Below are 54647 nucleotides of genomic sequence, written 5' to 3' on the forward strand. Positions count from 1 at the left end.
ACCCCCCCCCCCCCCCCCCCCCCCCCCCCCCCCCCCCCCCCCCCCCCCCCCCCCCCCTCGGCGAGTATGGCGGTGTTGGCGTCGCGGTCGCGGGGTGAGCCTGCGGGACGAACGCCAGAAAGTGCCGGCCGGACCCGTCGGTACGGCAGCAGGGATGACGTCAGTGAGAAGCCTGTCGATCAGGTGACTCGCCCACCGCAAGCGGGCGTGGCTCGGCCCTCTGGCACTGGTCGTCGCGCTTGCCCTGCTGTATGCCGTCCGTCCGCAAGTCACCCCTGCTGCGAAGACGGAGGGCTGAACTCCCAGCGGGAACCATGCGGTTGGCTTTTGGGTGCCGATGCGGGACCTGGAGGTAGGGGGCGCGTCGGGCGCAATATTGCGGCCCGACCGCGCCGGGTGGCACGTCGCCACCGGCCGGTAGCACCGGCTGGCCCTTGCCGGGCCAAGCCGCGGCGACGAGCGCCTGCGCCCCCGTTCACCTGCACCCTCACCCTCTTTCTCTCTCCTTGGATTTGTCCGTGTCCGATGTCCTCGATGGCGAGGTGGTCGCCCTGCTCGGCGAGCTGGTCGAGGCCCGCTTCGGCCTGGCGATGCCGGAGCTGACCCGGCGGTGAAGACGGCCCCGCAAGCCAATGCGGCCGCCACCCCGCTGGTGCACGGATACGGGCTGCTTGCGCAGGCCCAGGGGATGCTGGAGAAGGCCGAGGGCGCCTTGGTGGTGGCCGCGCTGGAGACGGCGGTGGGGGAGATGTTGGACGACTCCGTCATGGAACTTGCTGAGCAGGTCAACGCCGCTGTCGAGTTTCGCGATGGGCGCGCTGCGGTTCCTGATGGAGGCACCCGCAGGCAAGGAGTGGACAGACGACGGCGCGGTGCACGAGGTGCACTCGCTCAAGCGCCGCGCGGCCACCGCAACCCGGCCCGTTCTGCGCCAAGTTCCTGGACGGCGTCCGGGAACAGGCCAACCGCCTCAGACTGGTCCGGAAGCGCTGGCCAGGAGCGGGACACGACTGGGAGAAAATGGGAGTTACAGCAGAGATCGGGTCCTGCTTGGAGTGGCCGGATAGAAGGCGCCTGACGGGCGGAAGCCCAGGTCAGGCGCCTGATGCGGGCCTCTAGAAGAACCCCAACTTCTTCGCCGAGTACGACACCAGCAAGTTCTTCGTCTGCTGATAATGCTCCAGCATCATCTTGTGGTTCTCCCGCCCGATCCCCGACTGCTTGTACCCGCCGAAGGCGGCATGCGCCGGGTACGCGTGGTAGCAGTTCGTCCAGACGCGGCCCGCCTGGATCGCGCGGCCCGCGCGGTACGCCTGGGAGCCGTCGCGGGTCCAGACGCCGGCGCCCAGGCCGTACAGCGTGTCGTTGGCCGTGCGGATCGCGTCGTCGAAGTCCGTGAAGGACGTCACCGCGACGACCGGGCCGAAGATCTCCTCCTGGAAGATCCGCATACGGTTGTCGCCCTCGAAGATCGTGGGCTGGACGTAGTAGCCGCCCGCGAGCTCACCGTCGTATTCGACGCGCTGACCACCCGTCAGGACCTTCGCGCCCTCCTGCTGGCCGATGTCGAGGTAGGACAGGATCTTCTGGAGCTGGTCGTTGGAGGCCTGGGCGCCGATCATCGTGTCGGTGTCCAGGGGGTGGCCCGCCACGATGGCCTCGGTGCGGGCGATGCCCGCCTCCAGGAACTCGCTGTAGTGGCCGCGCTGGATCAGCGCCCGCGACGGGCACGTGCAGACCTCGCCCTGGTTGAGGGCGAACATCGTGAAGCCCTCCAGCGCCTTGTCGCGGAAGTCGTCGTCCGCCGACCAGACGTCGTCGAAGAAGATGTTCGGTGACTTGCCGCCGAGTTCCAGCGTCACCGGGCGGATGTTCTCCGACGCGTACTGCATGATCAGCCGGCCCGTGGTCGTCTCGCCGGTGAAGGCGATCTTCGCCACCCGCGGGCTCGACGCCAGCGGTTTGCCCGCCTCCACGCCGAAACCGTTGACGATGTTGAGTACGCCCGGAGGGATGAGGTCGGCCACCAGCGCCAGCCATACGTGCACCGACGCCGGGGTCTGCTCCGCCGGCTTGAGCACCACCGCGTTGCCCGCCGCCAGCGCGGGCGCCAGCTTCCATGCGGCCATCAGGATGGGGAAGTTCCACGGGATGATCTGGCCGACGACGCCGAGCGGCTCATGGAAGTGGTACGCGACGGTGTCCTCGTCGATCTGGCTCAGCGACCCCTCCTGCGCCCGCAGCGCACCTGCGAAGTAACGGAAGTGGTCGATCGCCAGGGGGATATCCGCTGCCAGCGTCTCGCGGACCGGCTTGCCGTTCTCCCAGCTCTCCGCGACCGCCAGCTCCTCCAGATGCGCCTTCATCCGGTCCGCGATCTTGTTCAGGATGTCCGCGCGCTCCGCCGGGGCCGTGCGGCCCCACGCGGGGGCCGCCGCGTGGGCCGCGTCGAGTGCGCGCTCCACGTCCTCGGCCGTACCCCGGGCGATCTCGGTGAAGGACCGGCCGTTCACGGGGCTCGGGTTCTCGAAGTACTGGCCACCGGCCGGCGGCACGTACTCCCCGCCGATGAAATGGTCGTAGCGCGACTCGTACGAGACGATCGCACCCTCGGTGCCGGGCGCTGCGTAACGGGTCATGTCCGTGGCCTCCCTCCGGCGCCGCCCGCCCTTGGACGGCACTCGCAGCGCAGGCTAGGGAGGGCGAGGTTGCGCCCTCGTTGCGAGGTGCGGCGCCCCCTGGGCCTTGCCCGCTCGCCGGGTTCAGGGAGCGCCGGGGGCGCCGGGCACCCCCGACCTCATCCCCAGTTCCGTCTCCAGATCGGCCAACCTGGCCTGCGCCCATCCTCGTTGACTCTCCGGGAGTACCTGCACCAGGGCCCTCCACACCCTCGAATCCTCCTCGCCCCATGGGCTGCGCGCCCAGTCCGCCAGCAGGACGGGATCGCTCCGCTCGATCACGGCCGCGCGCAGCTGGGCGGCGAGCCGGGACCGTATCCGTACCACCGCGGGCGCCTGCGAGGCGGGCAGCAGGGGGCCCGCGTACGCGCCCATCGCCGCCGCCACCGCGCCCGAGGCCAGCCGGCGGGCGACCAGGTCGAAGTCGGTGTCGACGGGGAGCGTGAGGCGGTACGGGCGGGAGGCGAAAAGGTCGGGGCCCAGGAGGTGACGCAGACGGGAGAGTTCGGCGCGGATCGTCACCGGCGTCACGGACTCGTCCTCGTAGAGGTCGATCAAGAGTTGGTCACCCGTCAGGCCCTCGGGGTGGCGGGCGAGCAGGACCAGCAGCTCGCTGTGGCGGCGGCTCAGGCGCACCTTGCGTCCGGCCGCGACCAGGAGCGCCTCGTCGCGGCCGAGCGCGCTCAGCTCGATCGTGTCGCCGGTCGGTCGCGGGGCCAGCAGGGCGAGTTCCGCCTCCGCCGCCCGTGCCACCGCCTGGACGAAGGCGAGACTGTGCGGGTGCGCCAGGCCGTCGCCGCCGGTGATGTCCACCGCGCCGAGCAGCCGTCCCGTACGCGGGTCGTGCAGCGGGGCCGCCGCGCACGTCCAGGGGTGCACCGGGCGCCGGAAGTGCTCGGCGGAGAAGACCTGTACGGGCCGGTCCTCGGCCAGCGCCGTGCCCGGCGCGTTGGTGCCCACCGCCGACTCCGCCCACCGCGCGCCGGGCACGAAGTTCATCGCGCCCGCCTTGCGCCGGGTGCCCGCGTCGCCCTCGACCCACAGCAGCCTCCCGCGCGCGTCGCAGACGGCGACGAGATGGTCGCCGTCCTTCGCGTACGTGCCCGTCAGCTCGCGGATCACCGGCATCGCGCGCGCGAGGGGGTGCCCGTCGCGGTACGCCGCAAGCTCGTCCTCGTCCAGCTCCAGACCGGCCGTGCCGTCCGGGTTCACCCGGGCGCGCGCCGACCGCCGCCAGGACGCCGCCACCAGCGGGCGTACGGGCCGGACCACCCGTCCGGCCGAGGTGAACGCCTCGTGCGCGCGGCGCAGCTCACCCGTCCGCTCGGCCGGGTCCGCGCCCGCCTCCAGGGCGACCCAGGACGCATGCCGGGACTCGTACCGCGATTCGTACCGCGTATCGGTCACCTGAGCCTCCGGGCGGGCGGCGTGGACGGGGACCGGTCCATCGTCGGCCCGCCCCGCGCACCCGGCAAGCCACCTCGCACCGAGGGGCCCGCGCCCGGCCGGTCGTCACGTCGGCCCGCGTCCCGCTTCGGTGGGCCGTCCAGGCGCGCCGGTCGGGAGGAGGGGACCGGGGTGCCCGGTCAGGAGAAGTTGACCAGGCGGATGTACCGCACCCAGTCCCAGTTCGTCCCCGGATCGGTGTGGTCGCTGCCGGGCACCTGGTAGTGGCCGATGATGTGCTCGCGGTCCTTGGGGATGCGGTAGCGGTCGCAGATCGAGGCGGTCAGGCGCGCCGACTCCTCGTACAGCGCGTTGGTGAAGTAGACGGGCTGGTCCACCCAGCCCTCGTGCTCGATGCCGATGCTGCGCGTGTTGTAGTCCCAGTTGCCCGCGTGCCAGGCGACGTCACGCTCGCGCACCATCTGGGCGACATACCCGTCGGCGGAGCGCACCACGTAGTGGGCGGAGACCTTCTTCGCCGGGTTCTGGAAGATCTGGAGGGTGGTCGCGAACGACTCCTGGGTGACGTGGATGACCACCCGGTCGACGGCGTACGAGACGGGCCGCTGGGAGACGGTGTAATTGGAGGTCGAGGCGGCGACCCAGTGGGCCTGCGGGTAGTCGGTGTCGGCCATGGCCTCGGCTCGCGTCGCGGGAAAGAGCGCGCTCGCGGCCACGCTGGCGGCGGCGCCCTGGAGGAGTCTTCGGCGGTCCACGGGTAACGGAGCTCCTGTACGTCGTGTGTGCGTCGTATGTGTGTCGATACGTCACGTTCAACCGGCAAGAACCTCGCCGAGGTTACGGTACGGGGAGGTGCCGGAGCGTGGAAGACAAGCGGCGGCGCGTGGCGGCCTCCGCGCGCGGGGCTGTGCGCCACCACCACCCGGACGGCTTCCGCACGCACGGCGACTGACCGACTTTGGCGTAAATTCCGGGCAGGGGTCGCGAGATGAACCGTTTCCGTCCGACGCTGAAGGCTATGGCCACGCCCCCCGTACCCCCGCGCCCTCCCGGGCCTCCGCCTCCGTCGGGCGGGGGCTTCGGCCCCCCTGCCTGGCAGCCCCCGGCCCCGCCACCGCCACCCCCCACCCCACCGGCCGGGGGCGGTCGCCGGGGCGTGTACATACTGCTCGCTGTCATGGTGGCCGCGGCAGCGCTCCTCGCCGTCGTGCTCGTGGTGAACGGCGGCGGCGACGGGGCCGACGACAAACCGACGAAGAGCCCGGCGGGCACCGCGACCCAGACGCCGACGCCCTCCCTGAGCCTGCCGAGCGGGCTCCCGACCGGGCTGCCCTCGGAGCTCCCCACGGACCTGCCGTCGAACCTTCCGTCGACGCTTCCGACGGCCCTCCCGTCGGGACTGTCCACGCTGCTGCCGAGCGGGATCCCCAGCGACCTGCCCACCGACCTGCCGGATCTGCCGGACCTGCCGGAGCCGTCGGGGCGTCCCGGCGAGGTCCCCGGCGGAGACCTCCCCTCGGCGGTGAGCGGACCCGGCGACGACACCCCGTACTACGAGTTCAGGGCAGGAGGGATGGCGAAGCCGAGCCCGCGGGTGCCGCCAAGGGCGTAGGGCGTAGGGCGTAGGGCGCAGGGGTGGGGGAGCCCTGCCTCCTTACGTATGCGGCGGTGGCCGTGCCTCTGGGACGCAGCGGTCGTGGAGGGCGTGGAGGTCGTGGAGGCCGTGACGTTCGTGCAGGTGGTGGGGTTCGCCGGGGCCGCCGGTCCCGGGGCGCAGGTTTGGGGAGGCCCGGCATCGTGCGCCCCCGGGCCTGCCCACGCCCCCACCCCCACCCCTACCGCTCCAGCACCGCCCCCGGATCGGTGTCCGCGGGCCCCGCCGGGACCCAGGCGCCGCGTTCCTTGCGGTACGGCCACCACCGGCCGTCCCGCCCGAACCGGAGCTGTGCGCCGCCCCCGACCACCGTCCAGCGGTTCGCCCCGGACGCGCGCAGGACCGGCCGCTCCTCGTCCTGCCAGGCCCGTGCGAGCGCGTCCTTGGCACGGGCCAGCGCCTCCGGGCCGGGGGTCCACTCCTCCTCCAGTACGGAGAGGGAGGCGGCGCCCCCGTACCGCCACGCCTGTACGGCCAGATCCAGCCCGGCGGGGCGTCGCCCCGACCCGGCCGCCAGACGGGCCGTGATCCGCGGGTCGGCGCACTCCGCCGCCAGACGTACCGCGTCCTGACCGGGCATCAGGCAGGCCGTCAGGGGTTGCGACGCATGGCCCGGAGCCAGCGCTTCCGCCAGCATCTCCCGTGCCCGCCGCGCCGCGTCCGCCGCGAGGAACTCCAGCGCCGCGGGGTCGACACCGGGCCCGGGGGGCGTCTCCGTGTCGAGGCGCGGCGGCGCTCCTGCCCCGGCCGGTGTCTCCGGTGCCCCGGGCAGCGGTGGTACGACGTCCCGCGCCGCGAACACCTCGGCGGCCGGCACCCCGACCGGAACCTCCGGTTCCGCCGATCGGGGTGCCGCGCTGCGCTCCTCCAGCTCCGCGAGCAGCGTCCGCTCGCCCCGGCCCCGCATGAGCAGCAGCACGAACGGGTCCTGGTCGAGGAGCCGCGCCATCTGGTAGCAGAGCGCCGCCGTGTGCGGGCAGTGGTCCCACGCCCCACAGGTGCACTCGGGCTCCAGGTCGCCTATGCCCGGCAGGAGTTCCACACCGGCCGACGCCGCGTCCTCCACCAGGTGCGGCGGCATGTCACGGTCGAGGAGGGCCGCGATGTGCCCCGCCCGCTCCACCGCCATCCCCAGGAAGCGGTCCCAGCCGTCCTCGGAGAGCGGGTGCCACAGGACGTCGCCGCGGTGGGACGTGCCGTCCGGGTCGCGGACGACCGCGGTGATCCGCCCCGGCCGTACCGACACCGCCCCGACCGCACCCTCGCGCGCGTAGCGGCGGCCCGCCTTCAGCTGCCCGCCGTCGAGTGCCGTGTCCTCCAGTGCCTTGAGCCAGGCCAGCCCCCACCAGGTCTGGGCGAAACCCCGCCCGGGTGCGGGCGGCAGCGCCGCGAAGGTCCGCTCCTCGGGCGCACGGCCGCCCTGGGCGCCGCCCTCTTCCCCGTTCACCCGCTCCCGCGAACCGTCTTCCCTGTACACCCGCTCCCGCGAACCGTCTCCGTATCCGCTCATCGCCCGCTCCCTCGCAGTGCCACCAGGTCCGCCAGTTCGGCGTCGGACAGTTCCGTCAGCGCGGCCTCGGCCGACTCGCCCGTGCCGAGCACGGCGTCCGCCAGCTCCCGCTTGCGCGTCAGCATCTCGGCGATGCGGTCCTCGATCGTCCCCTCGGCGATCAGCCGGTGGACCTGCACCGGCTGGGTCTGGCCGATGCGGTACGCGCGGTCGGTGGCCTGCGCCTCCACGGCCGGATTCCACCAACGGTCGTAGTGCACGACATGACCCGCGCGGGTGAGGTTCAGGCCGGTGCCCGCCGCCTTCAACGACAGCAGGAACACCGGCACTTCACCGTCCTGGAAGCGCCGTACCATCCGCTCGCGCTGCTCCACGGGCGTACCGCCGTGCAGGAACTGCGTGGCGACGCCGCGCGCGGCCAGATGCCGCTCGATGAGCCGCGCCATCTGCACGTACTGGGTGAAGACCAGAACCGAACCGTCCTCGGAGAGGATGGTGTCGAGGAGTTCGTCGAGCAGTTCCAGTTTCCCGGAGCGGTCCTCGATGCGCGGCTGCTCCTCCTTGAGGTACTGGGCGGGATGGTTGCAGATCTGCTTCAGCGAGGTGAGCAGCTTCACCACCAGGCCGCGCCGCTCGAAGCCGTCCGCGCCCGCGATCTCCGCGAGGGTCTCGCGCACCACCGCCTCGTACAGCCCGGTCTGCTCCGTGGTGAGCGAGACCGTCCGGTCGGTCTCCGTCTTCGGCGGCAGCTCGGGCGCGATGCCGGGGTCGGACTTGCGGCGCCGCAGCAGGAACGGACGGACGAGCCGGGACAGCCGCTCGGCCGCCGCCGGGTCCTTACCGCCCTCGACGGCCTGGGCGTACCGGGTACGGAACGTGCCGAGGCGTCCCAGCAGCCCCGGAGTCGTCCAGTCGAGGATCGCCCACAGCTCGGAGAGGTTGTTCTCCACCGGAGTGCCGGTGAGCGCCACGCGCGCGCGTGCGCCGATGGTGCGCAACTGCCGGGCGGTCGCCGAGTAGGGGTTCTTGATGTGCTGGGCCTCGTCCGTGACGACCATGCCCCACGCCACCGAGCCGAGCCTGGCGGCGTCCAGCCGCATCGTCCCGTACGTGGTGAGGACGAACTCACCGTCCGTCAGGCCCTCCAGGCGCCGCGCAGAGCCGTGGAAGCGGCGTACGGGCGTGCCGGGGGCGAACTTCTCGATCTCGCGCTGCCAGTTGCCCATCAGGGACGTCGGGCAGACCACCAGCGTGGGGCCGGCGGTCTCCGGCGTGCTCTGGCGGTGCAGGTGCAGGGCGATGAGGGTGATCGTCTTGCCGAGGCCCATGTCGTCGGCGAGACACCCGCCCAGCCCCAGCGAGGTCATGTCGGCCAGCCAGTTGAGGCCGCGCAGCTGGTAGTCGCGCAGCCGCGCGGCGAGGGCGGCGGGCTGCTCCACGGGCTGTGCGCGGGCGCCCTCGGGGTCGGCGAGGCGGTCACGCAGCCCCGCGAGCCATCCCGACGCCTCGACCGCCACCCGGCGCCCGTCCACCTCCGTCGAGCCCGTCAGGACGGCACCCAGCGCGTCCACGGGGGTCACCTTGCGGTCCTGTGCCGCCCGGGCGCGACGGACCTCCTCCGGGTCGATCAGAACCCACTGGTCACGCAACCGCACCACCGGGCGGCTGGCCTCGGCCAGTTGGTCCAGTTCCGCGCGCGTGAGCTGCGTGCCGCCGAGCGCGAACCACCACTCGAAGGAGAGCAGGGCATCGGCGGAGAGCATGGAGGGGGCGTCGGACCGCGCACTGTCCGGCGACGTCCGGTGCGCGTCCCGCGGGTGGGAGCCGTGTGCGTGGGTGCTTCGCCCAAGAGCGCTCTGTCCGGGAGGGTTCTGTACGGGCCCGATCACCGCGCGCGTGGTGAACTTCCGCGCCAGGCCCTTGGGCCAGTGCACCTGGACGCCGATCGCGGCGAGCGTGCGCGCGGCGCCGCCGAGCAGCTCGCCCACCTCCTCGTCGGCCAGCTCGATCGTGTCGGGCACGGCCGCCGACAGCAGTGGCGCGAGCGGCGCCCACGCGCGCGTGGCGCGACGCAGCGCCAGCAGCGCGTCCATCCGCGCGTGCGGACCGAAGGCCCCGGCGGTCGGACCGGACTCGCCCCACACGTCGGCCGCGTCCGCCACCAGGGCGGGGTCGCTGACGCTGTGCAGCTGGAGCACGGCCCGGAACGTCGGTCCCTCCGTGCCGGGGTCCGCCGACTCCAGGCCGGGCAGTTCGACGCGGAGCGAGATCCGTACGCCCGCGTCGTGTCCGGCGGCCACCTCCGATGCCCAGGCGCGCTGTTCGGGCAGCCGCTGGGGCGGACCGGCCGCGAAGGCGGGGGAGCCGGCCGCCAGGGCGGCAGCGGGCGTACGCGGCAGCCCGTCCGCGACCGCGTCGAGGAACTGCCGCACCAGCACCTCGGGTTCGGGCAGCAGCAACAGTGCGGCACCGCTGTGGGCATGGCTGTCGGCGTGAGGGTCGGCATGAGTGTCGGCTTCACCGGCGGCGTCGAGCGGTACCGCGTGCGCCTCGGGCGGCATCGACGCCGCCAGTTCACGCACGCGCTCCAGCTCGTCGGCGCCGAGTGGTCCGATCCGCCACGCGTCGTGGTCGGTGGTGGTGAGGCCGGGCAACAGCAGCCCGCGCGCGGCGAGTTGCAGTGCGCGCAGTGCGGCCGTACCCCAGAAGGCGGCGGCTCGCGAGGCGTCGGGCCGGGCCCGGGCGCGGGTGAGGACGGGCAGTGCGTCGCGCACGGGCAGCAGAACCGCACGTACCTCGTACGGCTCGACGCCGGCCCCGGATCCGACGCTTGCTCCCACCACCGTCAGCTCCTCCACCGCCTCGCCGAGGTGGCCGGAGAGGGCGAGCGGGGCGGAGTCGTCGGCGTGCCAGAAGGCGACACTGCCGAGCCGGGGCGGGTCGGCGGGCAGGAAGGTGACGTGGCAGCGGGCGAGTTCGTCGATCTCGGAGGGTGTGGGCGCGGGAAGCCTGTGCTCGGCGATGACGCATTCCTCAAACTTGACTACTGCGGGTCTTGAGTCGCCGAGGGTACACCGGCCGGTGCGATGGCGGGCGCATGCTCGCCGTGATGTGGGTCACTGCCGAAGGGCGGCTGGGAGGCCGATCAGGAGGGTCGTCAGGGAGGTGGCGATGGCCGGTGTTGCCACCCGGGGTGGCGTCAGCCCCACCACGGCCCCGGGACAGACCCCCGCCCGTTCCGGGTGGTGGCCTCATGGCGGCAAGGGCCCTTCCATTTCTACGTTCTATGAGGTCAGCGCAGGTGACTGCGGTGGACCAGCGACCGGAGAACGACCATGCCCCAGGCCCTCGCGAACGCCGAGAGCGCGCCCTTGCTCGCGTCACCGCACCCCACCGGAGTCCCCGTCCTCACCGGAACTCCCCCAGAGGCCCCCACGGGAACCCTCACCGGCAGGGGGAGCGAATTCGCGCCGCTCCTGAAGGCGGTGAAGGGGCAGGGACTGCTGGAACGGCGTACCGGCTGGTACGCGAGGGGTGTCGCCGTCAACCTCGTCGCCCTCGCCGCCACCGTGGCCGCGATGGTCCTCACGGGCGACACCTGGTGGACCCTCCTGTACGCCGTGCCGCTCGCGGTCCTCTGGGCCCGGACCGCCTTCTTCGGCCACGACGCCGGCCATGCCCAGATAACCCGGGGTCGTCGGGCGGGCAGAATCCTCGGCCTGCTCCACAGCAATCTGCTGCTAGGCATGAGTTACGCCTGGTGGAACGACAAGCACAACCGTCACCACGCCAACCCCAACCACGTCGACAAGGACCCGGACGTCGGCGTCGGCGCGCTCGTCTGGACCGAGAAGCAGGCCGAGCACCGCGAGGGTCTCGCACGCTGGCTGACCCGCAACCAGGCCCGGCTCTTCTTCCCCATGCTGCTGCTCGAAGGCCTCGCCCTGAAGGTCTACGGATTCCAGGACCTGCGTCGGCAGCCCCGACGGGAACGCGCGGTCGAGGGCACGCTCCTCCTGGTGCACCTGGGCTGCTACCTCGGCCTCCTACTGAGCGTGCTCTCGCCGGGCAGGGCGCTGGTCTTCGCCCTGCTGCACCACGCGCTCTTCGGGCTCCATCTGGGAATGACCTTCGCCCCCAACCACAAGGGCATGGAGATGCCCGACGCCGACGACGACGGCTGGGGACATCTGCGCCGCCAGGTCCTGACCTCGCGCAACGTACGCGGCGGGCCGCTCACCGACTGGTTCCTCGGCGGCCTCAACTATCAGATCGAGCACCACCTCTTCCCGAACCTGCCCCGTCCGCATCTGCGGCTCGTACAGCCGCTCGTCCGTGCCCACTGCCGGAGCCTCGGCATTCCGTACGCCGAGACCTCACTGATCGACTCCTATCGGCAGGCCCTGCGGCACATGCACGCCGTCGGAGCACCGCTGCGGCGAGGCGCTGCCGCGTAGACGCCGCGTACCTGGCGCATAGTGGAGGCAGACGGCAGGGATGGCAGGGGTACCGGAGAGGAAAGCCGGTGCCGGGCGGGAACCGGACGACGCGGTGGCGCGTTACCTGGGCAGAGAGCGGCGGCGGCAGCGGCCGCGAAGGAGGCGACGGACATGTCGAAGCGCGTGATGATCGCCGTCGGTGGAGTGGTGGTGGGACTCATCCTGATTCCACTGATCGGATTCCTGCCGGCGCTGCTGGTGCTGATAGGGCTGCCCGTCCTGGGATACCTGATGCTGGACCGCAGCCAGCGACGCAGACTGCGGCACATCAGCCGCAAGGAGCTGCGCTGACGACGGCTGTGGCGCGCCGCGTATCTGATGCCACCCGGAATCGCCTGCCCCGGCACGCCCTGTCCGTCATGCCCTGGAAGGAGGTCAGGAAGGTCGTACGGCCATCGCGTCCAAGGCCTGGAGAAGCGCCGGCAATTTAGGGCCGCGCCCCACCGGCACCACCTCACCCGGCTCGTCGTCCAGCAGCACGAACGCGATGTCATCGGTCCTCGCGACGATCGACCAGCCAGGACCGTCCGCCCGCAACATACGCGCGCCGTCCGGCGCGAAACTGGACCGGACGCGCCCGAGCGGGGGAGGAGAGTCGAGGTACTGCCGGACCTCGGAGAGAACGCGCTCCACGCGTGCGCTGAGGCGGCCCGAAGCGAGGGCGGAATCAGGCTCGCGGGGGGAGTCACCCGTGGGCACGTCCGACGCCTCCAGTACCTCCGACGCCTCTACCGCCGCAGAGCCCTCGCCGCCCCCGGCCGCCCCGGCGTCCTGGTCACCCGCACCGCGTCCGTCCTCGTCCTGATCCTCACCATCGTCGGACATCTGTCCGCGCCACACCGCCCACTGGAGGGCGATCTGGTCCGCACCGAGGCGGCGTTGCGCCGAGCCCCACACGCTCGTGTCGGGCGGCGACAGCGGAGGACGCGCGGTGCCGTCGTCGTCCGGCTCCGGCTCCGGATCGTGCGGCGCCGCCACTCCGGGCGCGGCGACGGCCAGTTCCAGCGGCCAACCCGGCAGGGCGGCCACGACCGTACGCTCGTCCGGGGACAAGTCGTACTCCATCCCGCAGTCCCACGACGCGATCGCCACGGCGACCAACGAGACGTCGTCGACGATCACGGTCCAGCGGGCGCCGCTCCCGTCCTGCCCGAGGACCAGGCCGTAGCCACCCGGATACGGCTCAAGTCCCAGGGCCGCGCACGCCTCCGGGAAGTCGTCACCGAGCACGCTGGGGAACTGCGCGGGCGTGAGCAACACCGCCGTGAGCACATACAGCGCGTCGTCATCGACCGCGTCGGCCGCGGCTGTGCCGGCCGTGGCCTCGTCCGTCCCGGTCACGGAACCCTCCCCTTCGGATCGCTCGTCGGCGCACCTTAACCAGTGGGTAACCCGATCGTCGAGGGTTTGCGGCAGCGGAAGGCGCGGACAGGACCGGAGAGGGTGGTGGAGATCGCGGGGACGCGGCCGGCCCGGATCGCGCGGCCTGTGCTCCCGCCCGAGCCGCCGGTAGGGAATCAGGCGACCGGCAACCCCATGAGTGAACGGGCGACTGTCTGCGGTGACTCGTCCCGCTCCCGCGCGAGCGCGATGAGCGCCCGGCACGCCAGCTCCCGCACCCCGAAGGACATCGCCTCGGGCGACACCCAGCCGGTCGCCTCGTCCAGCGTCTCCTGATCGTCGTCGGCGCAGGCGGCGACATACGTGGCGGCGGCCTCGAAGAGATTGTGCTGCCGCGCGGTCTCGCGCCGTTCCGGCTTCCGGAATCTGCCGAACATGCGAAACATCCGGACCGCCTTCCTCGCAGGTGCGCTCACCCGTCAGAAACCAAAGTGCCTTTCTCAAACTAGAGTTGACGAGCTGGTGACAGATAGGGGTCGGAACGGGTCGATTGATGCGAAGAGTCGATCCGACGTGGCGACGCGCACCGCCGACGCGTGCCGTGAACGGCTCGCAGGCAAGGCAGACCGTGCGACGCCGACGCGCCGTTCGAGCCGTCGCTGGAGCCGCCGTTCACGGGTCGGTCACGGAAACCCGGCCGGACACCCCCTATGCGCCATGTGCGGTGGTGGCGCCCCCCGTCCCAGGTGACCCGAGTGACCGAAGAGTGGCCCGCAGCCACTTCAGCTCCGCCGCGCTCGTGGCCCGGGCCACGACGAGGATGCCCTGCCGGAACGGATCGTCCAACTCCTCGGCCCTCAGCGGACGTTCACCGTCGTAGAAGAAGCTGGCGGGCTCCTCCAGGAAGCGCAGCCGCCGCCGCAGCACCTCGGCCTGTCGATCCGGCTCGGGCAGGTGCCGCAGAAACGCCAGCAAGGTGAACCACCGGTTCTCGTCCGTGATCTCCACCTGCTCGGGCTCCGCGAGCCGCCGCACCAGTTCCGCCCTGCCCTCGTCGGTGAGCGTGAGCATGTGGCGGGGCGCCGCCACCGCCCCCGGCTGCGTCTCCCGCGCGAGCAGCCCTGCCTTCTCCAGCCGCTTGATCGCCGGGTAGAGCGTGCTCTCGGCCACCGGGCGCACGTGTCCGGTCAGCGCGGTGATCCGTTTGCGCAGCTCGTAGCCGTGCAGCGGTGCTTCGTACAGAAATCCCAGGATCGCGAGCTCAAGCATGGCCCGCATTCTGCCCGATGGGCGCGGTACATCGTTACCGGAGTACATCGGTACCGATGTATAGTCCCGCATCAAGCAGAGGCCGCAGAGGCGGTCGGCGCGGAGGCGCAGCAGAACGGGGGGATGGACCGTGCGACAGACGGCATTCGACGAGCAGGGCAGCCAGATCCGCTGGACCGAGTCGGAGGGACTGCGGACGGAGTCCCAGCTCGACGCCGACCGGCCGAACGCCGTCGCAGGGGAGGGGAGCGGCGAGGGACTCGACGGGCGAACGGGCCGGCCGCCCCTCGTGTACGTCCATGGGCTCGGCTCGGCCTCGACCGTCTACCACGCCCACATCGCCGCCGACCCGCGTCTTGCCGCGCGCAGACAACTCTTCGTGGACCTTCCCGGTCACGGCATCAGCGACCGTCCGTCCGGTTTCGGCTACACCCTGGAGGATCACGCGGACGCACTCGCCGCCGCTCTCGACGCGGCGGGCGCCGCCGGCGCCGACCTCGCGGGCCACAGCATGGGAGGCGCCGTGGCCATCGTGCTCGCCGCCCGCCGTCCCGACCTGGTGTCACGGCTGGTGCTCACGGAGGCCAACCTCGACCCGAACCCGGCCCCGAAGGCCGGAAGCAGCGGCATCGCGTCCTATACCGAGGACGACTTCGTCCATGGCGGCGGCTTCGCGGCCGTCCTCGAACGCGTCGGCCCGCTGTGGGCGGCGACGATGCGCCTCGCCGATCCCCGCGCCCTCCACCGCACCGCCCTCGGCCTGGTGCGAGGCACCGACCCCACCATGCGCCACCTCCTGATGGGCCTGCCGATCGACCGCACCTATCTGGTGGGCGACGTCGACAACGACCTCCCCGGCCGTGCGGAACTGGCGGCCTCGGGCGTCCGTATAGAGGTGGTACCGAACGCAGGCCACAACATCATGTTCGACAACCCCCAGGCCTTCGTCAGGGCGGTGGCAGGTGAGGGTGCGAGGGTTGCCACGGCGGTGTCGGGGCGGCGACGCCGATCCTGACCGGACGTGCACGCCAGCCGAGGCCGCCCCCCCCGGCTACTCCTCCCGCACCGCCACCGCCAGGAACCGCGCGTCCTCGTCCACGTACGACACCATCCGCCAGCCCGCCCCCGCGAGCAGCGGCCGCAACCGCGGCTCCGCCCGAAGGTCGTCCGCAGTGATCTGCCGTCCCTGGCGGGCGGCGAGGGCCGCACGGCCGATGGGGTGGAAGAGCGCCAGCCTGCCCCCGGGGCGCACCACCCGCGCCAACTCGCGGAGGTTCGCCTCCGGGTCCGGCAGATGTGAGATCAAGCCCGCACCGAACACGGCGTCCAGGGTGGCGGTCCGCAGCGGCAGCCCGGCCACGTCGCCGAGCAGCAGCGCACCGGCACGGTTTCGCCCTGCCCGTACCGCGGTTTCCAGCATCTCCGGCGTCAGGTCGAGGCCGAGCACCGTGCCGCCCGGTCCCACCGCGTCCCGAAGCGGCGGCAGCGCGCGGCCCGTCCCGCACCCGGCATCGAGCACGGCCGCCCCGGCGGGCAGCCCCAGCTCCGCGACCGCCGCCGCGTAGGCCGGCCCGTCGTCCGGGAAGCGACTGTCCCAGTCAGCGGCTCGGGCGCCGAAGAATTCCTGAATGTGCGTCTGGTCATGGGCCATCTGTCCATGATCCCGCACAGGCCGTCGGTCCGGTGCTTGCTCCACGCGCGCGACGCGCACGCCCACGACGCGCACGCCCCGCGACGCGCACGCCCCGCGACGACGACCGTGGTGTGCGCGCCCGGCACCTCCGGCAATGTGCTGCCACCCGGGGCTCCTCCTGCCCGGGTTCTCCGCCGCGCCAGGCGGGCGTTGCCGTTACCGTCGGGAACCCCTGCTTGCCCCCGTGCGAACCATGCGTAAGGCTTGCCGCAGACCTGGGGGAAAACGGGGAACACATGAGCGGGATGAGGCTGTCATGGCACTGAACAAGGAACTCGACTGGCTGCTCGACGACCTGACCAAGCGCGTCGAGCACGTGCGGCACGCCATCGTCCTGTCCAACGACGGTCTGGTCACCGGAGCGAGTGCCGATCTGCCCCGCGAGGACGCGGAGCACTTGGCCGCGGTCTCCTCCGGCCTGCACAGCCTGGCCAAGGGGTCCGGCCGTCATTTCCGGGCAGGCAGGGTGCGGCAGACGATGGTCGAGTACGACGAGGCAGTCCTCTTCGTTACGGCGGCGGGTGACGGGAGTTGTCTGTGCGTGCTGGGCACCGCGGAAGCCGACATCGGCCAGATCGCGTACGAGATGACGCTGCTGGTCAACCGTGTCGGCGAGCACCTCGGGGTGGCGGCGCGCCGTCCCGGCCCTCCGATATCTGGCATCTGACCAGCGGTTTCACGGCGGGGTGAGGTCCCGCTGGGAAGGTTATCCACAGGCCCAGCGGGATGTCTGCGCGGAGGGTTACGGTCGTCACCGAGAGTATTCGCAGACTCACGGGGGAGGACCTCATGACCACCACGACCACGGCCGAAGTGGGCGGAAAGACAGTCGCCTTGGGGCGGGCCGCGCAAGAACTACAGCTGAAGCGGGGCGAATTCGAGCTCGCTGTCCAGCTCGGCCATGTCCGTACCGTACGGGAGGGCCCGGGCACCCGCCCGCGGGTCGCGCAGGAGGAGATCGAGCGGATCCGCTCGACCGAGGGTTTCCCGGAAGCCCTGCGCGAGCGGGTACGGGTGGTGGGCACGGCCGAGGCCTCACAACTGCTCGGCGTTCCCGCCCACCGTTTCACCCGGCTCGCCCGCGGCGGTCACTTCACACCGGTCAAGTGCTATCTCAACCGCTACAGGGCCGTCGTCTGGCTGTACCTCGCGGAGGAGGTGACCGACCTGGCCTTTCGGCACCCCGAGTTGATCAACGATCGGCAGCTGCCGAAGGAGACGCTGGTCCGGCTGGGCGCGGGCGAGGACCGGCGACCGCGCAACTGGCGGGGCCGCCGCGCCGCCATGCTGCTGCGACAGACCGATGACCCGTGGGAGCGTGCCGCGGGCATCGCGTCCGCGCTCGATCCCGCGCATGTGGCGGAGGTGGTCCCGGACCCGCATGAGCGCGCCTACCTGATTCACCTCCGGCCCGAATCGGTTCGGGTCGGCCCGGACTCGCCCGCCGCCCGGGAGATCATCGAAAGGCTGCAACGCGCTCAGGACCTGGACGAGGTGCTGTGGTACCGCATGGATCTCGCCCAGCATCTGAGCGTCGCCCGGTCGTTCCGCCCGGCGCCGCGCCCGGAGGGCACGCGCCCCGGATTCGACGGGCCTTGCGCCGCGCGGCCGGTTCCGATTCCCGCGGCCGCTTCGGCTCCCGTACTGGTGGAGCCCAAGCTGAGCGCACTCGGGCAGAGCGGTTTCGTGCAAGGCCGGCCGGACAGGAGGCGGCTTCGGCCCGTGGGAGCGGAGCGGGGGGAGTCCGGGGAGCATCGCGCAGAGGCCGGCGAACATGGAGAGTACGGGGGACCCCGGGTCGGCCACGGAAGGCTCAGGCGCGGCCTGGCGCGTCTGCGGCGGCCCAGGTCTGCCGCCCGTTCGACGACCACCGCGCCCTGATCCCGGCGGCAGCGATGCTGAAATCAGGGCTCGTCAAGGGGGCCACGGCTGCGGCCCTTTCAGTGCTGCACCGCACGTTGAGCGGTGGCCGAAGGCCGCCCCCGCCGCCCATGGCCGCGCTTGCGTCGGCGGTCCCGCTGCGGCCACAGCAGGACGTATGCCGTGGAGACCACCACGAAGGCGAGACGTATCAGTCCCCGTGCCGAGTCGTCCGGGACGACGAAGACGCTTCCGTACAGGGCGATCAGCCCGAGCCAGCTCCACCACGGCACCAGCCGGCGCTGGCCGATCACATCCCACAGGAGGGTGCCCAGCAGGACGGACGCTGTGTAGTACGTGTAAACGCTCGGGTCGAGAACGATCCGGGCGTTGGCGCCCAGCAGCACCACCGCCGTCCAGCGCTGGCGCCAGACGGCGATGCCTCCGAGCAGCAGACTCAGCGCGGCCTGGGCGGGCCGGTCCCAACCGGGGGTTTCGGCGTCGCCCACGCCCAGCCAGCGCAGCGCCGAGGCGGGTTGGTTGGGTATCGCGAACCCGGTGGCGGCGAAGCTGTCCGCGTTGCCGAGGAAGAAGGGCAGCCACGCCAGGGCGACGAGCCCCGCGCACCACAGCCCGGCACGCGGCCACGACTGCCGGGGCAGTGCGAAGAGCAGCATGGCGAAGCCCAGCGCGGTCGGTTTGGAGTCCATGGCCAGGGCGAGCCAGATGCCTGTCCCGGCCGCGTTGCCACGGGTGACCGCGCGGACGGCGAGGGTCGTGAAGAACAGCGCCAGCACGTCGTCGAGGTGGCCGAACCGGACCGAGACCTCGATCCACATGGGGATGAAGGCCAGCCCCGCGATGAGGACGCGGCGGCGCAGGCGCTGGTGGTTCGTGCCCGTGCCGAGGAAGTGCCAGGCGGCGCTGCGGCCGACCAGCACCACGATCACCAGCCCGAGAACCGACATCAGCGCCGCGGCGAGGAACTGCCCGGTCGAGTCGGGAAACGGGTTGAAGAGACCGGCGACCAGAAAGCTGACCGGCCCCATCTGGAGCTCGGGGTGGTGGGCGTACAGGTTGAGTCCGCCGGTGCCGTCGCCGGACGGTCCCTGGTAGATCAGCTCCCCGCCGGTGCGCAGGTAGTGCCAGGAGAAACCGCCGTTCGGCTCCACCACGGCGAACCACACGGCGGTCCACGCGGTGAGCAGCACGAGGTGCATCCGCTGACTGATGGCCGGCACGTTCGTTCAGCTCCTGTTTCCCCGCCGGGTACGTCGACAGCTCGCAGGGGCCTGCGGAGCCCGGCAGGGAAGACGGGAGTGCGGTGCGGCTCGTTCATCGGGGGACGCATGTGTGCTTCCCGCCACACCCGAAGGGTGACGAATGGGTCAGCTCACGCTGATCATCTTGGCGACGCTCGGCACGCCGTCCGCGTTGAGGGCGAACAGCAGGTACGTGCCGGGGAGGGCGATACCGGGGTCGCTCGGGATGGAGAGTTGGTAGGAGCCTTCGCCGACCTGTCGGAACGTCAGGGGCACCCGGCGCTGGTCGTTGTCGGTGGAGTGGGTCGCGGCCCCGGAGCGGACCAGCGCGAAGGCGCTGACGGGCGAGCCGGTGGAGACGGGCAGCGTCGAGCCGAGTGCCACATGGGCCGGGGGAGTGCTGGTGATCACGGGCCGGGTCCGTTCGGTGCCGTCCGGGTTCAGCAGATAGGGCGGGGTGAAGATCGAGCCGTTGAGGTGGTTGGTCGCGCAGTCGCCGCACAGTCCGCCGCCGCCCGAGAAGACGCGCCCGTCGGGCAGCAGGTTCGCGGTGCTGTGGTAGGTCCGGGGCACCGCCATGGTGGCGAGCGGTGTGAAGCGGCCGGTCGCCGGATCCCAGATCTCCGGGGTCATGACCGAGGTCGCGTCGCTGAACGGGACCGGGGTCTGCTGCCCTCCGAAGACGGCGACCTTCCCGTCCGGCAGTACCACGCTGTTGCTGAACGCCCGGGCGGCGGCCATGTCCCCGGTGCGGGTGGCGATGGGGCGGCCGCCGCCGTTGAGGTCGACGGTGTAGGCCCGGCGGGTGGCGGGGGTGTTCTGGTAGGCGGGCGCGCCGCCCAGGGTGAGCAGCTTGCCGATGTCGTACGAGACGGCGTTGCCGTTCATCGCGTCCGGGCTGTCGGCCCTGTTGCCGGCGGGGGTGATGGTGCCGTCGCCGTCGGTCGTGATCCAGTTCATCTGCTTGCTGGGGCCGAGCTGGAGGACGCGGCCCCGGGAGGTGGCGTGCAGCCACATGTGGTTGTCGGCCCGGTAGGGACCGGCGGGGTCGGCCGTCATCGCGCCCGCGGCCGGCACTCCCGGCAGCTTGCGCCAGGTGTGGGTGGCGGCGGACCACACCTCACCGTTCTTGGGACCGTCGCCACCGCTCCACGACCCGCCGAGGACGAACGCGTCACCGTTGGAGAGCAGCGTCATCGCCTGGTAGCCGCGGGTGATGTTCATGTCGGCCGTCGAGGACCAGGAGTCCGTGGCGGGGTCGTAGATGCTCGCCCGGGACGCGTTGCTGCCGCCGGTGACCAGCACCCGTCCGTCGGCCAGCAGGGCTATGCCGGGACAGAACATGTCGTGGCCGGTGTTGTCGACGCGGCGCTGGGTCACATGGCCGGTGGTGAGGTCCATGATGGCCGTCTGGGTGTAGCCGTTGCTGCCGCCGAACCGGTCGACGGCATACGCCGACCAGGCCAGGAGCTTGTTGCCCGGCAGGACGGCCGTGGCGACCGGCACCAGGGGGAAACCGGTGACAGGACCCCAGGAGCCTCCCACCGAGGGGTCGCTCGGACCGCTGAGCCGGATCTCGGCCGCGGAGCTCCAGGTCCCCCGTTGTCCCGCCTCGCTGAGCGCGATGAGGCGTACGTAGCGGGCGGAGACGGCGCGGGTGAAGGGAACGGTCTTCGTGGTCGCGTCGTCCTTGAAGTGGCCGCTCGCGACCGGTGCGCCGAACGAGATCCCGTCGAGGCTGGTGGAGACCGTATAGGTCCCGATGCGGCCGTTCGCGTTGGTCTGTCGCGGCTGGTAGGTGAGCGCGGAGACCGTGGTGGTGCGGTGCATGTCGATGACGAGGGCGTGCGGGAACCGTGTGGGCTTCGGCGACCACCTGCTGTGCCAGAAGGTGGCCGGATTGCCGTCAAGGACGTTCGCGGCGCGGTCGTTCTCCTTGGCCGTCTCCTCATCGGTCGCGGAGGCCGTCCAGCCGTCGACCGGCAGGAAGGCGGTGGAGGGCGCCGGGAGGCCGGGGGCACCCAGGAGGCCGACATCGGCTCCCGACGTCGGCGGGGTGGGCGCGGAGCGGGGGGAGGTGCGTTCCGTCCCGGCGGCCCGGCCACGGCGACCGCCGGCCGTGGTCGTGGCAGAGAGCCGCAGGTAACGGGTGTTCTGTGCGGCGAAGTCGAGGGTCTTGGTGGTGAGGTCGTCGGCCAGGGTGCCGGTGGCCACGGGCCGGGTCCAGCGCCGCCCGTCCGTACTGAGACGGATGGCGTACTCGGTGACACGGCTGCCGTCGACGGCCTTGCGCGGTCGGTAGACGAGCGCGGAGACGACGTCCGTCCGGTGCATGTCGATGGTGAGGGAGGTGCCGCTGGTCGTGACGGACCAGCCGGACTCGTCCAGGGCGGGCGCGATGGACCGCATGGCCTCGGCGGGGACCACTCCGTGGTGGGGAGAGGTCGGGGCCGCGTTGGGGTCGATCACCGGGGGCGCGGGGCGATGGCCGGCGGCGGCGTCGCTCGGCACCAGCGGCACCAGCGCGGCGGTCGTCGTGACGGCCGCGATGAGGACGAGGGCACGCGGTCTGAGGCGGGTGAGACGGAACGATGTACGCGAGAACCTGGATGTCATACGAGCCCCCCGGCTGAGATGTGGCGGCAATGCTCCGGCTGAAGCTAGGTCATGTGGGTGCCGTGTCAAGGTCAGATGCCGGAATCGCGCCGTACTCGGGCAGGTCCTGGCGTGGAAACGGCGAATGATCCGCCCTTGGCTCCGGGTGGTCCAGGCCAAGAGCGCCCCACGTGTACGCACACCGCACGTTTCTTCGCACCGCTTCTCCGTGCGTTGCGGCTCCGCGCATCGGTACTGCGCGTCCTGGGGCAGCGGGGTCCACCTGGTTTCCGGTCGGCAGCGGCTCGGGGGGGAGGGGGCCACCGCCGACCGGGCGTTCTCACAGTGGGGGACGGCGGGCCCCCGGCCGGGCACCGGGGAACCCGCATCCGACGCGGGAGGTGTCAGCCGGCGGCCTCGTAGGCAGCCGCACCCGCTCGGCGGCCCGCCAGGGTGAGCAGGGCGACACCGGTCAGGGTGCCGACGACGAGTACGGCCGCCCCGGTCCACGCGGCGTAGCCCACCGCGTCCGTGAAGGCCACGGCCGGGCTCTTGACGCCCGCGGTCAGGCGGTCCGTGAAGCGGGAGGTCATCAGGGTGCCCAGGATGCTGGTGCCCAGGACCGCGCCGACCTGGCGGGCGGCGTTGACCGTACCGCTGGCCTCGCCCTCGCGACCGCGTGGCACATGGCTGACGCCGAGGGCGGTGGAGGGCGCGTTGGCGAGCCCGCAGCCCAGCCCGAAGACGACGAGTGCGGGGGCGTACGCGGTGAAGGTGTCGCCGGGCTCGACGGTGGCGAACAGTGCCGCGCCCGACGCGGCCAGGAGGAGCCCCGCGATGATCAGCGGCCGGGGGCCCCACTTGCGTACGAGGACCCCTGCCGCGACCGACGCGGCGATGAAGGTGACGAACTCCGCCAGGAGTTGGACGCCCACCTCCAGGGCGCTCAGGCCGCGCACCCGTTGGAGCCACAGGACCTGAAGAAGGGAGACACCGACGAAGCCGAAGAGGACGGTGGCCGCCAGCAGCAGGGAGGCGCTGTAGGACGGATCGCGCATCAGACGCAGGTCGAGCATGGGGGACTCGCGGCGCAGCTCGACGACGACGAACAGGCCGAGGAGCAGAAGGGCTCCGGCGAGGGAGGCGAGGGAGCGGGCGGCGGTGTAGCCGTGGTGGCCGCCGTCGATCAACCAGTAGATGAACAGGGCGAGTCCGGCTGTGCCGAGTACTTGTCCGGCCCAGTCGGGTCGGCCGCCCGGGACGCGTGACTCCTCCACCCGGGCCAGCGCCACGAAGGCGGCCACGGCGCCGAGAGCCACGTTCAGCCAGAAGGCGGCGTGCCAGGTCCACCACCGCAGCGCGAGTCCGGCGGTGACGGGACCGATGGCCAGGCCGAGCCCTGAGGTCGCGGCCCAGGCGGAGATGGCTCCGGCGCGGCGGCGCGGGTCGGGGAAGGCGTGGCTGACCAGCGCCAGCGAGCTCGGGGTGATGAGCGCGCCGCCGAGGCCCGCGAGGGCCTGGCCGATCAGAACCGTCTGGAGGGTGGAGGCGAGGACGAGGACCAGTCCTCCCGCACCCATGGCCACGGCCCCGGCGAGGAAGACTCTCCGGCGGCCCCAGCGGTCCGAGAGGGCACCGGCGCCGAGGACGAAGGAGGCGACGACGAGGGTGTACATGCTGGGTACCCAGACCAGGTCGGCCGGGGCGACGTGGAGGTCGTCCTGGACGGCGCTGAGGGTGCCGATGGTTTGGGTGGTCTGGAGGAAGACGGTGAACAGGCCGAGGCAGGCGGCTACGAGGACGGCCATGGGGCTGCCCTTGGTGCGGAGGTCAGCGCGTGGCACGGGACACCTCCGTGACTCCCGAGGCTCCCGGAGTCCCCGAGAGGGCGGCCTTGACCTGGCGGGTGAGCGCGTCGGCGAGCACTTCCTCACGGCCCGCCTCGACCGCGTCGAGTACCTGGTGGGCCACGTCGACGGGGCTCGTCTTCGGCTGGTCGACGCCGGCTGCCATGTCGGTGTCGATGAAGGCCGCGTGGACGGCGACGGTCAACGTGTTCTGCGGCCGCAGCTCTTCGCGTATCGCGTTCGTCATCGACAGGGCGGCTGCTTTGGAGACACCGTACGAACCGACCTGCGGGAGCGTGTGCCAGGACAGCACGGAGAGCATGTTGACCACGGCGCCGCCACCGTTCCGGGCGAGCACGGGCGCGAAGGCGCGGCACATCGCCAGAGTGCCGAAGAGATTGGTCTCCAGCTCCGCCCTCGCCCCTTCGAGTGAGTCCGTACCGATCAGGGAACTGCCGCGCAGAATCCCCGCGTTGTTGAGGAGAAGGGAGGTGTCGGAGCAGAGTTCGGCGGCCGCGGCTACCTGGGCGGGGTCGGTGATGTCGAGCGCGACCGGGGTGAGTCCCGGGTCGGTCACCGTGCGCGGATCGCGCGCCGCCGCGTAGACGGTTTTCGCGCCCCGTTGCAGCAGGGCGAGGGCGAAGGCGCGCCCCAACCCTCGGTTGGCGCCGGTCACGAGCGCCGTGGTGTTCCGCATGCGCGTCTTCTTTCGGGGTGGTGGAAGCAGGCCCGAAGGCGAGTGAGTAGGAAAACTGGATTCACTCTAGCGGAGTGGGTTGGATATTCAAATGGATGGAGGTGTGGGGGCGTGGATCAGGTGTCGGCGATGTCCAGGGCCGGAACAGCGAGGTGTGGCCGGGGGGTGCGGGGCAGGGTGTTGCGGCGGCGCGTGGAAGGGGCCGTCAGAGCGCCGCTTCGACCTCCAGGTAGCGATGGCGGCGCGCTCCCCGATATTCCAGCGCCTCCCAGCCCCATGCCCGCAGTGCGTCCGCGCATCGGCGCAGCGCCTCCGCTTCCTCCTGGGCGGCGCCGCTCCCGGGCGGGCCCAGCCACTCCACGCGGACGGTGCCGGGCTGTTCGGCAGGGCAGACACGGTAGCCCGTCGCGGTCCGCCGTCCGGTCCCGTCCACGGCTGACGGAGGAATGCCCGCGGCCTCCAGGGTCAGGGAGATGGCGCGCACCAACTGTGTCCGCTCCCAGGTGGCGGGTACGGAGAGCGGCTCCGCGTGCCCGGTGTTCATCAGGCGCCGGATCTGCCGCAGTCCCTCGAAGGCGACCCGCACCGCGGCTTCCCGCTGGGCCGACGGCTCCGCCGGTGCCGGTCCGTCGCCGGTGGCTGCCTCGAACGTGGTCGCAGGGGCTCGTTCGCCGCGCTCTCGGGGAGGCGTCATCGTGAACCCATCTCCAGCTGTCGGGGACGGCGAGGGGCGCCGAACCGGTGGGCGGCCAGGCTGTCAGGCGCTCAGGACGCGGGCAAGCGGGGGCATTCGTTCGCTGCTGTCGGCCTGGCTCGGCTTCCGGCCCCGCTCCGCTTCGGCGTTGCCGGCGTCCGGGCGCGGGTTGGCCGCCATGAGGGTGCTGCGCGTCCTCGTCCGGCAGGCGTGTCTCGCCTTCGTCATGGGGACGATCACGGGACGGATGGGAGCGCGTGGCCGTGGCGCCCTAGCCGTTGCCCTGCGTCGTGCTCTTGAGGTGCTCGATGCCGATCTTGTCGGTGGTGTCGGCGTCGCCGTCCAGCCGGTGGACGAGGACCCATGCGCCGTTGGGCAGCGCGCCCGCGAAGACCGAGGCGTCCTTGGTCGCGCCGTTGTGCCACACGAGGCGGCCGGCCCGTTGCCAGGACGGGGCGGGCTCGCCCAGCCGGTGGTCGACGAGCAGGGAGGTGAGCAGCTCGGAGGCCGCGACCGGGGTGGCCCACAGGCCCCCGGCCGGGAGGATCGCGCCGGTCATGGTCCACGGTCGGACGGGACGGCCGAAGAGCCCCCGGGCGACCAGGCGTCGCTCCGGCGGCGGGGCGGAGGTGACCTCCGTGATGCCGAGGGGGCTCAGTACGAACTCGTTCAGCAGATGCTCGTACGGGGCAGCGCCTGCGGCGGCGAGGGCCGAACCGAGCACCGCGTAGCCGAAGTTGGAGTACTCCTCCCGCTCGCCCGGGGCCGCGGTCACCAGGGTGTCCAGGCGCCGGACCAGCCCGTCGAGGGCCGCGGCGTCGAACGGGACATACGGATCGCGGCGATGGAGGCCCGGGGGCAGTCGGGGCAGGCCGGAGGTGTGGGTGGCCAGGTGCCGCAGGGTGATGCCGGTGCCCGCCGGGACGGGCAGGAAGCGTTCGAGGGGATCGTCGAGTTCGAGCGCACCCGCGGCGGCGAGGCGGACCAGGAGCGTGCCGGTGAGCGGCTTGGTCAACGAGCCGATCTGGACGAACAGTTCGGGATCGTGGCCGTGCTCCACCCGTGGCGGGGCGGAGCTGCTGAGGACGCACAGGGGTACGGGACGCATCATTCCATGATCACCGATGCCGGAGTCCCGGCATGCGGCGGGGCCGCCGCGACAGAGGCGAGACGGCCCCACGTGCTGCGGCCCGGGTCAGCCTCGGGGCAGCGTCATGCCCTGGACCTGGGGAAGTGCGGTCCAGTCGTTGGAGGCGATGGTCGCGTGGGACTTGGCGAGCAGCGCTATGCGGGCCTGGGCGTCGGCCGCGGGAGGGTTCTTGGCGTCCAGGGCCGGGGCGACGCCGTGGGAGTCGGTCATCACCAGCAGATAGTGGCGGGCGTCGTACCAGCCGGTGTCGATGGTGCCGTTGAGGTACGTGGCGGCGTCACCGTCGAACAGGACGAACCACGGGCGCAGCGAGGTGTCCGCGTAACGGGTGCGCGGGTCGCCGGACTGGGCGCCGTGGACCGTGGGGAAGATCTGGGCCTGCCCGGTGCGTCCGGCGGCGTGCAGATCGCGCAGATACGTCGCGTACTCCTTGTCCGTCCACAGGGTGTCGGTCGGATTGCCCTCCTCGACCGTGCCGGGGATGATCTCCAGGACGACCTTTCCGGCGAGTTGCGCGCGGGTGGGCCAGTTCCCGGCCGTGGCCGCCTCGTCGAGGGTGGCGTACTGGCCACCGCCCGGCTTGGCCAGCAGGTCGGCCGGGCGGAAGACCGCCGACCCGAGGTGGGCGCTGATCGCCTGGTCCAACTGGGCCGGGCCGAGGCCGAAGCGGGACTGGAACCCGGCCTTCATCTCCAGCTTGACCATGAGAGGCCCGTGTCCCGGGTGGGCCGCGAGCCAGACCCGTACGTTGTCCAGGCAGCTCTCCAGGTTCTTGTTGGCGCTCCCGGAGTAGAGCTGTGCGGGCGTGCTCGCGTTGACGCAGTTGTTGCTGTTGCCCAACGGGTTGGAGTGGCTGACCTTCCACTCCTTGGTGATGAAGTCGTCCCACACGTCGAGCTCGATCATGGAGGTGCCGGTGTCGAGTGCCTGCGCCAGATACCGGAAGGACGCCGGGTCATAGGTGTTGTGCAGGCCCGAGGACGTGGTGCCGGACAGCGGCAGGCTGTCGGGTCCGGCGGCGGAGGCGTCGGCGCCGCCGCCCGCGCCGAGGAGCGCCAGGCCGAGACCGACGGCGGCTGTCGCGGCCAGAGCGGTGCGCAGGCGGGTGGTACGGCGTCCGGGCAGCGGTTCTGACACGGGGACCTCCAGTGGGGGGGGGCGGCTGTTCGTCGGACGGTGACAGCAGAGTGTGAATCGACAGAGTCATGACAAGCAACACACGCTGCATTCCCGCTGTCGCCGAGTTGTCGCCGAGCTGGTCGCCGACCTGCCATCGGCCGGAAGTCTTCGAACGGCACGCCATGGATGGAGGGTTGGCCGGCGCACCGCCCCACCGACGCTCCGGTCAGGCACAGCAGGATTCCGGCACAGCGGAATGCCGTCCGTCCCGGGCGCCGCCGCCCTCGGCCTGCCGTGGCCGCCGCGGTCGGCGCGCCCGGGGCGGGCGCCGGTCACCCGAGGGGGATCACCCGGTGATCGAGAAGACGACCCGTATGCCGGTGGTGGAGTTGATGCGCTCGTTGATGCCCCAGATCCGCCCGGTGTCCGGCGAGTAGCCGAGGTTCTGGGTCAGGACCGGGGAGGTGGTGTACACGTGCGGGGCGTCGTTGGGCAAGGCCCGGTGGATGCACGAGTAGTCGATGGCGTCACCGGAGCCGCCGCCGGTGCCCGTGGGGCAGGTGCCGCTCATGTACCAGTACTGGCCGTTGGTCGTGGCCCCCTGCATCGCCCAGACCGGCGACGAATAGCCGACGGTGGCGTGGCTGACGCCGTGGCCCGACGGGTCGGTGGTGGAGGGGAGCGCGGTGAGGTAGTTCAGCGGCCAGCGCACGACCCGGCCGCCCGCTCCGCCGGACTTGTACTCGGCGGAGACCAGGCCGTCCTGGCCGGTGCGGTCCAGGCTCAGCGAGTTCAGACAGGGGGTGGTGCCGGTGACCACGGCACACGCGGTGTTGTCGTCGGCGGTGGTGCGGTAGCGGCCGACCATGGGCAGCGCGTAGTTGCTCCAGCGCGCCGAGGACGTCGTGCCGGTGATGCCGACCGACTCCTGGCTGGAGTTGACCTTCCAGATGTGCTGGAGGTCGTACACCTGGAGCCAGCGGCCGTTGGCGACGAAGACCTTGTTGCCGTACCAGACCACACCGTCGGCGTGGGTGCCCTGGACGGCCCGGAAGTTGCCGTCGCCGCCCGCCCGGGTGCCGGTGGGCTCGACGAGCAGCAGGTGGTTGTACGTGATCCTGCTGTTGTCGGCGTTGACCAGACTGACCCGGGCGAACTCGTTCGGTACCGGGTTCGCCCCGCCGAGACCCCGGCTGAAGTGCCAGGAGGCCAGGAAGGCCTTGTGGCCGTCCCACAGTCCGCCGGGCTGGGCGTCGTACGAGCCGGTCAGACCCTGCGGCGTCCAGCCGCCTGCGTCGGTGTAGGAGTTGGACGTGTCGTCCGCCTTGTCCCAGCAGAAGCCGGTCGGGCCGAGGCTCGAAGCAAGGCCCGTGCTGTGGCACAGGCCGTTGGTGCCGGTGCGGCCGCCCGAGGTGAGCACGCTCGTGGCGTTGGTCTGGGCGACCGCTCCCTTGGCCTCCACCGCCTTGATCGCCTCGTCGTAGACGTCGAAGGTGTTCTGGCGCTGCCCGCCGAAGTCCGCCTCCGGGTCGAGGGTGAACTGGCTGACGACGGCGCTGTCGAGCGAGCCGAACGGGGTGGCCGCCCGGGCGGGACCGGCCGTCGCCAGGGATGCGGCGACGGCGGCGAAGCCGGCGGCCAGGGCGGTGAGCCCGGTCTTCCATGATCTGGTCATGACCAGGAAGAGTAGGTGTCAGAGCGGCGGGCGCACATCCCGGGCCGGGGACGTGAAGTGATATATCGGGCCTTGTTCGGCGTGCGGGAAGGTCAGCAGGGTGATCTCTACGGTGCGGTGGTGCTGGTCGCGCACCTCGCGGTGGATCTCCAGCTGCGGGACGCCGTCGGAGCGGTCGTCGCCGGGGGCCATGGTGAGCTGCTCGTTGTGCTCCAGGCTGAGGCCGGCGTCCGCGGCCCACGCGTAGAGGCGGCGCAGATCGCTGTGGGTGTGGTGGGACAGCGTCCGCTCGTAGCGCGCGAGGAGCGGGATCTGGGCGATCAGGCTGGGGGAGAGGTAGCTGACCGCGTGCTGGATCTCCCGGTCGCCGGCCGAGGCCGTGTAGTAGTGGACGAGGGTGCGTACGCCGGGCCGCAGGCCCAGCTGCGTCGCGTACGGGGCGGGCGGGGCCTCCCAGACCAGCCGGGTCGCGGCGGCGATGCCCGCCCGGGGGCTGAGCGCGCCCAGCGGGAACTGCGCCTCCGGGGGCGCCTGGAGCAGCCGCGCGTGCGCCTCTCCGGGGCGGTCGCCACGGACGAAGGAACCGCGCTTCTCGGTGCTGATGAGCCCCTCCTGGCGCAGGACGTCCAGGGCCTGGCGGATCGTCTGGCGGTTGCTGCCGTAGTGCTCGGCGAGGATCCGCTCGGCGGGCAGCCGGTGTCCGGGCGTCGAAGTGCCGGACTCGATCGTGGACTTGAGGTCGTGGGCGATCTCCAGATAGCGGGGAACGGGGGGCAGGGAATGACCATGTGTGCCGGGCATGTGTCTCCCTAGATTCGATCACTGCGGGTGTCTGAGTGGTTCTGTGGAGCGACTGCCTTTGTATCATTGGTCTAGACCGCCAGGGTGAACCGCAGGCGGACATTGGCGAGATTGCCACATACGGGAGAGGCGGCGCGCGGGTCAGGAGGGCAGGAATGGCCGGAGCGCGTCGGTCGCGTCCGGGAACCAGCGCAGGTCCGCCTCCGTCGCGAACTCGTGGTCCGCGTAGTCGAAGCCGGGCGTGACCACCTCGGCCACCAGGCCGTGTTCGGCGCCGTCGACCAGGCGGGACGCCTTCCAGTGGCCGCCGGGGACCAGCAGGAACCGCGAGTCGTCGGTGCCGAGGCGGACGCGGCCGAGGGTGCCGTCCGGGGCGAGCGTGGCGTATTCGAGCGGTCCGCCGTCGAGGAGGAAGTGCAGGATGTCGCTCCGGTTGCGGTGCAGACGGCCGAGCGGCTGGTCCCGGGTGAGCAGATAGTGGATGGACGTGGCGGCCGGTCTGGGGCCCCGGGGGAGCGGCAGGGTGTGCGCGCTGGTGTAGATGCGGCGGAAGTATCCGCCCTCCGCGTGGGGTTCGAGCCCGAGCTCGGCAACCCAGTCCCGCATGGCATGCCCTTCCGTCGCCGTCGCCCCCCCGGGGCCCCATAGTGGCAGGCGCGCTCCGGGCTCAGGGACCCGAGGCGTACGTATCGGTCTGGAGGTCCTCCACCAGCGCGAACAGCCGGGCCTCGTTGCCCGCGAGGCCCGCCGCCCGCAGGGACTCCTCGGCCTCGGCCATCGGCCCGGCGAGCAGCGCCAGGGCGCGCGGCGCCGTCGCCGGGTCCGCGAGCACGGCCTGCGCGGTCTGCAGCAGCCGGACGTACGCCTTGGCGGCCGTGCGCTCCGGTTCGGTCATCTCGGCTTCTCCCTCGTGTCCGTCGATAAAGGTGTCGGACCGTCAAGCATCTCGCGCGGCACTGACAATGGGCGGCGCGCGGCCGGCGGACGCGTCCCTGGGGCCGGGAGCGGGCGGCGGTCTCCGTGGCCCCGGGGCGGTGCCTGACCGTCTCGGCCGGCGGCAGCGGCGGCACCGAACTCGGCCGGACCTGCTCCGACGCGTCCAGCACCGCGGCCGCCCTGCGAGGCGGCGGCGTGGAGCAGCACGGCGGTCCACCCCTCGGGCAACGAGGTCTCCCACCGCGGCCATCAGTGGAAGGCCAAGTGGTGGCCGCAGAACGAGGAGCCCGGGACGGCCGGTGAGTGGGGCGTCTGGCAGGACGAGGGGGCGTGCTGAGTCGTTCCTCCGCACGGGTGTGTCCGGCGCGCCCCCTTGACCGGGGCCGCGCCTACACGTTTTCGGGGGCCGACGGGGGTAGTTGAGTCAGTTCTGGCGCGCGGCGCGTAGGTGAGGTGGTGGAATCCGTCACTAACACCACGGTCCATTTCGTCATAGAGGACATAGAGCCGACGCTGGTGCCCGTCCCGAGGGGGGAGACATGGAAGAGATCTGCGTACCGCTGTATGTGGAGCTGCTGCACGAGGGGGGTGATGCCATGACGCCGGTGGAAGCCGTGATGACCTATGACTCCGACGATCCGCTCGCGGTGTCCGTGGACTTCGTCTGCGGCAACGGCACCCACACCACCTGGACGATGGGCCGGGATCTGGTGGCCGAGGGGCTGACCTCCCGCCGCCCGGTCGGGATGGGGGACGTCCGCGTCTGGTACTGCGGCGACGGGGGGTTACGGATCAGGCTGGATTCGGACGAAGGCAGCGCCGATCTGCTGGCCGGTCTCGAGGACGTGGCGGAGTTCCTTTCCCGTACGTACCAACTCGTTCCGGAAGGAAGCGAGCTGGACGGCTACGACGTGGACGCGGTCCTGGACCTGCTGCTGGCGCCGACCCCCGCGCCGGCCCCGGCCTGCCGCTGGTGCGGCCGGGAGTGTCCGTGTCTGGATCACGGCCCGCAGTAGGTCCGACGGGGGGAACGGATTCCTGAGAGCCCGCCGCCCGCCCCGGCGCTTCCGGAGCGGGCGCGGCTCGAAAGCGTTCCACGTCAAAACGCGTGGCTCCAGCGGCTATTGACAGTTCCGTCAATGACATGAACATTACTAGTCGCTCACCGGTTCCGCTGCGGCGCACCACCCCGCACCCCCCCCCGCTCCACCCCGCGCCGCCGCCGGACCCGTGCTCCCACCCCCCACCGTCGTACCCCATGACGTCCGGACCCCGCGTCCGGTCTGGAGGAGCCACGTGAACACAGCCACGCGCACCCGGGCGAGATCCGCCAGATCCGCCAGATCCGTCAGATCCACCGGATCCGCGAGAACCGCCCTCGCGGCCGCCCTGCTCGTCGCCGCCGCGGCGCTGGGAACCGTGCAGAGCACGGGGACCGCCGCCGCCCGTCCCACCGAACGCCCCGCCGCCCCGCCCTCGCCCGACGCCCCGCACCGCGGCGCCGTCGCCGGGGCCCGCACCCCCGCCCGCGACGCGGGCCGCGACCGGGCGGTGGCGGCGCTCAAGGACGGCCGCGCCGCACGTCCCGCCGCCCTCACCCACAACTGGTGGGGGATCTTCCCGCAGCCCGGCACCCACGACGGCATCACCGCCACCCACAGCCTCGACCCCGCCTACCAGGTGAGCGACGCCGACAACTTCACCTACGCGCCCACCACCAAGGCGCAGAACTCCTGCATCGAAGTGGTCACCGCGTACTGGAACAGCGGCAACGAGCTGTGGGCGTGGGACTGGTGCTCGCGGAACGGCGGACCGGCCAAGATCCTGCCGCTGGACGCCGACTTCCGCGCGAAGTACACCACCGCCGTCGACGGCCGCCCGGCCTTCAGCATCCAGCTCGTCAAGGACACCGGCTCGGGCAACCGCTGGTCCTCGTACCTGTACAACCACCGCACCGCGCAGTGGGAGCTGCTCTACCGCCAGTCCGGCACCGACCGGAGCGACCTGGACTACGGCTGGGACATCTTCGAGATCTACGCGAGCGTCAACCCGGCCACGGGTGTGGGCTACTACTGCACCGAGGCCAGGAACACCGTCTTCGACAGCAGCGCCATCCAGCTGCGCAAGGCGGGTGTGTGGAAGCCCGCGCGCCCGGCCGACTCCCCGTGGACCGAGGCCAATCCCTCCGGGCGGGACTTCCTCTGCCCGCCGCTGAAGTTCCTCCAGGCGGGCGCCAACGACCACTGGACCGTACGGCAGTGACCGCGCCCTGAACCCGCAGCCGGCGCCCGGCCGCCTTCCCGCGGCGGCCGGGCGTCAGGGCGCGTCGGCCGTCCACCACCGCGCCTTGTACAGGCTCGACCCCTTGAGCTCCTCCTCGCCGCCCGGCCCGTGGAAGCGGATGCGGGAGGTGCACCAGGTGCAGGGGGCGCCCGGCTCGGGGCTCACGGTCAGGAGCTGCCCGGTGGCCGGGTTCTGGCTGACGCTCTTGACCGAAGGACGGTCGACGGCGCTCTCGTCCGGGTACGGGACGAACGCGCCGGCGGCGACGGCGAAGCGGCGCACATGGGTGCTGGTCGACAGCCACATCGCACTGTCCGTGCCGAGCGCCCGCGCCAGATCGTGGCCGCCGGTCTCGGGCAGGGTGACGGTCCGCGCCGCCGTCAGCCGGGGGCTCGCGGGGCCGCCGTCCACGGCGAGGCCCACCAGCAGCCGGTCGCCCAGCGCCCACAGCAGTCCGCTGCCCGCGTCCCACAGCAGCCCGTGCGCCCCGGACAGCGCGAAGGAGGCGTGCGTCCCCGAGCGCGCGCCCTGTGAGGCGGTGTAGACACGGACGAAGCCGCCGGTGCTCGCCGCCACCGCGACATTGCCGTCCGGCAGCAGCTCGACGCTGTGGGGGTTGGCCGAGGCGGGCAGCGAGGCCGCCCAGTACACCGCCCCGCCCTCGCGGTGCACCGCCGCCACGAAACCGCCGGAGGCGCAGGTCAGCAGCAGCGGGCCGGCGGCGGTGGCGCGGGCCTTGGCCTCGCTGACGTTCTGCCAGCCGCCGCGCGGATCGAGATCCGCCAGGGCGGGGTCGGCCACCGGCGACCAGGACCACAGCGGTTGCAGATCGGCGGCCCGGGCCGTCCGGTCGGGGCTCCCCGAACGCCAGTAGGCGCTGGCCGCGTCCAGCAGGATCACCGACTGGGACGCCTGGTCGCAGGCGAGGATCTGGGTTCCCGGCGCCCGGGAGGAGCGGGGCGCGGCAACGGGGGAGGGGGCCCGCGCGGCCGCGCGGACCGTCGGCGCCGCCAGCGCGGCGAGCCCGCCGGCCACGGCTGCCCGCAGCAGGGCCCGGCGGGGGGCGCGCGAGGAGGACGCGGGACGTGTCATGGGCACGGGGCCCTACGTTGGCAGGCACCTCCCTCTCCCGTGGTGAGGGGGCGCGCGGTCCCCGCGTACTCCACCCGCACGGGCCAGCGGGCGGCTCCCCCGGCCGCGACCGACGATGGAGCGGTGAACACCACGTCGCACATCGCACCCGGGGGATTCCTGACGCGGCCGATGGACAAGGCCGACGTGCCCGCCTGGCTGAGGCTGCGCGCCGACGCGGAGCGCGCCGACAGGAGCGGCCACCACGTCGACGCCGACGACCTGGCCGAAGAGCTGGAGAACCCCAAGCTGGACCTGGAGCGGGACACCCTCACGCTGTGGGACGGCGCACGGCTCGTCGCCTACGCCCTGGTGCACGCCCCGGACGGAGCCGTGGACGCGGCCCGCTTCCGCGGCGACGCGGCGGTCCACCCCGACTGGCGGCGCCAGGGTCTCGGCCGCCATCTCGTCTCCTGGATGGACGCACGGGCCCGCACCCGCTACGCCGAGGGCTTCGCGCACCTGCCGGGCGAGCTCCTGATCAGCGGGAAGTCCGGGGACGCGAACCTGGAGGCGCTGGCGGCGAGCGGCGGGTTCACCGCCTGCCGCTGGTGGTTCGAGATGACCCACCCGCTCAACACCGGGCGCCCGATGACCGGGGGCGTACCGGAGGGGCTGCGGCTCGTGCCGTTCGAGCCCGTCTGGGACGAGCCCACCCGGCTGGCCCACAACGACGCCTTCCGGGACCACTGGGACTTCACCGCGATGGACCCGACCGACTGGCGGACCCATGTCGTGGGCGCCCGCTCGTTCCGCCCGGCCCTGTCGAGGCTGCTCCTGGACGGCGACCAGGTGGTGGCGTATCTGATCGCCGAGGAGTACGAGGCGGACACCGCCGCCGACGGCACCCGCGACTGCCACGTCGGCTACCTCGCCACCCGCCGCTCGCACCGCGGGCGCGGCGCCGCCCCCACCCTGATGGCAGCCACCCTCGACGCCGCCCTCACCCGCGGCTACGACAGCGCCTCCCTCACCGTCGACACCGCCAACCCGTCCGGCGCCCTGGGCCTCTACGAACGGCTGGGCTTCACCGCCCACCGGGAGTACGTCACGTACGCCCGGCCGCTGAGGGGCGGCTGAGGGCACGCGGAAACAGGGGGCGCGCCGGACCCGCCCGGCGCCGGTGTGAAGCGGGTACGCGCCCCGACCGGGCGGGTTAGTCGCGATGATCTTCGGGTACCCGTGGCGGACACGTCCGGTATCCCGGGCGCTCATCGGACCTCGGCAGGCAGGAGGCACGCATGGACGGTGCGACGGTGGGGAGCGAGGCGCGGGGCCGGACCATCACCACCGAGGTCCCCGCGCGGCTGGACCGGCTGCCCTGGTCGGGCTGGCACTGGATGATCGTCATCGGGCTCGGCACCGTGTGGATCCTCGACGGCCTCGAGGTCACCGTCGTCGGCAACATCGCCAGCCGCCTCTCCGAGGACGGCAGCGGTCTGGACATCACCGACGCGCAGATCACCGGTCTCGGCGCCGCGCTGTACGTGTCCGGAGCCTGCTTCGGCGCCCTTTTCTTCGGCTGGCTCACCGACCGGTACGGCCGCAAGAAGCTCTTCCTCATCACCCTCGCGGTCTATCTGGCGGCCACCGCCATGACCGCGCTGTCCTTCTCCGCGTGGTGGTTCTTCCTCTTCCGCTTCCTCACCGGCTTCGGCATCGGCGGCGAGTACGCGGCCATCAACTCCGCGATCGACGAGCTCATCCCCAGCAAGTACCGCGGCCGGGTGGACCTCATCATCAACGGCAGCTACTGGCTCGGCGCGATGGGCGGCGCGCTCCTGTCCGTCCTCGCCCTGAACACGGACATCTTCCCCAAGGACCTCGGCTGGCGGCTCACCTTCGCCCTCGGCGTGGTGCTCGGCCTGGTCATCCTGCTGGTGCGGCGGCACGTGCCGGAGAGCCCGCGCTGGATGTTCATCCACGGCCAGGAGGAGGGCGCGGAGGGGCTCGTCAAGGACGTGGAACGGCAGGTCGAGGAGGAGACGGGCGAGCCGCTGCCCGCGCCGGGCCGGCCCATCACCATCGAACAGCGCGAGAGCGTGGGGTTCCTGGAGATCGCCAGGACCCTCTTCCGCTCCTATCCCAAGCGCGCGGTGCTGGGCTTCGCGCTCTTCATCGGGCAGGCCTTCCTCTACAACGCCATCACGTTCGGCTTCAGCTCGATCCTGGTGAAGTTCTTCGACGTCGCCAGCGGCCACACCGGCTACTTCTTCGCCGTCGTCGCCTTCGGGAACTTCCTCGGGCCGCTGCTGCTCGGCCGGTTCTTCGACACCGTCGGGCGCAGGGTGATGATCGCGGGGACCTATCTGCTCTCCGGCGCGCTGCTCTTCGTCACCGCCTGGTTCTTCAGCCAGGGGTGGCTCAACGCGACCACGATGACCGCCTGCTGGTGCGTGGTGCTCTTCTTCGCCTCGGCGGGCGCCAGTTCGGCGTATCTGACGGTCAGTGAGATCTTCCCGATGGAGACGCGGGCGATGGCGATCGCCTTCTTCTACGCGATCGGCACGGCCGCAGGCGGTATCTCCGGGCCGCTGGTCTTCTCCGGGCTCACGTCGAGCGGCATCGTCGACGACGCGGTGGTGGCCTTCTGCGTGGGCGCGGCCCTGATGACGATCGCGGGCGGGGTGGCGGCGTTCCTCGCCGTCGACGCCGAGGGCAAGTCGCTGGAGGACATCGCCACACCCCTGTCGGCCCGGGAGGCGGCCGCCGGAGGCTGAGGGCCCGTCTTTGGCGGCGGACCGGCCGTCCGGACCAAGACGAAGGCGCCCCCGCGCATACCGCGGGGGCGCCTCCTTCGTCCGCGCCGGGTGTCAGCGCTTCGGCGTGTTCGCCGCGGTGACGTTGACCGCGGCCCAGGCCCTGTCGACCGTCTTGTACTCGACGCCGGAGGTGCCGTACAGGTCGGCCGCCGCCTTCAGCGTCGCCGTACGGGCGTCGTGGAAGTCGGTGGTGGAGACCATGTAGCGCGTCAGGGCGCGGTAGAAGATCTGCGTCGCCTTGGCGCGGCCGATACCGGTCACGGACGCGCCGTCGTAGGTCGGCGAGTCATAGGCGACCGAGCCGATCGTCTTCTTGCCGCTGCCCTCGGCGAGCAGGTAGTACGCGTGCGAGGAGACGCCCGAACCGCCGTGCACCTCCGCGTCGTACGAGGCCGGCGACCAGTAGTCGACCGTGCCCTCCAGCTCGTCGAGCGACGGCTTGTCCAGACGGCGCAGGAAGGTCTGCGCCAGCCCCAGCTTCTCGCCCACCAGGTAGTTGGGCGCGTTGTTGGCGTTGTTGGTCTCGAACTCGACGTTGCTGCCGAAGATGTCGGCGAGCGACTCGTTGAGCGAACCCGGCTCACCGAACTGGTTGCCCTGGTCGTCGACCCGGGTCGGCTGGAGGTTGGCCGTGGCGTCGACCACGCCGTGGGTCAGCTCGTGGCCCGTGACGTCGAGGACGACCAGCGGCTGGGTGAAGGTGGCGCCGTCACCGTCTCCGTAGAGCATGCAGCCGCACTCGGAGTACCAGAACGCGTTGCCCACGTTGGTGCCGAAGTGCACCATCGCGCGGGCACCGGCGCCGTCGTTCTTGATGCCGTTGCGGCCCAGCACCTTCTTGTAGAAGTCGAGGGTGCTGGCGATGCCGTACTGGGCGTCCACGGCGGCGGTCTGCCGGTTGGTCTTGGCGCCGTTGCCCCAGGTGTTGGACGTGCTGGTGAACGGCTTGCCCTGGGTGAACTGCTCCAGCTCACGGCCGCCCGCGTCACGCGTCTCGGTGTTGCCGCGGGTGGCGTCCTTGAGCAGGTACGAGGTGCCGCCGGTCCTCAGCGTGTTCAGCGGCACCTTGCCGACGAACAGCGACGCGCCGGAACCGACCGACGGGATGCCGGCGGTGCGCGGCGGGTTGAACGGCTTGCCCGCGGACGCGGTGGCGGCGGCACCGGAGGTCTTCGCCCCGGTGAGCGGCGCCGCCTTCTCGCCGCTCTTGCGCAGCTTGGACTTCAGGCGCGGCGAGATGAAGGTGTCCGCGGCGGGGATGTCGGTGAGCACGGCGCCGGTCGTGGCGTCGATGACGACCGTGCGGACGCCGCCCGCCTCGGTGGTCCTGCTGTTGCTGACCTTGATCTGGTAGGCGAGGGCGGTGCGGCCGGCGCGCACGTCGACGACGAGCTCGGGCGTACCCGCGTCGCCCTTCGCCCGGGAGGCGGCCTTCGCCTTGGCCTGCGCGGCCGTCAGCTTCGGTGCCTTGGCGGTGACGGCGACCTGGCGGCGGGTGGCCCGGGTCACGTCGAGGTACGCGGACTTGGCGTCGAGGTGGATGACCAGGTCACCACCGAGGACCGGCATCCCCTTGTGGGCGCGGGCGAACCGGACGTGCTGCTTGCCGTCCGGGTCGACCAGCGTGTCGGTGGCCGTCAGGGTGTCGTCCTTGGAGACACCGGTGGCGGCGGCGTGCGCGAAGGCGGCGGCGCGCGCCGCGTCCACGACCGACTTCGCGGACTTGGCGGAGGCGGCCACACGGGAGTTCCCGGAGGCGGCGGAGGTCGCCACGGCGGTGCCCACGCCCCCCACCGTGATGGTCGCGGCCGTGGTGACGGCCAGGGCGATCGCCAGTCTGCGTATGTGGGGTGTACGCACTATGGAAGATCCTTAGGTGTTGCGGGGCGGCCGGCTACAACCGCCCGTACGCACGGTGTCTGCGAGCACCGCGGGGACTGTGTGGTCCCGAGCGAACACTGCTATGCCTGACATGCGCATGTAAAGCCGTTTGTACGGCTTGTGTGCCTTCGGAACGGAGATTTAACAATCGCCCCCGCCCGCATGGACGCAGGGCGACCGGCCGTGCGGGCTTCGTGTTCCTCCGATGATCCCACCGGTCCAGATGCGCACCGGACCACGTTGGTTGCGCCGGCCGCGCACTGTGCTGGTCATCACAGCGCGCGGGCGGCGTTTCCTTCCCGTACGAGGGGAAATGCGCGGATCGTTGGCGGACCGGGGACGGCGTCAGCTCGCCGGGTGACGGGCCGCCGGACCGGTCCAGTCGGCGGTGACATGGCCGAGGCGTACCCGCTGCGGGTGGTCACCGACCGCGACGGACACCGTCCTGTGGCCGGTCGCGAAGTCGATCGCGGTGATCCGGTCCGCCCCGCTCTCGGAGATGACGCACGCCGTGCCGTCCCCGCTCACGGTCGCCCAGTACGGTTTGGACGCGGGGACCAGCGGCCCCTCCCGCAAGGTGGCCCGGTCGACGACCGTGACGTAGTCGTCCATCGTCCCCGCCACGCAGAGGCGGGCGCCGTCGGGGCTGATCGAGAGGCCGTGGTGGCGCGAGTCGTTGACCCAGGTGGTGCGGTCCTCGCTGGTCGCGGGGTTCTTGGGCAGGGTCTTGACGCGGGTGATCCGGTCGGTGGCGATGTCGTATTCCAGCAGGCCGTTGAAGAACGACACCTGGAAGTAGAGCGTGGACTCGTCGGGTGTGAAGACCACGGGCCGTACCGCGTCGGAGAGGTCCTTGCGGCCGAACGCGTCGAGCCGGTCGCGCATGTCGATGACCTTGACGGGCTTGAAGGTGTGCGCGTCCACGACGGTGATACGCCGGTCGCCCTTCGTCCAGTCCCACGCCGGGTCGTCGAGCGCTGTGTTCACCTCCCCGATCGCCATGTTCCACAGGTGCTTTCCCCCGTCGGTGAAGACGTTCTCGTGGGGTTTGTCGCCGGTCGCGAAGGAACCGAGCTGCCGGCCGGTCGCGATGTCGAGGACGTGCACGGTGTTCGAGGTGGAGGCGGAGACGGCGACCCGGGTGCCGTCGGGGGAGACCGCCATGTGGTCCGAGCGGTAACCCGACACGGGGAAGCGCCAGTTGACGTGCCCGGTGGTCAGGTCGATGGAGACCACATCGGCGAAGCTGGGCCGGGAGACCACGACCGCGGAGCCGTCTGGCGTGGAGTACATGTCGTCCACGAACTGGTCGTGGCCCTCGCCGGGGCCCTGCCGGATACCGAGGAAGTAGGCCAGTTTGATCGGGTTGAGGTAGATCTCGGTAAGCCGCTGGTCCTTGTCCGGGATGACGTTGATCCGCCCGATCCGGGCGAGGTCGCCGCTGGACTTCACGACGTCGGCGGTGCCGTCCCAGTTGTTGCCGACGAACATCACCTCCCGCAGGGCCGCGGCACCTGCGGCCGGTGTGCCGGGGGCGTCGGAGGCGGACGAGGACGCGGAAGCGGTCGCGGAGGCCCCGGTCACGGCGAGGGTCACCACGGCCGCCAGGGAGCCGAGTGTTCGGTAGACGGGCATCGTCACTCCGGATGATCTTGTGGGGGGCATGACAATCACGGTGCGATGTGGCTACCGGACGGTAGTGAGGCCCGCGCGACAAGGCAAGAGCCACGACGGCGGCGGATGCCGGGCCCGGCCGGACGCGGCGGACGCCGCCCACCCCGCTGAGGGACGGGCGGCGTCCGCTGGATCGCGAGGCGGTCTCCGCTCACGTCGAGGGCCGTGTCGACGTGGAGGTGGAGGCTGAGCTTCGCGCCGGCGCGGCCTGCCGGAATCGACACCGTCTGGGCGAGTCGATCCCCCTGTACGCATGGACGGCTCCTTCCGTGGCCGGTGTGCCCGGCGCGCGACGGGGGGAAGAGCTTCCCGGCACGTGACAGCAGGAGAGTGTTCATCGACTGCCCTGTCCCCAGCAGTAGGTGGGTCGCGGGAGCGCCACGAACGCGCCGCGCGGGAGCCGTCGGGGCGGCGCGGCCGACGAGGGCGGTCCGGGCCGTGCCGCACGTCCCGCCGCGGCGCCCGCCCGAAGCGGGTGTTCATCACGATCGGATCTCGGAGGTCGGGCAGGGGGTTGCCGGAGGGCCTGTAATCGATTCCAATCCTCCGTGTAATCGATTCCACGGACGCACAAGGAGGTGGTCCGGCACATGGCGAGCATCAAGGACGTGGCCGCCCGCGCGGGCGTGTCCGTCGCCACGGTCTCCCGGGTCCTCAACAGCCACCCGTCCGTCAGCCCCGAGGCGCGCACCCGCGTCCTCGCCGCCGTGGACGCCCTCGGCTACCGGCCCAACGCCGTGGCCAGGTCGCTGCGCACCGACCAGACGCGCACCCTGGGCCTGGTCATCAGCGACGTACTCAACCCGTACTTCACCGAACTCGCCCGCTCCGTCGAGGAGGAGGCCCGCGCGCTCGGCTACAGCGTCATCATCGGCAACGCCGACGAGCGGCCCGAGCTCCAGGACCACCACGTCCGCACCCTCCTCGACCGCAGGATCGACGGCCTGCTCGTGTCGCCCACCGACGGCGGCTCCCCGCTGATCCTGGACGCGGCCCGCGCCGCCACCCCCATGGTCTTCGTCGACCGCTGGATCCCCGGCGTGGACGTACCCGTCGTACGGGCCGACGGCCGGTCCGCCGTCCGCGATCTCGTCGCCCATCTGCACGCCCTGGGCCACCGCAGGCTCGCCATCATCGCGGGCCCCGCCGCCACCACCACCGGCAGCGAACGCGTCGAGGCCTTCCGCGACGCCCTGGGCGAGCACCGGCTCCCGCTGCCCGAGGCCTACATCGGCCACGGCGACTTCCAGGCCGGCAGCGGCCGCCGCTGCACCGAGCGCTTCCTCGCGCTTGCCGAACCACCCGACGTCGTCTTCGCCGCCGACAACCTGATGGCGCTGGGAGCGCTCGACGCCATCCGCGCGCACGGCCTGCGCGTCCCGCACGACATTGGGCTCGCCGCCTTCGACGACATCCCGTGGTTCGTCCACACCGACCCGCCGATCACCGCGATCGCGCAGCCCACCGGCGCACTGGGCCGGGCCGCCGTCCGCGCGCTCGTCGACCGCATCGAGGGCCGCCCCCCGCAGTCCGTCACCCTGCCCGCCCGTCTGGTCGTCCGCAGCTCCTGCGGCGAGAACGCCCCCACCCGGAGGAGCACCCCGTGACCGGTTCCGCCGAACTCCTGCGCGTCGAGGGCATACGCAAGGCCTTCCCCGGCGTGCTCGCCCTCGACGGCGTCGACTTCGCCCTGCGCCGTGGCGAGGTGCACGTCCTGCTCGGCGAGAACGGGGCGGGCAAGAGCACCCTCATCAAGGTGCTCTCCGGCGCCCACCGCCCCGACAGCGGCCGCGTCCTCGTCGACGGACACGAGGTGCGCGTCCAGAGCGCCCAGGACGCCGAACGGCTCGGGATCGCCACCATCCACCAGGAGTTCACCCTGGTCCCCGACCTCTCGGTGGCGGAGAACATCTTCCTGGGCCGCCAGCCGCGCCGCTTCGGCATGATCGACCGCAAACGGATGGAGGCGGACGCGGCCGTGCTCCTGAAGCGCGTCGGCGTGGACGTGCCGCCGCACGCGCGCGTACGGGAACTGGGCATCGCCCGGCTCCAGATGGTCGAGATCGCCAAGGCGCTCAGCCTGGACGCGCGCGTGCTCATCATGGACGAGCCCACCGCCGTCCTCACCTCCGAGGAGGTCGACACCCTCTTCGCGATCGTGCGCTCGCTGCGGGCGGACGGCGTGGGCGTCGTCTTCATCACCCACCACCTCGAAGAGATCCCCGCGCTCGGCGACCGCGTCACCGTCCTGCGCGACGGCAGGAGCGTCGGCCAGGTGCCGGCCGCCACCCCCGAGGCCGAACTCGTCCGCCTGATGGTGGGACGCGACATCGACCAGCAGTACCCGCGCGAACGCCCCGACCCCGGCGCCCCGTTGCTCTCGGTGCGCGGGCTCACCCGCGACGGCGCCTTCCACGACGTCGGCTTCGAGGTGCGCGCCGGCGAGGTCGTCGGCCTCGCGGGGCTGGTCGGCGCGGGCCGCACCGAGGTCGCCCGGGCCGTCTTCGGCGCCGACCGCTACGACAGCGGAACCGTCGAGGTGCTGGGCGCGTCCGTCGCCCGGCACGACGTGAACGCCGCCATGGCCGCCGGGATCGGCCTCGTCCCCGAGGACCGCAAGGGCCAGGGCCTCGTCCTGGACGCCTCCGTCCAGGAGAACCTCGGCCTGGTCACCCTGCGCTCGGCCACCCGCGCCGGCCTCGTGGACCGCAAGGGGCAGCGCACGGCCGCCGCCCGGATCGCCGAGCGGCTGGGCATCCGGATGGCCGGACCCGGCCAGCAGGTGCGCACGCTGTCCGGCGGCAACCAGCAGAAGGTCGTCATCGGCAAATGGCTGCTCGCCGAGACGAAGGTGCTCATCCTCGACGAGCCGACCCGGGGCATCGACGTCGGCGCCAAGGTCGAGATCTACCGGCTCATCAACGAACTGACCGCCGCCGGGCACGCCGTCCTCATGATCTCCAGCGATCTGCCCGAAGTGCTCGGCATGAGCGACCGGGTCCTGGTCATGGCCCAGGGACGGATCGCCGGGGAACTCCCCGCCGCCCGCGCCACCCAGGAAGCGGTCATGGAACTCGCCGTCGGCACGGCCCCCGCCACCGCCCCGGCACCGCACGAAGAGGAGGGCCCCCGTGGCCACTGACACGCTCCGCAGCACCACGGACGCGAGCGGCGCCCGGGCCGTGCGCCGCCTGCTGCTCGACAACGGCGCCCTGAGCGCCCTGGTGGTCCTGGCGGTGGCGATGTCGCTGCTCTCCGGTGACTTCCTGACCACGCAGAACCTGCTCAACGTCGGTGTCCAGGCCGCCGTCACCGCGATCCTCGCCTTCGGCGTCACCTTCGTCATCGTCTCGGCCGGCATCGACCTCTCGGTCGGCTCGGTGGCCGCCCTCAGCGCCACCGTGCTCGCCTGGACCGCGACCGAGCAGGGCCTGCCGGTCTGGCTCGCGGTCCTCCTCGCCATCGGCACGGGCCTGGCCTGCGGCGCCGTCAACGGCGCCCTCGTCGCGTACGGCAAACTCCCGCCGTTCATCGCCACCCTGGCCATGCTCTCGGTCGGCCGGGGCCTGTCCCTGGTCCTGTCGCAGGGCAGCCCGATCGCCTTCCCGGAGTCCGTCTCCCGCGTCGGCGACACCCTGGGCGGCCATCTGCCGGTCCCGGTGATCGTGATGGTGGTGATGGGGCTGCTGACCGCCCTGATCCTGTCCCGTACGTACATCGGGCGCTCCATGTACGCGATCGGCGGCAACGAGGAGGCGGCCCGGCTCTCCGGACTGCGGGTCAAGCGGCAGAAGATCGCCATCTACGCGCTCTCGGGCCTGTTCGCCGCCGTCGCGGGCGTCGTCCTCGCCTCCCGGCTGGTCTCGGCGCAGCCGCAGGCCGCCCAGGGGTACGAGCTCGACGCGATCGCGGCCGTCGTCATCGGCGGCGCCAGCCTCTCCGGCGGCGTCGGCAAGGCCTCCGGCACCCTCATCGGCGCGCTGATCCTCGCGGTGCTGCGCAACGGCCTCAACCTGCTGTCGGTGTCCGCCTTCTGGCAGCAGGTCGTCATCGGTGTCGTCATCGCGCTCGCGGTGCTGCTCGACACGGCACGCCGCCGCGCCGGGGCGACGACCGCCTCCGCCGCCGGGAGCGCGCCCGGGTCGGGCGGCAAGCGGGGCGCGGCGAAGCTCGTGGCCGCGGCCGTCGCCCTGGCGGCGGTCCTGGGCGCCCTGTCGTTCGTCGACACCGGCTCGTCCGGCTCGTCCACCAGGGTGGGCATGTCGCTCTCCACCCTCAACAACCCGTTCTTCGTGCAGATGGAGGCCGGGGCCAGGGCGGAGGCCAAGGCGGCGGGGATCGACCTGACCGTCACCGACGCCCAGAACGACGCCTCCCAGCAGGCCAACCAGATCCAGAACTTCACCGGCGCGGGCGTGAAGTCGATCATCGTCAACCCGGTCGACTCGGACGCCGTCGGACCCTCGGTGCGCGGCGCCAACAAGGCGGACATCCCGGTGGTCGCCGCCGACCGCGGCGTCAACAAGGCCGAGACCGCGACGCTCGTCGCCTCCGACAACGTCGCGGGCGGCAGGCTGGCCGCCAGGACCCTCGCCGACCGGCTCGGCGGCAAGGGCCGGATCGTCGTCCTCCAGGGCACCGCGGGCACCTCCGCCAGCCGCGAGCGCGGCCAGGGCTTCGCCGAGGGCATCAGGGCGTACCCCGGCATCACCGTCGTCGCCCGCCAGCCCGCCGACTTCGACCGCGCCAAGGGCCTCGACGTCATGACCAACCTGCTCCAGTCCCACACCGGCGTCACCGGGGTCTTCGCGGAGAACGACGAGATGGCGCTCGGCGCGGTCAAGGCGCTCGGCGACCGGGCGGGCGCCTCCGTCGCCGTCGTCGGTTTCGACGGCACCCCCGATGGCCTGAAGGCGGTCGCAGCGGGCACGCTGTACGCGACGGTCGCGCAGCAGCCCGCCGAACTCGGCCGCATCGCGGTGCGCAACGCCGTGCGGGCGGCCGAGGGCGACACGGTCGAGAGCGCCGTGAAGGTCCCGGTCAAGGTCGTCACCCGGCAGAACGCCGCCGACTTCTCATGACGGACGCCGGTCCGCCACTCAGCGAAAGCAGGACAGGGATGTACGACTACGACCTCCTGGTCGTCGGGTCCGCCAACGCCGACCTCGTCATCGGCGTCGACCGGCGCCCCGGGCCCGGGGAGACGGTCCTCGGCTCGGACCTGGCGGTCCACCCCGGCGGCAAGGGCGCCAACCAGGCCGTGGCCGCCGCCCGCCTCGGGGCGCGCGCCGCGCTGCTCGCCCGGGTCGGGGACGACGCGTACGGACGACTGCTGCTCGACTCCCAGCGGGAAGCCGGAGTCGACACCGTCGGCCTGCTGGTCGGCGGGGCGCCCACCGGGGTCGCGCTGATCACGGTGGACCCCTCGGGGGACAACAGCATCGTGGTCTCGCCCGGCGCCAACGCCCGGCTGACCCCGCAGGACATACGCGCCGCCGCCAGCCTCTTCCAGGCGTCGCGGGTGGTCTCGGCGCAGTTGGAGATCCCGCTGGAGACGGTGGTCGAGACCGTCCGCAGCCTCGCCTTCGACAGCCGGTTCGTCCTCAACCCCTCGCCCGCCGGCCCGCTGCCCGCCGAGGTGCTCGCCGCCTGCGACCCGCTGATCGTCAACGAGCACGAGGCCCGGTTCCTGCTCGGCGCCTCGGCGGGGCCCGCCCCCGAGGACTGGGCGCGGGCGCTGCTGCTGCGCGGACCGCGCTCGGTGGTGATCACGCTGGGCGCGGCGGGCGCCCTGGTCGCGGCCGGCAGTACGAACTCGTTCGTCCGGGTGGAGAGCCCGCGGGTCGAGGCGGTGGACACCACGGGTGCGGGCGATGCCTTCACCGCCGCGCTCGCCTGGCGGCTGAGCCTGCGCGAGAGCCTGGCGGACGCCGCCGCGTTCGCCGCGCGGGTCGGCGCGGCCGCCGTCACCCGGCAGGGCGCGCAGGAGTCCTTCCCCACCGCCGACGAGGTCTTCGCGCGGTGAAGAAGGGCGGCATCCTCAACCGTCATCTGTCGGGCGCGCTGGCCGAGTTGGGCCACGGCGACGGGGTCCTCGTCTGCGACGCCGGCATGCCCATCCCGGCCGGCCCGCGCGTGGTCGACCTTGCCTTCCGGGCCGGGGTGCCCTCGTTCGCGGAGGTGCTCGACGGGCTGCTGGCCGAGCTGGTGGTGGAGGGCGCGACCGCCGCGCGGGAGGTGCGCGCGGCGAACCCCGGGGCCGCGCGGCTGCTGGCGGACCGCCTCCCGCGGCTCGACCTGGTCGCGCACGACGAGCTGAAGGCGCTGTCGGCGGGCGCGCGACTGGTCGTACGGACGGGGGAGGCGCGGCCGTACGCGAACGTCCTGCTCAGCTGCGGGGTGTTCTTCTAGGGCGGGTTGGGCCTCGCGGGGCAGGCGGGACTTTCGCAACACGCCCTGGGTCCGCGTGGCCGCCCCATCGGTTATCGGCCATACGCGTACATATCCCGGAAGGCACCCCCTCGTGCCCCTTACCGTGATCTCCGGTGCGTCGGCCGACGCACCGGCACACGGCCCTCGGGGCCTCGGGCCAGGGAGTGCGGGAATGACACGACGGCTGGGCACCCTCGCGGCGGTCGGCGCGCTGACCCTCGTGGTGACGGGCGCGGTCCCGGCGACCGCCGCGGCCCCGTCCTCGGGCGGGACGGGACACGCCCCGGCGACGGCCGAGATCTTCGCCACGGACAACACGGCCACCATCACCGACCCCGACGACCCGCGGCTCAGGACGCGGCTGGTCCGCTTCGACCACGAGGTCCGCGACATCATCCGCTCCCATGGCGCGAGGGCGGGCCGCTCGACCCTCCTGGACGGCGTCTTCTGGTCCTCCGGCCTCCAGCAGGCGACGTACGAGCGCTCACGCGAGTTCGACGTCAACCACGTCGGCGCGGCCGGGCTGCACCACCTCGCCGACATCATCCGCAAGCAGTACCGGCAGGAGTCCGTGCTGACCTTCCGCCACCTCCCGCGTACCTCGCCCGAGACCAACGCGGTCGACATCGAGGCGAGCGGGGTGACCTCGCGCGAGCTCCACGACGCGCTCGTGGCGGACCCCGAGGCCCGGGACGAGCTCGGCGGCGGCTCGGTCACCGCCCGGGACGGCCGCCTCGTCCTCATCGCCCCCCTCGGCGACCTCCCGCTCGCCCGGAAGTTCGTGGCCGAGCTGGGCGTCGACTGGAACAAGGCCCAGGTGCGGTACGGCGCCGAGGAGTTCGTCGGCGGCTGACACGCGCCGAAGGGCCCCCGTCGGCCGGTGCCGGCGGGGGCCCCTGCGCGCGCCGCGGTTACGACACGTACAGCTTCCCCGGGTGCGGGTAGTTGGACCGGAAGCCGGCCAGGTCACGGGCGTCGGACGGCTTGAGCTTGATGCAGCCGTTGGACTTGTAGTCGCTGTTGCCGTCCCAGCGGTAGGGCTCGGTCTTGCCCTGCTTGCCGTTGGGCAGCATCTCGCTGTGGACGAACAGCGCGTCCCGCTTCACCCCGTGGGGCTTGCAGAGGTGTTCGCCGATGTACCAGGCCAGGCCGTGGATGCCGCCCTTCCCGCCGTCCTTGTGGGCCTCGAACGAGCGGATCCTGTAGTCGCCCTTCGGCAGCACGCCGCGGTTCTTCAGGCACGAGTTGGTGCTGCCCGTCCCCGACCCGGCACGCCAGGTCTTCACGGTGTACGTGCGGACCTTGTCCGGGTTGACGACCTGGACGTACACCAGGCTCAGCCGCGAGTTGGAGGTGTCCTTCTTGTTGATCTTGAAGGAGAGGTAGGTGTAGCTGCGGGACGCGGCGGCCTTGCCGCTGGTGGTGCTCGTCGCGCTCGTGGCGGAGGCGGCGGACTGCTCCTGTGCCGTCTTGGCGTGCGCCGGCGAGGCCTGCGCCGGCAGGGCGCCGATCCCGGCGACGGCCATCGCGACGACGGCGCCGTACGCGAACCTGGACTTCCCCCGTACCGTGGTCATGGACTCGTTCCCTTCCCTGGGGTTCCCCCGAGGACCGCTGTCCCCGGTGTGCCGAACACCCTAGGAATCACCGCCGACTCCGGGCATTCACCGGGGGGTTGAACCCGGATGAACCTCAGGGGTAGCAGTGGGGGGCGTCTCATACCCCGGCGGTAGGCCGGCCGCGGTAGTCCGTCACCCTGACAGGCCCACCCAGTCACGCCGGGTGACCACGTTCACCCCGCCCGACCCGCCCGCCACAGGGCGCCCTGGCGCAGCCGAATTGGCCACTTTACGTGGTCGCACACCTGGTGCTTTTCCCGGAAATGCGGCGCAAGCTGGAATCGGAGCCGGGCCGTCTATCCCCGAGCAGACGGCCCCGCTCCCTCCGGGGCGCCGCCGACCGCGGGAGGACGGCGCCCCGAAAACACGCGCTCAGGCCACCAGCTCCGGGTGGTGCAGCCGCGCCACCCGCGGATGGGCCCGCAGCCACCCCTTGAGCTCGTTGCGGCCGTACTCGGCGTGCAGCGGGTTGTCCGCGCTCTGCGCCACTCCCGGCGCGTCGGCCAGATAGGCGCCCGGGACCGTGTCGATACGGGCGTCCAGACGCGGGTTGTAGAAGAACGGCACCGAGTACCGCTCCACCGCTCCGGGCGGCGAGACCACCCGGTGGTCGGTCGCGGACAGATAGCCCCGGGTCGCGATCTCCAGGAGTTCGCCGAGGTTGACGACGAAGGCGCCGGGCAGCGGCGGCACGTCCACGAAGCCGTCCCCGAGCCGGACCTGGAGGCCGCCCACCGAGTCCTGGAGCAGCAGCGTGAGGAAGCCGTAGTCCTTGTGGGCGCCCACGCCCTGGCCGTCGCCCTCCGGCGCGCTGCCGGGGTAGCGGATCAGCTTGGTGTGCAGGTGCGGCCGCTCCGCGAAGGCGGCGTCGAAGAAGTCGGCCGGGGCGCCGATCGAGGTGAGCAGCTCCTGGAGCAGCCGGTGCGCGACGGCCGCGAGCCGGTCCTGCCAGTCGAGCACGACCGTACGCAGCTCCGGCAGCGCGTCGGGCCACTGGTTCGGCCCCTCCAGCCAGCGGTACGCCGGGTCGTCCGGGCCCACCACGGGCGCCGGCCGCTCGGCCCCGACGTCCAGCTGGTCGCGCCAGTCCGAACGCCCGCCGGTCAGCTCGTGGCCGATGCGCGTGTAGCCGCGGAAGTGCGGCGAGCGCAGATTGCTCAGGGCGAGCCGGTCGGCCTCCGGCAGCGCGAAGAACTCCCTGGTCAGCCGGAGTATGCGGGCGAACTCGGCGGCGTCGATGCCATGGCCGGTGAGATGGAAGAACCCGGTGTCGCGAGCCGCTCGGTGCAGCCCCTCGTGGAAGGCGTCACGCGTGGCCGGGTCGTCCGCCTGCGCGAGGTCGACCACGGGCAGGGAGGTGGGAAGCAGGGTGATGCTGGACATGAGCGGTTCCGTTTCCGTTCCGGGATGTACGGAGGTCCTGTCCCCGGGGTTGGCGGGAGGACGGCCGGGACGGAGAGGCGTAGGGGTGCGCCGAACCGGAAGACCGCGACAGGACCGTGGGCGAAGGGCGAGGGCCGGGGCGGGCGAGGAGCCGGGCCGGGCCATGGCCGCGAAGGCCGCGAGGGTCAGTCCTGCGGGCGACAGCTCGTGGTCGTGACGCGCACGTAGTCCACGTGTCGGCGCATCACGAGAAGAGTCATGACCTGAGCGTACGCCCGCGGCGCCCGGTCGCGGAGGAGACCTTCCCCACATTGACGCGCCACTCGGCGCGGTCTGCTCATCCGATCGGGGCATCCCCCAGCCCCGCCTCCCGCGTCCGGTGCCGCGCATTGGCGAGAGTCGTACGCGTCCAGCCGCACGCCGGCCCGTCCACCAGCCAAGGGATCCCCCATGCTCCGTCGTCTCGCCGTCGTCCTCGCCGGCCTCTCCGCCGCGGTCTGCCTCACCGCGGGCACCGCGCACGCCCTGCCCACCGACGGGCCCAACGATCTGACGCCCCGTGAGCAGGCGGGTCTGAACTTCGCGGGCCACCTGCTCGGCAGCCTCTTCGGCGGTGCGCCGATGCGGGGCGCGGGTCTCTGACACGGCGAGGCGGGCGCCCGCCCCCTCCGGGGTGAGCGCCCGCCTCTTCTGGCCGTGTGCGGGGGTCAGCCGACGTTGACCGCGGCCCAGGCCGCGTTCACCGCCTTGTACTCGGCGCTGCTCGCGCCGTAGAGCGCGCCGGCCGCGCTGAGCGTGGCGGTGCGGGCGCCCTTGTAGTCGGTCGTCGACGTCATGTACGAGGTGAGCGCCTTGTACCAGATCTGCACGGCCTTGTCGCGGCCGATGCCGGTGACCGTGGAGCCGTTCGAGGTGGGCGAGTTGTAGCTGACGCCGTTGATGGTCTTGGCGCCGCTGCCCTCCGAGAGCAGGTAGAAGAAGTGGTTGGCCGGGCCCGACGAGTAGTGCACGTCGAGGTTGCCGAGGCCGGAGGCCCAGGCGTCCTTGGACCCGCCGTCCTTGCTCGGCTTGTCCATGTAGCGCAGCGGGGTGCCGTCACCGTTGATGTCGATCTTCTCGCCGATGAGGTAGTCGCCGACGTCGGTGGCGTTCTTCGCGAAGAACTCCACCGAGGTGCCGAGGATGTCCGAGGTGGCTTCGTTGAGGCCGCCGGACTCACCGCTGTACTGGAGGTTGGCGGTGGCCGCCGTCAGACCGTGCGACATCTCGTGCCCGGCGACGTCCAGCGAGGTCAGCGGGGCGGCGTTGCCGGTCCCGTCGCCGTACGTCATGCAGAAGCAGCTGTCGTCCCAGAACGCGTTGACGTAGGCGTTGCCGTAGTGGACGCGGCTGTAGGAGGCCACGCCGTCGTTCTTGATGCCGTTGCGGCCCAGCACGTTCTTGTAGAAGTCCCAGGTCACAGCGGCGCCGTAGTGTGCGTCGACGGCCGCGGTCTGGGTGTTGGAGGCCAGGCCGTTGCCCCACACGTCGTCCGTGTCGGTCAGGAGCGTGCCCTTGCCGCCGGTCTTGTGGGCGAGGTTGTACGTCTTGTGGCCGCCCCGGGCGGAGTCGCTGAGCTGGTACGTCGAGCCGGACTTGGTGGTGCCGAGGGTCACCTTGCCGCTGTACTCGCTGTTGCCTGTGCCGGTCTTGACGGCCTGCCACTGGGAGAGCTTCTCGCCCGTGGTGGCGTCGGTGACGACGTGCAGTTGGCTGGGGGTGCCGTCGTCCTGGAGGCCGCCGACCACCGTCTCGTAGGCGAGGACCGGGGTGCCGCTCGCCGCCCAGATCACCTTGCGCGGCGCCTGGTCGGCCGTGGCCTTCGCGGCGCCCGCGCCCTTGGCGGCGGTGAGCGCCTTCTGCTGGACGGCGGCCGTGCCGAGGGCGGGGGTGGTGGAGGCGACCTTGATGGCGGCTCTGGTCGCCCGGGTCACCCCGGCGGTCGCACCGGACTTGGTCTCGTGCACGACGAGGTCGCCGCCGAGGACGGGCAGTCCGGCGTAAGTGCGCTCGTAACGGGTGTGGACGGTGCCATCGGCGTCCTTGACCACATCACGGACGACGAGCTTCTCCTGGGCGCCGAGGCCCAGTTCGGAAGCGGTCTTTGCGGTGGTGGTGTTCGCCTCGCGGATCAGCTCGGCCCGCTGGGAGGCGGAGAGGCGGAGCGGCTGGGCGGACGGGCCGTCGGCCGTGGGGGAGGAGGCGCCGGCGGATCCGGAGGACAGGGCGGTCAGACCGGCGGCGAGCAGGGCGGCGGCGGCGACGGGGCCGACGACGCGCGTAGAACGCGTTATACGAGAGGTCACGCGAGCGTCCCTTTCTGAGGGGGAGGTGGGGGGTGCGGGTGCCACGTGCGAGCACAGCGTTGCAGGAGGGGCGCGTACATGTCATTGAGGTGTCCACACAATGACCGGAAAGCATCCGAGGGGCGCTGAGCTGGGGCGGAACGGGAAGTGGCTTTCCGGTCAAGGGATTTCGGGCGTCCCAGGTCGCCGCCCGTCAAGCTGTGAACCGGCTGTCACGTTCCGTTGTGGCCGGAAAGTGACCCTGGTGGATGTGAAAGGACCTGCGGGGGTCTGGACCGTGCCGAGGCAGATGACTACTGTCGCCAGCACCTATTAAAAAAGTTGACTATGTGGGACGAGGGAAGAGGGGTCGGCGATGGCGACGACGAGTGCCTTCCGTGAGGCCGTGGAGTCCGGTGACCATGCCGCGATCGAGGAACTGCTCGCGCGGGACGTGGTGTTCACCAGCCCGGTGGCGTTCAAGCCGTACCCGGGCAGGGCGATCACGGCGGCGATCCTGCGGGGCGTGAGCCGGGTCTTCACCGACTTCCGCTATGTGCGGGAGATCGTCGGCGCCGACGGCCGCGACCAGGCGCTGGTCTTCACGGCCAAGGTCGGCGAACTGGAGGTCAACGGCTGCGACTTCCTCCACTTCGACGAGGACGGCCTGATCGACGACTTCACGGTCATGGTCCGTCCGCTGTCGGGGGCCCAGGCGCTTTCGGAGGCGATGGGAGCGCAGTTCGACCGCATCCGGAAGGAGGCGGCCGCCGGCTGAGTGCCGCGCGGAGCGGGAGTACGCGAAGAGCCCGGGCCCGCGAGGTTTTCCTCGCGGGCCCGGGCTCTTCACACGTCGGCGGCGGCTCGCGACCGCCGGTCACGCGCTGTCGGTCACTCGATGACGAGCTCGACCTCGATGTTGCCGCGCGTCGCCTTGGAGTACGGGCAGAAGGCGTGGGTCGCCTCCACCAGCCGCTGCCCGGTCTCGCCGCCCAGCTCGTCCGGCAGCTCGACGCGCATGACGACCGCGAGGCCGAAGCCGGTGTCGTCCTTGCCTATGGAGACCTCGGCGGTGACGGAGACGTCCTTGGTGTCCAGCTTCATCTCACGGCCGACGGCTCCCATGGCGCTGGCGAAGCAGGCCGCGTACCCGGCGGCGAAGAGCTGCTCGGGGTTGGTGCCCTCGCCGTTCCCGCCCAGCGCCGGGGGCATGGCCAGGGGCAGGTCGAGTCGGCCGTCCGAACTCACGGCCCGGCCCTCGCGCCCGTTGGCGGTGGCGGCGGCGGTGTACAGCGCGTCCATGGGATGCCTCTTCTTCCGTCCGGTGGTGAGCGGCTGCCGCTCTCCTCTGCCCCAAAGAGTTGCACACAACTAAATTGTGCGCAACTCAATGACGTCCGAGGCGCTACCCTGGTGGCATGAGCTCCTCGTCGACCCCCGCCGCGTCGCACCCGCCCCTGGCGTCCGACGTCGACCTCCTCCGCCTCGACCACCAGGTCTGCTTCTCGCTGCACGCCGCGTCACGCGCCTTCGGCGGCGTCTACCGGGACGCGCTCAGGGACCTGGGCCTGACCTATCCGCAGTACCTGGTGATGCTGGTGCTGTGGGAGCACGGGGCGCAGCCCGTCAAGGTCATCGGCGAACGGCTGCGGCTCGACTCCGGCACGCTCTCGCCGCTGCTCAAGCGGCTGGAGTCGGCGGGCCTCGTCACCCGGGAGCGCAGCGCCGAGGACGAGCGCTCGGTGACGGTCCGCCTGACCGAGGATGGCTCCGGCCTGCGGGAACGCGCCCTGCCCGTCCCCCTGAAGATCCTCTCCGCGACGGGCCTCTCGGTCGAGGAGGTCCTCTCCCTCCAGCAGCTCCTCGGACGGATCACGACCTCACTGGACCGGGCGCACTGAAGCGCCGCGCCCCGGCGGTCGCGGGGAACCCGGCGGCCGCGGCGAACCGCGCCGCCTCGCCCGCGGCGGCTACTTCAGACCCATCGCGTCGCAGGCGTCCTTCACATTGGCCGTGCAGATCTCGGCCTTCGAGTAGACGCCGTCGCGGATGACCGTCTCCTTGATGTTGGCCCTGGTGAGGGAGACGATCGGGATGATCACGGAGGGGATGGCCTGCCGGGTGGGGGAGTCGACGGTCGTCTTGGTGATCATGGTCAGCGGCTGGCCCTTGGCCAGGGCGACGGCCATCTGGGCGGCCACGGGACCCTCTTGGACGTACGGCTTGTAGACGCTCATGAACTGCTCGCCCATGACGATGCGCTGGACTCCGGCGAGTTCGGCGTCCTGGCCGGTGACCGGGGGAAGGGTGGAGAGGCCGGCGGCCTTGAGGGCCGTGATGATGCCGCCCGCCATGCCGTCGTTGGCGGAGTAGACACCGATGATCTTGTCCTTGCCCAGGGCCGAGATCGCGCCCTCCATGTTGGCGTTGGCGTTCTCCGGCTTCCACTCCTTGGTGTCGTACTCCTTGCC

Annotated in this window: 48 protein-coding genes; 19 read left to right on the plus strand and 29 right to left on the minus strand. The window is 71.9% G+C overall.

What is annotated here, in order from left to right:
• Nucleotides 1–1115 precede the first annotated feature (1115 nt).
• The 3 genes from exaC to AC069K_RS24845 all read right to left on the minus strand — a co-directional run bounded on the left by exaC (nucleotide 1116) and on the right by AC069K_RS24845 (nucleotide 4840).
• The gene (gene exaC / locus AC069K_RS24835; RefSeq protein WP_478619931.1) at nucleotides 1116–2639 is read right to left on the minus strand and encodes an acetaldehyde dehydrogenase ExaC; all 1524 of its coding nucleotides are present in this window, start codon (nucleotides 2637–2639) and stop codon (nucleotides 1116–1118) included.
• 123 nt (nucleotides 2640–2762) lie between these two features.
• Nucleotides 2763–4085, minus strand: coding sequence for a helix-turn-helix domain-containing protein (locus tag AC069K_RS24840; protein WP_478619934.1), 1323 nt, complete (start codon nucleotides 4083–4085; stop codon nucleotides 2763–2765).
• 179 nt (nucleotides 4086–4264) lie between these two features.
• The gene (locus AC069K_RS24845) at nucleotides 4265–4840 is read right to left on the minus strand and encodes an N-acetylmuramoyl-L-alanine amidase (protein ID WP_478619937.1); all 576 of its coding nucleotides are present in this window, start codon (nucleotides 4838–4840) and stop codon (nucleotides 4265–4267) included.
• Nucleotides 4841–5262: 422 nt separating this feature from the next.
• On the opposite strand from AC069K_RS24845, the gene AC069K_RS24850 reads away from it, so the two are divergent.
• The gene (locus tag AC069K_RS24850; RefSeq protein WP_478619940.1) at nucleotides 5263–5697 is read left to right on the plus strand and encodes a hypothetical protein; all 435 of its coding nucleotides are present in this window, start codon (nucleotides 5263–5265) and stop codon (nucleotides 5695–5697) included.
• A 223-nt stretch (nucleotides 5698–5920) separates the two neighbouring features.
• Here the strand turns inward: AC069K_RS24850 and AC069K_RS24855 are convergent, their stop codons facing one another.
• Both AC069K_RS24855 and AC069K_RS24860 read right to left on the minus strand, forming a co-directional pair.
• Nucleotides 5921–7249, minus strand: a complete 1329-nt coding sequence (locus AC069K_RS24855; protein WP_478619943.1) for an SWIM zinc finger family protein — start codon at nucleotides 7247–7249, stop codon at nucleotides 5921–5923.
• Nucleotides 7246–10272 (minus strand): DEAD/DEAH box helicase, encoded by a 3027-nt coding sequence (locus AC069K_RS24860; protein WP_478620065.1) that lies wholly within the window; start codon nucleotides 10270–10272, stop codon nucleotides 7246–7248. Before AC069K_RS24860 ends, AC069K_RS24855 begins: the two co-directional genes overlap by 4 nt.
• Nucleotides 10273–10584: 312 nt before the next feature.
• Here AC069K_RS24860 and AC069K_RS24865 point away from each other — a divergent pair, with 312 nt between their 5' ends.
• Together AC069K_RS24865 and AC069K_RS24870 are read left to right on the plus strand one after the other, a co-directional pair.
• Nucleotides 10585–11706, plus strand: a complete 1122-nt coding sequence (locus AC069K_RS24865) for a fatty acid desaturase family protein (protein WP_478619946.1) — start codon at nucleotides 10585–10587, stop codon at nucleotides 11704–11706.
• 153 nt (nucleotides 11707–11859) lie between these two features.
• Entirely contained in the window at nucleotides 11860–12039 is a 180-nt protein-coding gene (locus tag AC069K_RS24870) for a hypothetical protein (protein WP_358832885.1), read from the plus strand.
• Nucleotides 12040–12123: 84 nt separating this feature from the next.
• On the opposite strand, the gene AC069K_RS24875 is transcribed toward AC069K_RS24870, so the two are convergent.
• The 3 genes from AC069K_RS24875 to AC069K_RS24885 all read right to left on the minus strand — a co-directional run bounded on the left by AC069K_RS24875 (nucleotide 12124) and on the right by AC069K_RS24885 (nucleotide 14358).
• Nucleotides 12124–13089: a hypothetical protein gene (locus AC069K_RS24875; RefSeq protein ID WP_478619949.1), complete on the minus strand. Its 966-nt coding sequence runs from the start codon at nucleotides 13087–13089 to the stop codon at nucleotides 12124–12126.
• A gap of 176 nt (nucleotides 13090–13265) precedes the next feature.
• On the minus strand, nucleotides 13266–13535 hold the full coding sequence (locus tag AC069K_RS24880; protein WP_478619952.1) for a hypothetical protein: 270 nt from the start codon (nucleotides 13533–13535) through the stop codon (nucleotides 13266–13268).
• A 262-nt stretch (nucleotides 13536–13797) separates the two neighbouring features.
• The gene (locus AC069K_RS24885) at nucleotides 13798–14358 is read right to left on the minus strand and encodes a PadR family transcriptional regulator (RefSeq protein WP_365101630.1); all 561 of its coding nucleotides are present in this window, start codon (nucleotides 14356–14358) and stop codon (nucleotides 13798–13800) included.
• Nucleotides 14359–14488: 130 nt separating this feature from the next.
• Between AC069K_RS24885 and AC069K_RS24890 the strand changes: the two genes are divergently transcribed.
• The gene (locus AC069K_RS24890) at nucleotides 14489–15373 is read left to right on the plus strand and encodes an alpha/beta fold hydrolase (protein ID WP_478619956.1); all 885 of its coding nucleotides are present in this window, start codon (nucleotides 14489–14491) and stop codon (nucleotides 15371–15373) included.
• Nucleotides 15374–15409: 36 nt separating this feature from the next.
• Here AC069K_RS24890 and AC069K_RS24895 read toward each other — a convergent pair whose 3' ends face one another.
• On the minus strand, nucleotides 15410–16009 hold the full coding sequence (locus AC069K_RS24895; RefSeq protein ID WP_478619959.1) for a class I SAM-dependent methyltransferase: 600 nt from the start codon (nucleotides 16007–16009) through the stop codon (nucleotides 15410–15412).
• A 298-nt stretch (nucleotides 16010–16307) separates the two neighbouring features.
• Between AC069K_RS24895 and AC069K_RS24900 the strand changes: the two genes are divergently transcribed.
• Together AC069K_RS24900 and AC069K_RS24905 are read left to right on the plus strand one after the other, a co-directional pair.
• Nucleotides 16308–16718 (plus strand): roadblock/LC7 domain-containing protein, encoded by a 411-nt coding sequence (locus AC069K_RS24900; RefSeq protein WP_478619962.1) that lies wholly within the window; start codon nucleotides 16308–16310, stop codon nucleotides 16716–16718.
• A 122-nt stretch (nucleotides 16719–16840) separates the two neighbouring features.
• A complete protein-coding gene (locus AC069K_RS24905) occupies nucleotides 16841–17932 on the plus strand; it encodes a DUF6397 family protein (RefSeq protein ID WP_478619965.1) in 1092 nt (363 codons plus the stop codon).
• A 59-nt stretch (nucleotides 17933–17991) separates the two neighbouring features.
• Here AC069K_RS24905 and AC069K_RS24910 read toward each other — a convergent pair whose 3' ends face one another.
• The 12 genes from AC069K_RS24910 to AC069K_RS24965 form a co-directional block, all read right to left on the minus strand.
• Nucleotides 17992–19152 (minus strand): hypothetical protein, encoded by a 1161-nt coding sequence (locus tag AC069K_RS24910; protein WP_478619968.1) that lies wholly within the window; start codon nucleotides 19150–19152, stop codon nucleotides 17992–17994.
• A gap of 147 nt (nucleotides 19153–19299) precedes the next feature.
• The gene (locus AC069K_RS24915) at nucleotides 19300–21789 is read right to left on the minus strand and encodes a discoidin domain-containing protein (protein ID WP_478619971.1); all 2490 of its coding nucleotides are present in this window, start codon (nucleotides 21787–21789) and stop codon (nucleotides 19300–19302) included.
• Between the two features lie 383 nt (nucleotides 21790–22172).
• Nucleotides 22173–23612 (minus strand): MFS transporter, encoded by a 1440-nt coding sequence (locus AC069K_RS24920; protein ID WP_478619974.1) that lies wholly within the window; start codon nucleotides 23610–23612, stop codon nucleotides 22173–22175.
• Nucleotides 23599–24312, minus strand: coding sequence for an SDR family oxidoreductase (locus AC069K_RS24925; protein WP_478619977.1), 714 nt, complete (start codon nucleotides 24310–24312; stop codon nucleotides 23599–23601). Before AC069K_RS24925 ends, AC069K_RS24920 begins: the two co-directional genes overlap by 14 nt.
• 205 nt (nucleotides 24313–24517) lie before the next feature.
• Entirely contained in the window at nucleotides 24518–25006 is a 489-nt protein-coding gene (locus AC069K_RS24930) for a hypothetical protein (RefSeq protein ID WP_365101618.1), read from the minus strand.
• Nucleotides 25007–25069: 63 nt separating this feature from the next.
• Nucleotides 25070–25234, minus strand: coding sequence for a hypothetical protein (locus tag AC069K_RS24935; RefSeq protein WP_478619980.1), 165 nt, complete (start codon nucleotides 25232–25234; stop codon nucleotides 25070–25072).
• A 43-nt stretch (nucleotides 25235–25277) separates the two neighbouring features.
• Complete coding sequence (locus AC069K_RS24940) at nucleotides 25278–26114, minus strand: serine hydrolase domain-containing protein (protein ID WP_365101617.1); 837 nt, start codon at nucleotides 26112–26114, stop codon at nucleotides 25278–25280.
• Nucleotides 26115–26201: 87 nt separating this feature from the next.
• Entirely contained in the window at nucleotides 26202–27293 is a 1092-nt protein-coding gene (locus AC069K_RS24945; RefSeq protein ID WP_478619983.1) for a phosphatidylinositol-specific phospholipase C domain-containing protein, read from the minus strand.
• Nucleotides 27294–27621: 328 nt separating this feature from the next.
• Nucleotides 27622–28950 (minus strand): hypothetical protein, encoded by a 1329-nt coding sequence (locus AC069K_RS24950; protein WP_478619986.1) that lies wholly within the window; start codon nucleotides 28948–28950, stop codon nucleotides 27622–27624.
• An 18-nt stretch (nucleotides 28951–28968) separates the two neighbouring features.
• The gene (locus AC069K_RS24955; RefSeq protein ID WP_365101611.1) at nucleotides 28969–29751 is read right to left on the minus strand and encodes a GntR family transcriptional regulator; all 783 of its coding nucleotides are present in this window, start codon (nucleotides 29749–29751) and stop codon (nucleotides 28969–28971) included.
• A gap of 141 nt (nucleotides 29752–29892) precedes the next feature.
• Complete coding sequence (locus AC069K_RS24960) at nucleotides 29893–30357, minus strand: cupin domain-containing protein (protein WP_478619989.1); 465 nt, start codon at nucleotides 30355–30357, stop codon at nucleotides 29893–29895.
• 61 nt (nucleotides 30358–30418) lie between these two features.
• Nucleotides 30419–30646, minus strand: coding sequence for a hypothetical protein (locus AC069K_RS24965; protein WP_358832903.1), 228 nt, complete (start codon nucleotides 30644–30646; stop codon nucleotides 30419–30421).
• Between the two features lie 580 nt (nucleotides 30647–31226).
• Between AC069K_RS24965 and AC069K_RS24970 the strand changes: the two genes are divergently transcribed.
• Both AC069K_RS24970 and AC069K_RS24975 read left to right on the plus strand, forming a co-directional pair.
• Complete coding sequence (locus tag AC069K_RS24970; protein WP_365101607.1) at nucleotides 31227–31703, plus strand: SsgA family sporulation/cell division regulator; 477 nt, start codon at nucleotides 31227–31229, stop codon at nucleotides 31701–31703.
• 280 nt (nucleotides 31704–31983) lie between these two features.
• Complete coding sequence (locus tag AC069K_RS24975) at nucleotides 31984–32949, plus strand: carbohydrate-binding protein (RefSeq protein ID WP_478619993.1); 966 nt, start codon at nucleotides 31984–31986, stop codon at nucleotides 32947–32949.
• Nucleotides 32950–33003: 54 nt separating this feature from the next.
• On the opposite strand, the gene AC069K_RS24980 is transcribed toward AC069K_RS24975, so the two are convergent.
• Nucleotides 33004–34062: a DUF6528 family protein gene (locus AC069K_RS24980; protein WP_478620068.1), complete on the minus strand. Its 1059-nt coding sequence runs from the start codon at nucleotides 34060–34062 to the stop codon at nucleotides 33004–33006.
• A 123-nt stretch (nucleotides 34063–34185) separates the two neighbouring features.
• Here AC069K_RS24980 and AC069K_RS24985 point away from each other — a divergent pair, with 123 nt between their 5' ends.
• Entirely contained in the window at nucleotides 34186–35181 is a 996-nt protein-coding gene (locus tag AC069K_RS24985; protein ID WP_365101602.1) for a GNAT family N-acetyltransferase, read from the plus strand.
• A 161-nt stretch (nucleotides 35182–35342) separates the two neighbouring features.
• Nucleotides 35343–36821 carry an MFS transporter gene (locus AC069K_RS24990; protein WP_365101600.1) on the plus strand — a complete coding sequence of 493 codons (1479 nt, stop codon included), beginning with the start codon at nucleotides 35343–35345 and terminating at the stop codon, nucleotides 36819–36821.
• Between the two features lie 93 nt (nucleotides 36822–36914).
• Here the strand turns inward: AC069K_RS24990 and AC069K_RS24995 are convergent, their stop codons facing one another.
• Together AC069K_RS24995 and AC069K_RS25000 are read right to left on the minus strand one after the other, a co-directional pair.
• Nucleotides 36915–38723: a M4 family metallopeptidase gene (locus AC069K_RS24995; RefSeq protein ID WP_365101598.1), complete on the minus strand. Its 1809-nt coding sequence runs from the start codon at nucleotides 38721–38723 to the stop codon at nucleotides 36915–36917.
• 366 nt (nucleotides 38724–39089) lie between these two features.
• Complete coding sequence (locus AC069K_RS25000; protein ID WP_478619997.1) at nucleotides 39090–40379, minus strand: YncE family protein; 1290 nt, start codon at nucleotides 40377–40379, stop codon at nucleotides 39090–39092.
• A 629-nt stretch (nucleotides 40380–41008) separates the two neighbouring features.
• Here AC069K_RS25000 and AC069K_RS25005 point away from each other — a divergent pair.
• The 6 genes from AC069K_RS25005 (at nucleotide 41009) to AC069K_RS25030 (ending at nucleotide 47703) form a co-directional block, all read left to right on the plus strand.
• On the plus strand, nucleotides 41009–42025 hold the full coding sequence (locus AC069K_RS25005) for a LacI family DNA-binding transcriptional regulator (RefSeq protein ID WP_478620000.1): 1017 nt from the start codon (nucleotides 41009–41011) through the stop codon (nucleotides 42023–42025).
• Complete coding sequence (locus tag AC069K_RS25010; protein WP_478620003.1) at nucleotides 42022–43560, plus strand: sugar ABC transporter ATP-binding protein; 1539 nt, start codon at nucleotides 42022–42024, stop codon at nucleotides 43558–43560. The genes AC069K_RS25005 and AC069K_RS25010 overlap by 4 nt, the downstream gene beginning before the upstream one ends.
• Entirely contained in the window at nucleotides 43550–45499 is a 1950-nt protein-coding gene (locus tag AC069K_RS25015) for an ABC transporter permease/substrate-binding protein (protein ID WP_478620006.1), read from the plus strand. Before AC069K_RS25010 ends, AC069K_RS25015 begins: the two co-directional genes overlap by 11 nt.
• Before the next feature lie 38 nt (nucleotides 45500–45537).
• On the plus strand, nucleotides 45538–46443 hold the full coding sequence (locus AC069K_RS25020) for a ribokinase (protein WP_365101589.1): 906 nt from the start codon (nucleotides 45538–45540) through the stop codon (nucleotides 46441–46443).
• A complete protein-coding gene (gene rbsD / locus AC069K_RS25025) occupies nucleotides 46440–46829 on the plus strand; it encodes a D-ribose pyranase (protein WP_365101587.1) in 390 nt (129 codons plus the stop codon). Before AC069K_RS25020 ends, rbsD begins: the two co-directional genes overlap by 4 nt.
• Before the next feature lie 193 nt (nucleotides 46830–47022).
• The gene (locus AC069K_RS25030; RefSeq protein ID WP_478620011.1) at nucleotides 47023–47703 is read left to right on the plus strand and encodes a hypothetical protein; all 681 of its coding nucleotides are present in this window, start codon (nucleotides 47023–47025) and stop codon (nucleotides 47701–47703) included.
• Nucleotides 47704–47761: 58 nt separating this feature from the next.
• On the opposite strand, the gene AC069K_RS25035 is transcribed toward AC069K_RS25030, so the two are convergent.
• Both AC069K_RS25035 and AC069K_RS25040 read right to left on the minus strand, forming a co-directional pair.
• Nucleotides 47762–48427: a hypothetical protein gene (locus AC069K_RS25035; protein WP_478620014.1), complete on the minus strand. Its 666-nt coding sequence runs from the start codon at nucleotides 48425–48427 to the stop codon at nucleotides 47762–47764.
• A gap of 414 nt (nucleotides 48428–48841) precedes the next feature.
• Nucleotides 48842–49852 carry an isopenicillin N synthase family dioxygenase gene (locus tag AC069K_RS25040; RefSeq protein WP_478620016.1) on the minus strand — a complete coding sequence of 337 codons (1011 nt, stop codon included), beginning with the start codon at nucleotides 49850–49852 and terminating at the stop codon, nucleotides 48842–48844.
• A gap of 450 nt (nucleotides 49853–50302) precedes the next feature.
• Here AC069K_RS25040 and AC069K_RS25045 point away from each other — a divergent pair, with 450 nt between their 5' ends.
• Nucleotides 50303–50494: a hypothetical protein gene (locus tag AC069K_RS25045; RefSeq protein WP_365101580.1), complete on the plus strand. Its 192-nt coding sequence runs from the start codon at nucleotides 50303–50305 to the stop codon at nucleotides 50492–50494.
• 65 nt (nucleotides 50495–50559) lie between these two features.
• On the opposite strand, the gene AC069K_RS25050 is transcribed toward AC069K_RS25045, so the two are convergent.
• Nucleotides 50560–52197, minus strand: coding sequence for a M4 family metallopeptidase (locus tag AC069K_RS25050; protein WP_478620019.1), 1638 nt, complete (start codon nucleotides 52195–52197; stop codon nucleotides 50560–50562).
• 355 nt (nucleotides 52198–52552) lie between these two features.
• Between AC069K_RS25050 and AC069K_RS25055 the strand changes: the two genes are divergently transcribed.
• Nucleotides 52553–52954, plus strand: coding sequence for a nuclear transport factor 2 family protein (locus tag AC069K_RS25055; protein WP_478620022.1), 402 nt, complete (start codon nucleotides 52553–52555; stop codon nucleotides 52952–52954).
• A 113-nt stretch (nucleotides 52955–53067) separates the two neighbouring features.
• Here the strand turns inward: AC069K_RS25055 and AC069K_RS25060 are convergent, their stop codons facing one another.
• Nucleotides 53068–53478, minus strand: coding sequence for an organic hydroperoxide resistance protein (locus tag AC069K_RS25060; protein ID WP_358834598.1), 411 nt, complete (start codon nucleotides 53476–53478; stop codon nucleotides 53068–53070).
• Between the two features lie 116 nt (nucleotides 53479–53594).
• Between AC069K_RS25060 and AC069K_RS25065 the strand changes: the two genes are divergently transcribed.
• The gene (locus tag AC069K_RS25065) at nucleotides 53595–54077 is read left to right on the plus strand and encodes a MarR family winged helix-turn-helix transcriptional regulator (RefSeq protein WP_358834599.1); all 483 of its coding nucleotides are present in this window, start codon (nucleotides 53595–53597) and stop codon (nucleotides 54075–54077) included.
• A 69-nt stretch (nucleotides 54078–54146) separates the two neighbouring features.
• Here AC069K_RS25065 and AC069K_RS25070 read toward each other — a convergent pair.
• Nucleotides 54147–54647: substrate-binding domain-containing protein (locus AC069K_RS25070; RefSeq protein WP_358990841.1), on the minus strand; the 501-nt coding region annotated here is incomplete at its 5' end.

Source organism: Streptomyces sp. NPDC043908 (assembly GCF_056435525.1).

Bases quoted from the DNA above. Each gene is read 5' to 3' on its own strand.
- exaC (WP_478619931.1), bottom strand. From the start codon at position 2,639: ATGACCCGTTACGCAGCGCCCGGCACCGAGGGTGCGATCGTCTCGTAC.
- AC069K_RS24850 (WP_478619940.1), top strand. From the start codon at position 5,263: ATGGTGGCCGCGGCAGCGCTCCTCGCCGTCGTGCTCGTGGTGAACGGC.
- AC069K_RS24855 (WP_478619943.1), bottom strand. From the start codon at position 7,249: ATGAGCGGATACGGAGACGGTTCGCGGGAGCGGGTGTACAGGGAAGAC.
- AC069K_RS24865 (WP_478619946.1), top strand. From the start codon at position 10,585: ATGCCCCAGGCCCTCGCGAACGCCGAGAGCGCGCCCTTGCTCGCGTCA.
- AC069K_RS24870 (WP_358832885.1), top strand. From the start codon at position 11,860: ATGTCGAAGCGCGTGATGATCGCCGTCGGTGGAGTGGTGGTGGGACTC.
- AC069K_RS24880 (WP_478619952.1), bottom strand. From the start codon at position 13,535: ATGTTTCGCATGTTCGGCAGATTCCGGAAGCCGGAACGGCGCGAGACC.
- AC069K_RS24885 (WP_365101630.1), bottom strand. From the start codon at position 14,358: ATGCTTGAGCTCGCGATCCTGGGATTTCTGTACGAAGCACCGCTGCAC.
- AC069K_RS24895 (WP_478619959.1), bottom strand. From the start codon at position 16,009: ATGGCCCATGACCAGACGCACATTCAGGAATTCTTCGGCGCCCGAGCC.
- AC069K_RS24900 (WP_478619962.1), top strand. From the start codon at position 16,308: ATGGCACTGAACAAGGAACTCGACTGGCTGCTCGACGACCTGACCAAG.
- AC069K_RS24905 (WP_478619965.1), top strand. From the start codon at position 16,841: ATGACCACCACGACCACGGCCGAAGTGGGCGGAAAGACAGTCGCCTTG.
- AC069K_RS24915 (WP_478619971.1), bottom strand. From the start codon at position 21,789: ATGACATCCAGGTTCTCGCGTACATCGTTCCGTCTCACCCGCCTCAGA.
- AC069K_RS24925 (WP_478619977.1), bottom strand. From the start codon at position 24,312: ATGCGGAACACCACGGCGCTCGTGACCGGCGCCAACCGAGGGTTGGGG.
- AC069K_RS24930 (WP_365101618.1), bottom strand. From the start codon at position 25,006: ATGACGCCTCCCCGAGAGCGCGGCGAACGAGCCCCTGCGACCACGTTC.
- AC069K_RS24935 (WP_478619980.1), bottom strand. From the start codon at position 25,234: ATGACGAAGGCGAGACACGCCTGCCGGACGAGGACGCGCAGCACCCTC.
- AC069K_RS24940 (WP_365101617.1), bottom strand. From the start codon at position 26,114: ATGCGTCCCGTACCCCTGTGCGTCCTCAGCAGCTCCGCCCCGCCACGG.
- AC069K_RS24950 (WP_478619986.1), bottom strand. From the start codon at position 28,950: ATGACCAGATCATGGAAGACCGGGCTCACCGCCCTGGCCGCCGGCTTC.
- AC069K_RS24955 (WP_365101611.1), bottom strand. From the start codon at position 29,751: ATGCCCGGCACACATGGTCATTCCCTGCCCCCCGTTCCCCGCTATCTG.
- AC069K_RS24960 (WP_478619989.1), bottom strand. From the start codon at position 30,357: ATGCGGGACTGGGTTGCCGAGCTCGGGCTCGAACCCCACGCGGAGGGC.
- AC069K_RS24965 (WP_358832903.1), bottom strand. From the start codon at position 30,646: ATGACCGAACCGGAGCGCACGGCCGCCAAGGCGTACGTCCGGCTGCTG.
- AC069K_RS24970 (WP_365101607.1), top strand. From the start codon at position 31,227: ATGGAAGAGATCTGCGTACCGCTGTATGTGGAGCTGCTGCACGAGGGG.
- AC069K_RS24980 (WP_478620068.1), bottom strand. From the start codon at position 34,062: ATGACACGTCCCGCGTCCTCCTCGCGCGCCCCCCGCCGGGCCCTGCTG.
- AC069K_RS24990 (WP_365101600.1), top strand. From the start codon at position 35,343: ATGGACGGTGCGACGGTGGGGAGCGAGGCGCGGGGCCGGACCATCACC.
- AC069K_RS25000 (WP_478619997.1), bottom strand. From the start codon at position 40,379: ATGCCCGTCTACCGAACACTCGGCTCCCTGGCGGCCGTGGTGACCCTC.
- AC069K_RS25005 (WP_478620000.1), top strand. From the start codon at position 41,009: ATGGCGAGCATCAAGGACGTGGCCGCCCGCGCGGGCGTGTCCGTCGCC.
- AC069K_RS25020 (WP_365101589.1), top strand. From the start codon at position 45,538: ATGTACGACTACGACCTCCTGGTCGTCGGGTCCGCCAACGCCGACCTC.
- AC069K_RS25030 (WP_478620011.1), top strand. From the start codon at position 47,023: ATGACACGACGGCTGGGCACCCTCGCGGCGGTCGGCGCGCTGACCCTC.
- AC069K_RS25035 (WP_478620014.1), bottom strand. From the start codon at position 48,427: ATGACCACGGTACGGGGGAAGTCCAGGTTCGCGTACGGCGCCGTCGTC.
- AC069K_RS25040 (WP_478620016.1), bottom strand. From the start codon at position 49,852: ATGTCCAGCATCACCCTGCTTCCCACCTCCCTGCCCGTGGTCGACCTC.
- AC069K_RS25045 (WP_365101580.1), top strand. From the start codon at position 50,303: ATGCTCCGTCGTCTCGCCGTCGTCCTCGCCGGCCTCTCCGCCGCGGTC.
- AC069K_RS25055 (WP_478620022.1), top strand. From the start codon at position 52,553: ATGGCGACGACGAGTGCCTTCCGTGAGGCCGTGGAGTCCGGTGACCAT.
- AC069K_RS25060 (WP_358834598.1), bottom strand. From the start codon at position 53,478: ATGGACGCGCTGTACACCGCCGCCGCCACCGCCAACGGGCGCGAGGGC.
- AC069K_RS25065 (WP_358834599.1), top strand. From the start codon at position 53,595: ATGAGCTCCTCGTCGACCCCCGCCGCGTCGCACCCGCCCCTGGCGTCC.